Origin of the sequence: Sporosarcina sp. NCCP-2716, from assembly GCF_023707985.1 — a bacterium.
In the GTDB taxonomy this organism is placed as follows: Bacteria; Bacillota; Bacilli; order Bacillales_A; family Planococcaceae; genus Sporosarcina.
Genome location: NZ_BRCF01000002.1, coordinates 69,351 through 126,108 on the forward strand (window position 1 = coordinate 69,351; position 56,758 = coordinate 126,108).

56 protein-coding genes are annotated in these 56,758 nt (G+C 54.3%); 20 read left to right on the plus strand and 36 right to left on the minus strand.

The genetic code is table 11. The annotated features are described in order from the left end of the window. Positions 1-17: 17 nt before the first annotated feature. The 3 genes from hflX to putP all read right to left on the minus strand — a co-directional run bounded on the left by hflX (position 18) and on the right by putP (position 3,598). Positions 18-1,301 (minus strand): GTPase HflX, encoded by a 1,284-nt coding sequence (gene hflX / locus NFU03_RS04095; protein ID WP_251636355.1) that lies wholly within the window; start codon positions 1,299-1,301, stop codon positions 18-20. Positions 1,302-1,328: 27 nt separating this feature from the next. Further along, positions 1,329-2,018: a VOC family protein gene (locus tag NFU03_RS04100; RefSeq protein WP_251636356.1), complete on the minus strand. Its 690-nt coding sequence runs from the start codon at positions 2,016-2,018 to the stop codon at positions 1,329-1,331. Between the two features lie 95 nt (positions 2,019-2,113). Next, positions 2,114-3,598 (minus strand): sodium/proline symporter PutP, encoded by a 1,485-nt coding sequence (gene putP / locus NFU03_RS04105; protein ID WP_251636357.1) that lies wholly within the window; start codon positions 3,596-3,598, stop codon positions 2,114-2,116. 160 nt (positions 3,599-3,758) lie between these two features. On the opposite strand from putP, the gene NFU03_RS04110 reads away from it, so the two are divergent. After that, on the plus strand, positions 3,759-4,283 hold the full coding sequence (locus NFU03_RS04110; RefSeq protein WP_251636358.1) for a nucleoside deaminase: 525 nt from the start codon (positions 3,759-3,761) through the stop codon (positions 4,281-4,283). Continuing rightward, positions 4,264-4,629 (plus strand): DUF2188 domain-containing protein, encoded by a 366-nt coding sequence (locus NFU03_RS04115; RefSeq protein WP_251636359.1) that lies wholly within the window; start codon positions 4,264-4,266, stop codon positions 4,627-4,629. Before NFU03_RS04110 ends, NFU03_RS04115 begins: the two co-directional genes overlap by 20 nt. A gap of 39 nt (positions 4,630-4,668) precedes the next feature. Here the strand turns inward: NFU03_RS04115 and NFU03_RS04120 are convergent, their stop codons facing one another. After that, a complete protein-coding gene (locus NFU03_RS04120; RefSeq protein WP_251636360.1) occupies positions 4,669-6,303 on the minus strand; it encodes an AMP-binding protein in 1,635 nt (544 codons plus the stop codon). A gap of 129 nt (positions 6,304-6,432) precedes the next feature. Beyond that, positions 6,433-8,013, minus strand: a complete 1,581-nt coding sequence (locus NFU03_RS04125; protein WP_251636361.1) for an FMN-binding glutamate synthase family protein — start codon at positions 8,011-8,013, stop codon at positions 6,433-6,435. Between the two features lie 72 nt (positions 8,014-8,085). Between NFU03_RS04125 and nfsA the strand changes: the two genes are divergently transcribed. Both nfsA and NFU03_RS04135 read left to right on the plus strand, forming a co-directional pair. Then, a complete protein-coding gene (gene nfsA / locus NFU03_RS04130) occupies positions 8,086-8,817 on the plus strand; it encodes an oxygen-insensitive NADPH nitroreductase (RefSeq protein WP_251636363.1) in 732 nt (243 codons plus the stop codon). Between the two features lie 47 nt (positions 8,818-8,864). Further along, positions 8,865-10,037: a class I SAM-dependent methyltransferase gene (locus NFU03_RS04135; protein WP_251636365.1), complete on the plus strand. Its 1,173-nt coding sequence runs from the start codon at positions 8,865-8,867 to the stop codon at positions 10,035-10,037. A 288-nt stretch (positions 10,038-10,325) separates the two neighbouring features. On the opposite strand, the gene NFU03_RS04140 is transcribed toward NFU03_RS04135, so the two are convergent. After that, on the minus strand, positions 10,326-11,720 hold the full coding sequence (locus NFU03_RS04140) for an L-cystine transporter (protein WP_251636367.1): 1,395 nt from the start codon (positions 11,718-11,720) through the stop codon (positions 10,326-10,328). Between the two features lie 195 nt (positions 11,721-11,915). Between NFU03_RS04140 and NFU03_RS04145 the strand changes: the two genes are divergently transcribed. Together NFU03_RS04145 and NFU03_RS04150 are read left to right on the plus strand one after the other, a co-directional pair. Then, complete coding sequence (locus tag NFU03_RS04145) at positions 11,916-12,452, plus strand: GNAT family N-acetyltransferase (protein ID WP_251636369.1); 537 nt, start codon at positions 11,916-11,918, stop codon at positions 12,450-12,452. Positions 12,453-12,650: 198 nt separating this feature from the next. Next, positions 12,651-14,273 carry an MFS transporter gene (locus NFU03_RS04150; RefSeq protein WP_251636371.1) on the plus strand — a complete coding sequence of 541 codons (1,623 nt, stop codon included), beginning with the start codon at positions 12,651-12,653 and terminating at the stop codon, positions 14,271-14,273. A 53-nt stretch (positions 14,274-14,326) separates the two neighbouring features. Here the strand turns inward: NFU03_RS04150 and NFU03_RS04155 are convergent, their stop codons facing one another. The 9 genes from NFU03_RS04155 to NFU03_RS04195 all read right to left on the minus strand — a co-directional run bounded on the left by NFU03_RS04155 (position 14,327) and on the right by NFU03_RS04195 (position 23,414). Beyond that, positions 14,327-14,995 (minus strand): Dph6-related ATP pyrophosphatase, encoded by a 669-nt coding sequence (locus tag NFU03_RS04155; protein ID WP_251636373.1) that lies wholly within the window; start codon positions 14,993-14,995, stop codon positions 14,327-14,329. A gap of 232 nt (positions 14,996-15,227) precedes the next feature. Next, entirely contained in the window at positions 15,228-15,782 is a 555-nt protein-coding gene (locus NFU03_RS04160) for an integrase (protein WP_251636375.1), read from the minus strand. A gap of 201 nt (positions 15,783-15,983) precedes the next feature. After that, on the minus strand, positions 15,984-16,562 hold the full coding sequence (locus tag NFU03_RS04165) for a DinB family protein (RefSeq protein WP_309296246.1): 579 nt from the start codon (positions 16,560-16,562) through the stop codon (positions 15,984-15,986). Between the two features lie 214 nt (positions 16,563-16,776). Further along, a complete protein-coding gene (locus NFU03_RS04170; RefSeq protein ID WP_251636378.1) occupies positions 16,777-17,331 on the minus strand; it encodes a PCYCGC domain-containing protein in 555 nt (184 codons plus the stop codon). Positions 17,332-17,412: 81 nt separating this feature from the next. After that, positions 17,413-18,795, minus strand: coding sequence for a class II fumarate hydratase (fumC, locus tag NFU03_RS04175; protein WP_251636379.1), 1,383 nt, complete (start codon positions 18,793-18,795; stop codon positions 17,413-17,415). A 126-nt stretch (positions 18,796-18,921) separates the two neighbouring features. Beyond that, the gene (locus NFU03_RS04180; RefSeq protein ID WP_251636380.1) at positions 18,922-20,235 is read right to left on the minus strand and encodes an ABC transporter permease; all 1,314 of its coding nucleotides are present in this window, start codon (positions 20,233-20,235) and stop codon (positions 18,922-18,924) included. Beyond that, positions 20,225-20,923, minus strand: a complete 699-nt coding sequence (locus tag NFU03_RS04185; protein ID WP_251636381.1) for an ABC transporter ATP-binding protein — start codon at positions 20,921-20,923, stop codon at positions 20,225-20,227. The genes NFU03_RS04180 and NFU03_RS04185 overlap by 11 nt, the downstream gene beginning before the upstream one ends. A 352-nt stretch (positions 20,924-21,275) precedes the next feature. Further along, on the minus strand, positions 21,276-22,829 hold the full coding sequence (locus NFU03_RS04190; RefSeq protein WP_251636874.1) for a flotillin lipid rafts scaffold protein FloT: 1,554 nt from the start codon (positions 22,827-22,829) through the stop codon (positions 21,276-21,278). Between the two features lie 51 nt (positions 22,830-22,880). Continuing rightward, positions 22,881-23,414, minus strand: coding sequence for an NfeD family membrane protein (locus NFU03_RS04195; RefSeq protein ID WP_251636382.1), 534 nt, complete (start codon positions 23,412-23,414; stop codon positions 22,881-22,883). Between the two features lie 250 nt (positions 23,415-23,664). Between NFU03_RS04195 and NFU03_RS04200 the strand changes: the two genes are divergently transcribed. The 4 genes from NFU03_RS04200 (at position 23,665) to NFU03_RS04215 (ending at position 28,185) form a co-directional block, all read left to right on the plus strand. Then, on the plus strand, positions 23,665-24,285 hold the full coding sequence (locus NFU03_RS04200) for a DUF47 domain-containing protein (RefSeq protein WP_251636383.1): 621 nt from the start codon (positions 23,665-23,667) through the stop codon (positions 24,283-24,285). An 11-nt stretch (positions 24,286-24,296) separates the two neighbouring features. Next, positions 24,297-25,295 (plus strand): inorganic phosphate transporter, encoded by a 999-nt coding sequence (locus NFU03_RS04205; protein ID WP_251636384.1) that lies wholly within the window; start codon positions 24,297-24,299, stop codon positions 25,293-25,295. 159 nt (positions 25,296-25,454) lie between these two features. Beyond that, positions 25,455-25,655: a cold-shock protein gene (locus NFU03_RS04210; RefSeq protein WP_025783780.1), complete on the plus strand. Its 201-nt coding sequence runs from the start codon at positions 25,455-25,457 to the stop codon at positions 25,653-25,655. A 415-nt stretch (positions 25,656-26,070) separates the two neighbouring features. Continuing rightward, complete coding sequence (locus tag NFU03_RS04215; protein ID WP_251636386.1) at positions 26,071-28,185, plus strand: MMPL family transporter; 2,115 nt, start codon at positions 26,071-26,073, stop codon at positions 28,183-28,185. 62 nt (positions 28,186-28,247) lie between these two features. Here the strand turns inward: NFU03_RS04215 and NFU03_RS04220 are convergent, their stop codons facing one another. The 3 genes from NFU03_RS04220 to NFU03_RS04230 are packed head-to-tail and all read right to left on the minus strand — an operon-like array spanning position 28,248 to position 29,581. After that, a complete protein-coding gene (locus NFU03_RS04220; RefSeq protein WP_251636388.1) occupies positions 28,248-28,421 on the minus strand; it encodes a hypothetical protein in 174 nt (57 codons plus the stop codon). Next, the gene (locus NFU03_RS04225) at positions 28,418-28,894 is read right to left on the minus strand and encodes a hypothetical protein (protein WP_251636390.1); all 477 of its coding nucleotides are present in this window, start codon (positions 28,892-28,894) and stop codon (positions 28,418-28,420) included. The genes NFU03_RS04220 and NFU03_RS04225 overlap by 4 nt, the downstream gene beginning before the upstream one ends. Positions 28,895-28,933: 39 nt before the next feature. Next, positions 28,934-29,581 (minus strand): pentapeptide repeat-containing protein, encoded by a 648-nt coding sequence (locus tag NFU03_RS04230; RefSeq protein ID WP_251636391.1) that lies wholly within the window; start codon positions 29,579-29,581, stop codon positions 28,934-28,936. 262 nt (positions 29,582-29,843) lie between these two features. On the opposite strand from NFU03_RS04230, the gene NFU03_RS04235 reads away from it, so the two are divergent. After that, entirely contained in the window at positions 29,844-30,971 is a 1,128-nt protein-coding gene (locus NFU03_RS04235) for a CAP domain-containing protein (protein ID WP_251636394.1), read from the plus strand. Positions 30,972-31,094: 123 nt separating this feature from the next. On the opposite strand, the gene NFU03_RS04240 is transcribed toward NFU03_RS04235, so the two are convergent. The 12 genes from NFU03_RS04240 to NFU03_RS04295 all read right to left on the minus strand — a co-directional run bounded on the left by NFU03_RS04240 (position 31,095) and on the right by NFU03_RS04295 (position 42,302). Further along, entirely contained in the window at positions 31,095-32,108 is a 1,014-nt protein-coding gene (locus NFU03_RS04240; RefSeq protein ID WP_251636395.1) for a DUF4179 domain-containing protein, read from the minus strand. Then, entirely contained in the window at positions 32,086-32,625 is a 540-nt protein-coding gene (locus NFU03_RS04245; RefSeq protein WP_251636398.1) for a sigma-70 family RNA polymerase sigma factor, read from the minus strand. Before NFU03_RS04245 ends, NFU03_RS04240 begins: the two co-directional genes overlap by 23 nt. Before the next feature lie 135 nt (positions 32,626-32,760). Then, positions 32,761-33,144 (minus strand): hypothetical protein, encoded by a 384-nt coding sequence (locus NFU03_RS04250; protein WP_251636400.1) that lies wholly within the window; start codon positions 33,142-33,144, stop codon positions 32,761-32,763. Positions 33,145-33,296: 152 nt separating this feature from the next. Beyond that, positions 33,297-33,854, minus strand: a complete 558-nt coding sequence (locus NFU03_RS04255; protein ID WP_251636401.1) for a superoxide dismutase family protein — start codon at positions 33,852-33,854, stop codon at positions 33,297-33,299. A gap of 59 nt (positions 33,855-33,913) precedes the next feature. Beyond that, complete coding sequence (locus NFU03_RS04260) at positions 33,914-34,300, minus strand: hypothetical protein (protein ID WP_251636404.1); 387 nt, start codon at positions 34,298-34,300, stop codon at positions 33,914-33,916. Between the two features lie 348 nt (positions 34,301-34,648). Next, a complete protein-coding gene (locus NFU03_RS04265) occupies positions 34,649-35,842 on the minus strand; it encodes a class I SAM-dependent rRNA methyltransferase (RefSeq protein WP_251636406.1) in 1,194 nt (397 codons plus the stop codon). Between the two features lie 89 nt (positions 35,843-35,931). Beyond that, positions 35,932-36,816 (minus strand): DMT family transporter, encoded by an 885-nt coding sequence (locus NFU03_RS04270; protein WP_251636408.1) that lies wholly within the window; start codon positions 36,814-36,816, stop codon positions 35,932-35,934. Positions 36,817-36,914: 98 nt separating this feature from the next. Next, positions 36,915-38,396 carry a carbon starvation CstA family protein gene (locus NFU03_RS04275; protein WP_251636409.1) on the minus strand — a complete coding sequence of 494 codons (1,482 nt, stop codon included), beginning with the start codon at positions 38,394-38,396 and terminating at the stop codon, positions 36,915-36,917. Positions 38,397-38,529: 133 nt separating this feature from the next. Then, complete coding sequence (locus NFU03_RS04280; protein ID WP_251636410.1) at positions 38,530-39,249, minus strand: LytR/AlgR family response regulator transcription factor; 720 nt, start codon at positions 39,247-39,249, stop codon at positions 38,530-38,532. After that, entirely contained in the window at positions 39,246-40,994 is a 1,749-nt protein-coding gene (locus NFU03_RS04285) for a sensor histidine kinase (RefSeq protein ID WP_251636411.1), read from the minus strand. The genes NFU03_RS04280 and NFU03_RS04285 overlap by 4 nt, the downstream gene beginning before the upstream one ends. An 82-nt stretch (positions 40,995-41,076) precedes the next feature. Further along, the gene (locus NFU03_RS04290; protein WP_251636412.1) at positions 41,077-42,090 is read right to left on the minus strand and encodes an NAD(P)H-dependent flavin oxidoreductase; all 1,014 of its coding nucleotides are present in this window, start codon (positions 42,088-42,090) and stop codon (positions 41,077-41,079) included. 17 nt (positions 42,091-42,107) lie between these two features. After that, complete coding sequence (locus tag NFU03_RS04295; RefSeq protein WP_251636413.1) at positions 42,108-42,302, minus strand: YwbE family protein; 195 nt, start codon at positions 42,300-42,302, stop codon at positions 42,108-42,110. A gap of 123 nt (positions 42,303-42,425) precedes the next feature. Between NFU03_RS04295 and NFU03_RS04300 the strand changes: the two genes are divergently transcribed. Together NFU03_RS04300 and NFU03_RS04305 are read left to right on the plus strand one after the other, a co-directional pair. Beyond that, positions 42,426-42,881 carry a MarR family winged helix-turn-helix transcriptional regulator gene (locus NFU03_RS04300; protein ID WP_251636414.1) on the plus strand — a complete coding sequence of 152 codons (456 nt, stop codon included), beginning with the start codon at positions 42,426-42,428 and terminating at the stop codon, positions 42,879-42,881. Then, positions 42,878-45,532: an MMPL family transporter gene (locus tag NFU03_RS04305; RefSeq protein ID WP_251636415.1), complete on the plus strand. Its 2,655-nt coding sequence runs from the start codon at positions 42,878-42,880 to the stop codon at positions 45,530-45,532. Before NFU03_RS04300 ends, NFU03_RS04305 begins: the two co-directional genes overlap by 4 nt. A 118-nt stretch (positions 45,533-45,650) precedes the next feature. Here the strand turns inward: NFU03_RS04305 and NFU03_RS04310 are convergent, their stop codons facing one another. Genes NFU03_RS04310 through NFU03_RS04320 form a run of 3 tightly spaced genes read right to left on the minus strand, consistent with a single transcriptional unit; the run spans position 45,651 to position 48,931 of the window. Beyond that, positions 45,651-46,772, minus strand: coding sequence for an ABC transporter permease subunit (locus NFU03_RS04310; RefSeq protein ID WP_251636417.1), 1,122 nt, complete (start codon positions 46,770-46,772; stop codon positions 45,651-45,653). Beyond that, on the minus strand, positions 46,769-47,653 hold the full coding sequence (locus NFU03_RS04315) for an ABC transporter ATP-binding protein (protein ID WP_251636419.1): 885 nt from the start codon (positions 47,651-47,653) through the stop codon (positions 46,769-46,771). The genes NFU03_RS04310 and NFU03_RS04315 overlap by 4 nt, the downstream gene beginning before the upstream one ends. A gap of 30 nt (positions 47,654-47,683) precedes the next feature. Then, positions 47,684-48,931, minus strand: coding sequence for an ABC transporter permease subunit (locus NFU03_RS04320; RefSeq protein WP_251636420.1), 1,248 nt, complete (start codon positions 48,929-48,931; stop codon positions 47,684-47,686). A 267-nt stretch (positions 48,932-49,198) separates the two neighbouring features. Here NFU03_RS04320 and NFU03_RS04325 point away from each other — a divergent pair, with 267 nt between their 5' ends. After that, positions 49,199-49,771, plus strand: coding sequence for a hypothetical protein (locus NFU03_RS04325; RefSeq protein ID WP_251636422.1), 573 nt, complete (start codon positions 49,199-49,201; stop codon positions 49,769-49,771). 64 nt (positions 49,772-49,835) lie between these two features. On the opposite strand, the gene NFU03_RS04330 is transcribed toward NFU03_RS04325, so the two are convergent. Then, a complete protein-coding gene (locus NFU03_RS04330; protein ID WP_251636425.1) occupies positions 49,836-50,159 on the minus strand; it encodes a hypothetical protein in 324 nt (107 codons plus the stop codon). 166 nt (positions 50,160-50,325) lie between these two features. Here NFU03_RS04330 and NFU03_RS04335 point away from each other — a divergent pair, with 166 nt between their 5' ends. The 3 genes from NFU03_RS04335 (at position 50,326) to NFU03_RS04345 (ending at position 52,641) form a co-directional block, all read left to right on the plus strand. Then, positions 50,326-50,889, plus strand: coding sequence for a hypothetical protein (locus NFU03_RS04335; protein WP_251636427.1), 564 nt, complete (start codon positions 50,326-50,328; stop codon positions 50,887-50,889). Between the two features lie 392 nt (positions 50,890-51,281). After that, entirely contained in the window at positions 51,282-51,524 is a 243-nt protein-coding gene (locus NFU03_RS04340; protein WP_251636429.1) for a hypothetical protein, read from the plus strand. 544 nt (positions 51,525-52,068) lie between these two features. Beyond that, on the plus strand, positions 52,069-52,641 hold the full coding sequence (locus tag NFU03_RS04345; protein WP_251636431.1) for a hypothetical protein: 573 nt from the start codon (positions 52,069-52,071) through the stop codon (positions 52,639-52,641). Between the two features lie 64 nt (positions 52,642-52,705). Here the strand turns inward: NFU03_RS04345 and NFU03_RS04350 are convergent, their stop codons facing one another. Beyond that, positions 52,706-53,029, minus strand: coding sequence for a hypothetical protein (locus NFU03_RS04350; protein WP_251636433.1), 324 nt, complete (start codon positions 53,027-53,029; stop codon positions 52,706-52,708). Positions 53,030-53,193: 164 nt separating this feature from the next. Here NFU03_RS04350 and NFU03_RS04355 point away from each other — a divergent pair, with 164 nt between their 5' ends. The 3 genes from NFU03_RS04355 to NFU03_RS04365 all read left to right on the plus strand — a co-directional run bounded on the left by NFU03_RS04355 (position 53,194) and on the right by NFU03_RS04365 (position 55,839). After that, positions 53,194-53,757 carry a hypothetical protein gene (locus NFU03_RS04355; protein ID WP_251636435.1) on the plus strand — a complete coding sequence of 188 codons (564 nt, stop codon included), beginning with the start codon at positions 53,194-53,196 and terminating at the stop codon, positions 53,755-53,757. A gap of 140 nt (positions 53,758-53,897) precedes the next feature. Next, the gene (locus NFU03_RS04360; RefSeq protein WP_251636437.1) at positions 53,898-54,620 is read left to right on the plus strand and encodes a FadR/GntR family transcriptional regulator; all 723 of its coding nucleotides are present in this window, start codon (positions 53,898-53,900) and stop codon (positions 54,618-54,620) included. Beyond that, positions 54,589-55,839 (plus strand): CynX/NimT family MFS transporter, encoded by a 1,251-nt coding sequence (locus tag NFU03_RS04365; RefSeq protein WP_251636439.1) that lies wholly within the window; start codon positions 54,589-54,591, stop codon positions 55,837-55,839. Before NFU03_RS04360 ends, NFU03_RS04365 begins: the two co-directional genes overlap by 32 nt. A gap of 143 nt (positions 55,840-55,982) precedes the next feature. On the opposite strand, the gene NFU03_RS04370 is transcribed toward NFU03_RS04365, so the two are convergent. After that, positions 55,983-56,486, minus strand: coding sequence for a hypothetical protein (locus tag NFU03_RS04370; RefSeq protein ID WP_251636441.1), 504 nt, complete (start codon positions 56,484-56,486; stop codon positions 55,983-55,985). Positions 56,487-56,758: the final 272 nt, after the last annotated feature.

Genomic DNA, 56,758 nt, shown 5'->3' on the forward strand with positions numbered 1-56,758 from the left:
CTGTTTTCCTCTAGAATTCAATGGCTGATAATATAGGATTCGACCTTTTTGCGGTCACGCTCCGACAGGTCGACCGTCAGCAGCGTGCCGTCTTCTTCATAATCGGTCACTTTCACGTGGGCATGCTCGTTCAAGTACGCCACGAGATCTCCCCGGTCGAACGGCACGAGCACTTTACACGTCGTATAGTGTTCATACACTTTCTCCTCGATCAGCTCCGCCAGTTCCGCCACGCCGCCGCCCGTCTTCGCCGACAGCCAGATCTGGCCGTCCTGCACGCGCGGATAATTCATCCCTTCCGCGAGATCCGCCTTGTTGTACACATAGATCACCGGCACATCCTCCACACCGACCGCCTCGAGCGTCTCGTTCGTCACGTCGATCATATGGCGGTACTCCGCATTCGAGACGTCGACGGTGTGCAGCAGCAGATCCGCTTCCCTCGCTTCCTCCAGCGTAGACCGGAACGCCTTCACCAAGTGATGGGGCAGTTTCGAGACGAAGCCGACCGTATCGGTGAGGATGAACGACTTATGATCAGGAAGTGTCACGTTGCGCACCGACGTATCGAGCGTCGCGAACAGCATGTCCTTCTCGTAGACGGTTTTCACCTGCTCCCCTTCTGACATCGAAAGCAGCCGGTTCATGAGCGTCGACTTGCCGGCATTCGTATACCCGACGATCGACACGACCGGCGTACCGCTCTTGACCCGCTGTTTCCGCTGGAGGGTCCGGTGCTGTTTCATCGTCTCCAATTCCTTCCGCAGCTTCGCGATCTGCTCTTCGATCTTCCGGCGGTCGAGCTCCAGCTTCGTTTCACCGGCCCCTTTGTTCTGGAAACCGCCTCCCGTGCCGCCCCCCTGCCGGCTGAGCGACGCACGCAGGCCGACAAGACGCGGCAGCGTGTATTGCAGTTCCGCCAGTTCCACTTGCATACGGGCTTCGCGTGTCCGCGCGCGGCGTGCGAAAATGTCGAGGATGAGCATCGTCCGGTCGATGATCTTCACTTCGATGTCCCGTTCCAAGTTGCGCAGCTGGGACGGGGATAGCTCGTCGTTGAAGATGATCAGGTTCGCCCCTGTCTCTTCTGCCGCGAGGCGCACTTCCTCGATCTTGCCCTTGCCGATATAGCTCGTCGGGTGTTTCCTTTCGAGTTTCTGCACGACGCGGCCGATGATCTTCACCCCGACTGCATCCGCGAGGTTTTCGAGTTCCTCCATTTCATAATCGAAATGATCATCGTTCTGCTCTTCCACTCCAACGACGATCGCCGACTCTTCCAGCCACTCCAATTCATCCATTACGGCACCTTCCTTCCCAAAGTCCCTTTACAATCCAGTTTGTCCTGTTGCAACCTCTGCCATACGGCTCTTTCCGTCTGCAGCCGCTGTGAAGCGGAAATGGATGCCATTCAGCGTGAAACTGTCGTCCGTCTCCGGCTCTGCGCCGAGCAGATGGCTCCACCGTCCGAGCGCCAGAGCCGGATCGGCTGCGGCCAGCACACACTCCGTGATGCGTTCCGATTCATTCACATCCCGGATCGCCCCTTCCTGCCGCAAAGCCGCACGGCGCGTTTCTTCGTCTTCTTCCCATTGGATGAAGAACGGAGACGGCAGATCGTCCGTGATGTCTTCCGAGACAAAGAGCATCTTCCACTTTTTCACGGTGCCTGACGACGTTTTGCGGGATGCATCCATGACACCTGAAGTTGTGAGCCCCTGCGCCTGCAGGCGGGTGTCGAGTGCTTCTATATCATCCGTCGAAAAGCAGAGCGTCCCCCAGCCTCCCCCGTATTCGGCGAGGTCATGGAGAAGCTGGCGGACGAGCGGGTGTTCCGACTGCCGGGCGCGTCCCGCGTCTTCCACCGCAAGCCATTCGATATAGCCGTTCGACAAGTATTTCAGCGCGTTGTATGTCCCCCATTGCTCATGACGGCCGCCTTCAACTGCCCCCTCATGCTGGGCAGCGATTTCCGACGGTGTGTACTCCGTGAACCAGACTGCATGGTCGAGCTTCATAAGTCACTCCCCCTTTTCCCTCCATCATACCTCACCGTACGGAAGAATCCATGCAAAAAGCCGCCCTGTAGTGGAACGGGCGGCTTTCGTATTCCTTACCGGTCGCGTTTGAGCATCTCGAGCGACTCGCTGAACTCACGCTGGATTTCCTTGTCTTCCTTATACGTCGCCATACTGACGAAGTACGTCACGAGCAGGCAGACGAGGAAGCCGGGTACGATTTCATAGAGCGTATTGGACAGGGCTTCAATGTTGCCCCAGACGAATACGACGATTGCGCCTGACACCATGCCGAACAGTGCACCTTTCGCCGTCAGCTTGCGCCAGTACAGCGCCAGCAGGATGATCGGTCCGAACGCGCCGCCGAAGCCGGCCCATGCGAACGATACAAGCTTCAGGATCGAATCATTGTTCGGCCAGGCGAGGACCATCGCGATGACCGATACGACGAGAACTGCCATACGGCCGAGGAATACGTACTGCTTATCCGTGCCGTCCGTCTTGATGATCGCTTTGTACAAGTCCTCGATCAGTGCGGAAGATGTAACGATCAGCTGGGACGAGATCGTACTCATGACCGCTGCCAGCACTGCTGCCAGCATGATCCCTGCGATGAATGGATGGAAGATGATCTGCCCGAGGGCGATGAAGACCGTCTCCGAGTCCACGAGCTCCATCCCCGGGTTCTGCTGGAAGTAGGCAATCCCGACGAGCGCAGTCGCAACCGCTCCGGCAAGACTGAGGATCATCCAGCCGATACCGATACGGCGGGCATTCTTCGTCTCTTTGACCGACTTGATGGCCATGAAGCGGACGATGATGTGCGGCTGGCCGAAGTAGCCGAGCCCCCACGCAAGGGATGAAATGACACCGAGCGCCGTCGCCCCTTTCACGAGGCTGAGCATGTCAGGATTGACCGCTTTGATGGACGCAGCGGTTTCCGGAAGGCCCCCTGTGACGAAGACCGCAACGACCGGCACGAGGATGAGTGCAAGGAACATGATGAGCCCTTGGACGAAGTCGGTATAACTGACGGCGAGGAATCCGCCGAACAGCGTGTAGCCGACCGTGACGACCGCAACGATGATGAGACCGTAATGATACTGCAGACCGAACGAGCTGAGGAAGAACTTCCCTCCAGCCACCATTCCGGACGAAACGTAGAACGTGAAGAACACGAGGATGATCAGACCGCAGGCGATCCGCAGCATTCTCGATTTGTCTTTCAGACGGTTCTCGAGGAAACTCGGAATCGTGATTGAATCATTCGTGACTTGGGTATAGACACGGAGACGAGGTGCCACGAAGAACCAGTTCAGATAAGCCCCTGTCGTCAATCCGATCGCAATCCAGATTTCGACAAGCCCCTTATCGAAAATGGCCCCGGGCAGCCCGAGCAGCAGCCAGCCGGACATATCGGCAGCACCGGCACTGAGCGCGGTGACAGCCGGGCCGAGTGACCGGCCGCCGAGCATGTAGTCCGTAAGATTCGACGTGCGCCGGAACGCATACCAGCCGATGAAGACCATGGCTGCCATGTAAATGATGATTGCTATTAACTTAAACGTATCTTCAGACATTTGTAATCCCCCTTATTTTCTGTCTTCTGGCCGAAAACGCTTACATGAAACTTGACAATTCCGGTCTACTTCATTATAAGGAAGAGCACCGGTTAATGCTATCTCTATTTTCGTGGTATTTCCCGGGAAATAGAGCCGATTCGACAAGGAGGAGAACTAAATGGATCACGAACAATTTCTGAACGAAGCCATCCGTCTCGCGACGGGGAATGTCTTGGAAGGCGGCGGTCCGTACGGCGCCGTCATCGTCCGGGATGGTGAGATCATCGCAAGCGGCGTGAACACTGTGGAAGCCGATCATGACCCGTCCGCGCATGCGGAACTTGCGGCGATCCGGGAAGCAGGCAGAGTGCTGTCATCGTCCGATATGTCCGAAGTGACGCTGTACGCGAGCGGCGAACCGTGCCCGATGTGCCTCGCTGCGTCCTACCAGGCGAAGATCGGCAAAATCTTTTACGCATGCAGCAAAACGGAAGCGATGGACGTGCTGCCGGTCGAGGACAAAGTGAAGAACTTCTACAGCGACCGGGATAAGGCCGGTGAAGAGCGGGACGTGCCTTTCATCCATATGAATACGGCCCGCCGGTTGGAACCGTTCGAAGCGGCCGCAGCCAGGAAACGGGTTGCCGGCCAGCCGGCTGACGGAAACGCAGGAGGTGTCCCACATGCCGTGGACGAAGGATGATTATCCGAATACGTTCAAGAATGAAACGGCCGACGTGCGCAACAAGGCGATCGAAATCGCCAATGCCCTGCTGAGGGAAGGCTATTCCGAGGGCCGCGCCATCGCGATCAGCCTCACGCAGGCGCGCGAGACGATTGAAGGGAAGCCGGAAGACCGTCCGCACTTCGAAGTGAAGGCGGACGGTGACGACTGGGTGCTGACGAAGAAAGGCAGTTCCTCCGTGATCTGCAAGGAATCGGCGAAGAAGGATCTGCTCGACAAAGCGAAGCCATACGTCACGGAGCACGAAGGCGTCCTCACCGTCCGCCATGCAGACGGCACGGAAGAGCATACGCTGTATGAATGAATGACGAAAACGCATGCCGCGGCGGCATGCGTTTTTCCGTCATTCCACGGCAGCCTGCCGGGACATTTCGCGCAGCTTGAATTTCTGGATCTTGCCGGAAGCGGTCATCGGATAGGATTCCGTAAACTCGATATAGCGCGGGATCTTATGATGCGAGATCGAGCCTTTGCAGAACGCCCGGATGTCCTCTTCCTGCAAGGACGCCCCTTCCTTCGGGATGATCCATGCCATCAGTTCCTCCCCGTATTTCGCATCCGGCACACCGACGACCTGTACATCCGATACACCGGGATGCGTATAGAGGAACTCCTCGATCTCCCGCGGGTAGATGTTCTCCCCGCCTCTTATGACCATGTCCTTGATGCGCCCGGTGATGTCGAGATAACCGTCTTCATCCAGTTTCGCGATGTCGCCGGTATGCAGCCAGCCGTCTGCGTCGAGTACTTCCGCGGTCGCTTCGGGATTGTTGTAGTAGCCTTTCATGACGTGGTAGCCGCGCGTGCAAAGCTCGCCCGGTTCGCCGGCCGGGAGTTCTCCACCGGTTGCCGGGTCGACGATCTTCACTTCGACGTGAGGATGCGGTTTGCCGACAGTCGACACACGCTTTTCGATCGGATCGTCCGTCTTCGTCTGCGAGATGACCGGCGAAGCTTCCGTCAGCCCGTAGCAGATCGTGATTTCACTTGCCCCCATGTCCCCGATGACCTGTTTCATCACTTCGATCGGACATGTCGAGCCTGCCATGATGCCTGTACGCAGCGAGGACGTATCGTATTTGCTGAAATCCGGATGGTTCAGCTCAGCGATGAACATCGTCGGCACGCCATGGAGCGCTGTGCACTTTTCATCCTGGACAGCCCGCAGGACGCGGACCGGGTCGAACTGTTCGACGATGACCATCGCCGCACCGTGCGTGACGGCTGCCATCGTCCCGAGCACACAGCCGAAACAGTGGAAAAACGGCACCGGAATGCAGACGCGGTCCTCACTCGTCAGTTTCATCGTCCCGCCGATCAGGTTACCGTTGTTGACGACGTTCATATGTGTCAGCATGACGCCTTTCGGGAAGCCGGTCGTCCCTGACGTGTACTGGATGTTGATGACGTCATCTGGCTCAAGCGTCTCCAGCCGCTCCTCAAGCTGCACGTCCGTAACAGATTCTGCATGCTGCAGGAATTCCGACCATTTGTAGATGCCCGGTTCGGTTTTCTCGGTCATGAGGATGACGCGCTTCAAGTTCGGCAGCGATTCACACTGGACTTGGCTGCTGTTGTTCGTCGCCAAGGATGGACAAATGGAACGCAGGACGTCCAGGTAACTCGTCCCTTTGAATCCTTCATCCAGTATAAGGGTTGTCGCTTCCGACTGCTGCAGCAGATAGGTGAGTTCCGCCGCCTGATAGTTCGTATTGACGGTCACGAGCACCGCCCCCATCTTGCCGGTCGCGAACTGGCTCAGAAGCCATTGCGGTTTGTTGTCGGACCAGATCGCGACGTTCTCCCCTCTCTGAATCCCCATCCCCATGAATGCTTTCGCCAGCCGGTCGGTTTCCTTGTCGAATTCCGCATACGTCAGGCGCAGATCCCGTTCCGGATAGACCATCGCCTCCCGTTCAGGAAAACGCTGCGCCTGCTCCTTCACGACTGCCCCGACAGTTTTGACCATCAGCTCCATTTCTCCATCCCCCTGTCCGATTTTAAGTTACTTCCATATTATCATAGTTTTCTGACTGTGCGGAAAATTATTTTTCCTGTCGAAATAAAACAAGCAGGGATATCTCCGCTGCTTGTTTCAAAGATCACTTTACTTGTTGGACGTCTTTGGTGACTGGACCGGCGTGACGTTGCCGCGCTCATCTTTATAGAACACATAATCGCGCGTCAGCTTCGTCGGGGAATCGAGGCCTGCTGCAGCTGCAATCCTAAACAGCCCTTCGCGCATCGTCAGGATGTAATTTGTCACTCGGAACTTCTTCTCCTCGACGACGAGTCCCCGCTGCAAGTGCGGATCCGTCGTCGCGACGCCTGCCGGGCATTCGTTCGTATGGCAGCGCTGCGCCATGATGCAGCCGACGGAGATCATGAAGCCGCGGGCGACTTGCACGAGATCAGCTCCCATGGCGAGCGCAATCGCCGCTTTGTCGGGTGTTGTCATCTTACCGGAGGCGATGATCTTGACCCGGTCGCGAACGCCGTGATGACGGAGCGCATCGTCGAGCAGCATGAGCGCGGAACGGATAGGAAGTCCGACCGAATCTGCCAGATCCTGATACGTCGCACCCGAGCCGCCTTCCGCGCCGTCGATGGAGATGAAGTCCGGTCCCTGGCCGGTTTCCTTCATATATTGGGCAAGCTCTTCTGCATCGTCCTTACCGCCGATAACGATCTTGATGCCGACCGGTTTGCCGGAATGGTTGCGGATTTTCTCGATGAAGTCGAACAGACCCGGGAAGTCGTCGAACTGGCGGAACCGGTTCGGGCTGTTAATGGTCGCGTAGGGGACGACATTCCGGATCTTCGCAATTTCTTCCGTCACTTTCGAACCTTCCACGTGGCCGCCCCTCATTTTGGCGCCTTGTGCCAGCTTCAATTCGAAAGCACGCACTTTCGGATTTTCCGCTTTTTCCGTGAGGAGGCTCCAGTCGAACTCACCCTCTGGCGTACGGAAACCGAATAGTCCGGAGCCGATCTGCGCGATGATGTCCGCGTCACCTGCCAAGTGGTGCGGCGACAGACCGCCTTCCCCGGTGTTCATCCACGCGCCGGTCGCCATGCCGATCCCTTTTGAAAGGGCCGTGATTGCATGATCCCCGAGCGCCCCGTAGCTCATGGCAGACTGACCGAGCAGACTGCGCACCCGGAACGGCTGGGCACAATCCGGACCGATGACGACCGCGTCTTCATCCGGCAGAAGCCACGGGTTCGCCGTAACATCCTCCCGATGCTCTTTCCGCGAAAAAAGCCCTTCTTCGTTCACGACATAGCGCATCGTCTCGACCTTGGTTTCATTGTCCACACGCATTTCCTCGTTCTGCTTCGTGAACATCGCGTTTCGCAAGTAATACCCGGGCGCTTCGAAGTCCCGCTTCGATCCGAACCCGATGACGCTGCTCAAATACTTGCCCGGCATCACCATATGCAAGTACTCTTCCCGGCTGAACGGTTTGCCTTCGTTGTCACCATCGAACAGATACTGCCGGAACTCCGGGCCCACTTTCTCAATCATGTACCGGACACGTCCGAGTATCGGATAATTGCGCAGGATCGCATGCTGTTTCTGTTTACGGTCAAATAGGAACAGGTAAAGAAGGATGACCATCGGCACGATCACCAGTGCCAGGATGACGATCATCGTCGTCATCGATATACTTTCAAGCCAGCTCATAAGCGTCACTCCTTTTCTCTCTTCGGTTTCTGGTGTACCATTACTTACAATCACTCGTTGGAGGCGACAAACATGATCATCGACTTACTCACATCCCACGCATCGGTCCGCTCCTATACCGATGAACCCATTTCAAAGGAAACCGTGCGCGAACTGATCGCCGCCGGACAGCACGCAGCAAGCTCCCATTTCGTCCAGGCATATTCCGTCATTCATCTGACTGATGAAACACTGCGGAAAGCGGTCGGCGAAGCGTCCAAGAACCCCCACCAGTTCAATGGTGCCGGCGCGGCATTCGTCTTCTGCACTGACTTCACGCGGCTTGCTTCCGCCGCTGCACTGCACGGCCGCACGATCGACTATTCACATACCGAAGCGATGCTCGTCGGTGCCGTGGACGTTGCATTGTTTGCACAGAACGTGGCGATCGCCGCGGAATCGAAAGGGTACGGCATCTGCTATATCGGAGGCGTGCGCAATAATCCGGAAGAGATCAGCCGGCTGCTGCAACTGCCGGAAGGAACGGTCCCGATGTTCGGCATGACGATCGGCGTCCCGGCCGTCCGCAACGAAGTGAAGCCCCGCCTGCCGATCGATGCCGTCCTGCATGAAAATATGTATGACACGGAAAAATACGGCACGCTGCTGCCACAATATGATTCGGCGATGCACGAGTATTACGGCGCGCGGAGCACCAACCGCAAACAGGCGGGCTGGACGGAACAGATGGCGGACTTCCTGGAACACCCGCAGCGCCCGTACATGAAAGAGTTTTTGAGAAGTCAGGGGTTCAACCTTGACTGACAAAGGCCCTATTGTTCCCTACCTCACTTGTAAAGGAGTCAAACCTGATGGAATTTGAACAATTGACAGCCGATCTGGCAAAACGGCTGACGGACGGCTCGTTCGTGCGCGCCACGTTCAGCCAGCCGCGCTCGAAGGAAGAGGGGCTGCTGCGCATCAAAGCCAAGCCTATCGAGCTGAAAGGCGAGCTGCACATCCAATTCGAAGAACAATTCGAGCGCGTGCTGAAGCACCATAATATTTCCGCGGATGGATTGGAACTTTTCCTGACGAATGTCCTTATGCGGTTCCGCCAAGTGCAGGCCGAATTCACGAATGAAGTGATCCAGGTGCAGCTGACGAAGAAGTTCAAGATTTCCTGGAAATCGAGTGCCGTCGCGTCGTCGAAAGTGCCGGATCTCTCGCATAACCGGAAAAAGAACCACCTGCTTGAAGAAGGGACGCCCTATCCGTTCCTCATCCGTCTCGGCGTGCAGACGGCGGACGGGCTCATCAAGAAACAGAAACACGACAAATTCAGGCAGATCAACCGGTTCATCGAGTTCATTGATGATGCGCTTGAACATCTGCCGAAAGACAGACCGGTCCGCATCCTCGATTTCGGCTCGGGCAAGTCGTATTTGACGTTCGCCCTCTATCATTACCTGCGTATCGAAAAAGGATTGGATATCCGGGTGACGGGCCTCGATCTGAAGAAAGAAGTGATCGAGGACTGCCGGGAGATCGCGAAGGACCTCGGCTATGACCAGCTCGAGTTCCTCGTCGGCGACATCAATGAGTACGAAGGCGAATCCGCAGTCGACATGGTCGTCACCCTGCACGCGTGCGATACAGCAACCGACATGGCGCTCGCCCGTGCCGTCCGCTGGGGGGCGAGTGTCATCCTGAGCGTTCCGTGCTGCCAGCATGAGCTGTTTAACCAGCTGCGCGCTCCGGAGCTCGACGTCATGCTGCAGCACGGACTCGTGAAGGAGCGGTTCGCCGCGCTTGCGACCGATTCGCTCCGCGCGGAACTGCTGACGCTCGCCGGGTACGAAACGCAGCTGCTCGAGTTCATCGACATGGCGCATACACCGAAGAACATCCTGATCCGCGCCTACCGCACGGACAAACCGGTATCGCCGGCGGTGGCGGAGCGGTACAAGGCATTCCGCCGCCTGCTCCACGCCCGTCCGTTCCTCGAACGGGAACTGAAGCTGGAGAGTCTGCGGGAAGACTGACGGAAACGCTCATAAAATCTGTGGAAACGCTCATAAACTGCGAAAATCGCTCATAAATCTCAAAAACCGCTCATAAACATGCGAAAAACGCTCATAAATCACGGAAAACGCTCATAAATCACGAAAAGCGCTCATAAACTGCGAAAAGCGCTCATAAATCTCAAAAACCGCTCATAAACTGCGAAAAGCGCTCATAACCGCGTGAATCGAGCCGCCATGTCCAAGCGTTCACTCCCCTGCCCCACACGAAAAAGCCGCACTCGGATCGAGTGCAGCTTTTTCGTATACTTACAAGTCGGAGACAGCTGACTCGTGTGCAGTTGTGTCACCATATTGGACGGTGTCGAGCTCGCCTGTGACGCGGGCGGCTGTGACGCCGGCTGTCATGGAGCCGCTGACGTTCAGCGCAGTCCGGCCCATGTCGATGAGCGGTTCAACGGAGATCAGGATACCGGCAAGCGCGATCGGCAAGTTGAGGGCCGACAGCACGAGGATGGCTGCGAATGTCGCGCCGCCGCCGACTCCAGCTACGCCGAATGAGCTGATCGCCACGACAGCGACCAATGTGAGGATGAATTGCGCGTCGATCGGCTGCCCGACTGTCGGCGCGATCATCACGGCAAGCATCGCCGGGTAGATGCCGGCGCAGCCGTTCTGCCCGATCGACAGGCCGAATGACCCTGCGAAGTTCGCAATCCCTTCAGGTACGCCGAGCCGCGTCGTCTGCGTATTGAGATTCAACGGCAGGGTGCCTGCGCTCGAGCGGGATGTGAAGGCGAACAGCAGTGTATCGCCGGCTTTCTTCACGTAATTGATCGGATTCAGTCCTGTCACGGCAAGGATCGCCAAGTGGATTGCGAACATGACGATCAGTGCGGCGTAGGAAGCACCGACGAATTTCCCGAGATTGACGATCGCCCCATAATCGGACACCGCGACCGTGCGGGCCATGATTGCGAGAATTCCGTATGGCGTCAGGCGGAGGACGATCTTCACAACAGCCATGACGAGGGAGTAGATTGCATCGATCCCTTTTTGGACGACAGCGGCCTGCTCAGGCTCTTTTCGGCGGACTGCCAGGAAGGCGAATCCAAGGAACGCTGCAAAGATGACAACACCTATCGTAGAAGTTGGCCGTGCCCCTGTGAAATCGAGGAACGGATTCGCCGGCAGCAGATCCAGCAGCTGATCGGGCAGTGCTTTGTCCGCTACGGTTGTCGCTGTCTCTTCAATAGAGATGCCGCGCGCCGCTTCCGCTTCCCCCTGGACGATCTGGTCGGCATCGAGCCCGAACAGCAGCGCGGAGCCGATTCCGATCAGTGCGGCAATCGCTGTCGTGCCGATCAGCATTCCCAGAATGACTGCCGCCTGTTTCCCGAAGTTCTTGCCCGCCGCCACTTTCGTGAATGCCGTCAGGATGGAGATGAACACAAGCGGGACGACGATCATCTGCAGCAGTTTGATGTAACCTGTTCCGATGATGTTGAACCACGGGATCGACGACTGCAGGGCCGCCCCGTCCGCCCCGTAACTGACGTGGAGTATAATACCGTACACGATTCCGAGACCTAGACCAGTGAAGACCCGTTTAGAAAATGAAATATGTTTGCGGTTCATCCAGAAAAGAATTCCTGCCAGTACAAGCAGGCCCGCGACGTTCAGTAAGACCAATCCGACTTCCATTTGAAATCCCCCTTATTCCTCTTATCGTATGTTTTTTGAACATACCCTATCTTATGTACTTAATTCCGATATGTCAACTAGGTTTTAGAATTTGTAAGAGGTTTTTTGTTTCTCTCTAAATAGCCCTCTCGTTAAACTAGAGAACAGTAATCGTTTTTTTGCTAAACTAGGAACAGTGAAGAATGGGGGATATCAATGTTTACGTTAAAAGTTTCAGAAACTGTGTCTTTGAAGTTATTGGATTTGGAAGATGCGGAGGCGCTGTTCTCCGTGGTAAACGAATCGCGCGTCCATTTACGAGAGTGGCTGCCGTGGGTGGACGGGGCACTTTCGCCAGAAGGCTACCGGCCGGTCATCGGTACGTGGCTAAAGCAATTTGCGGATCACAACGGATTCCAGGCCGGAATTTTGGTGAATGGCGAACTGGCTGGGATGATCGGCTTCCATCCGATTAATTGGATGAACCGCAGCACAAGCGTCGGTTATTGGCTCGGTGATCGCTTCCAGGGCGGCGGTGTTATGACTGCTTCCGTATCTGCTCTCCTCGATTATGCATTTACATCTTACAAGCTGCACCGCGTGGAGATCCGCTGTGGGGTCGACAACTTGAAAAGCCGCGCAATACCTGAACGGCTCGGGTTCCAGTTAGAAGGCATCCAGCGTGATGCGGAATTTTTGTACGATCACTTCCATGATTTGGCGGTCTATAGTAAATTGTCGACAGATCAGTGATCGCTGCGTGCTTCAACCCGGGTGAACCGGGTAGACTTTCAGTAGAATGCTTGCCGGGCTGCTTTACGTGAACTCACGTGAAAGTGTAATCTTCTGTTTATACAGAGTTCATGTGCAGCCGGTAAACTAGTGGAATACAGAAGGATCCTTGTCCTGTCCAGGCAGCTGCAGGATCTACAAGTCGGAGGTGGACGGAATATGGCAGCAGAAAAAACATCGAAAGTGAATCTCGGCTTTGTCGTCCTGCTGATCGGCGTCTTCATGGCGGCGCTCGATAACGGGATCATCAGTGCAGCGCTTACGACCATCAACTCCTCATTCGACGTCAGTGCGACACAAGGTTCATGGGGAATCACACTTTACACACTCGGCCTGGCCGTGATGACACCGATCGTTGGTAAACTGGCCGATCGGTACGGACGGAAGAAATTGTTCCTGATTGAAGTCGTCATTTTCACAATCGGTTCTCTCGGGGTCGCATTGAGTCCGAACTTTACATTATTTTTAGCTGCACGTCTTCTGCAATCGTTCGGCGGCGGCGGAATTTTCATTATCGCCAGTTCTCATGTGCTCAGTACGTTCACGAAAGAAAAACAAGGAAGCATGCTCGGCCTTCTCGGGGGCATGAACGGGATCGCCTCTGTTGTCGGCCCGAACATCGGGAGTTTCCTGATCGATCTGACAGGCAATTGGCATTGGCTCTTCCTCATTAACGTGCCGATCGGCATTGCGCTTGTTGTGTTCGGCTTCTTCTCTCTGCACGAAACAAAAGTGCACGTCATGTCGAAAATCGACTTCCTCGGGATATCACTCTTATCGCTATCCATCCTCAGTATCATGTTTGCGGTGAATAATATAGGTGAGGGCGGTTCCATCCTCGATAATGTAGCGAAATGGAGTGTGCTCGGACTGCTACTTCTGGGGGTCATCGTTTTCGCAGCGCTCATTTTTGTCGAGAAACGGAACGAACAGGGAGATTCGGTTGACCCGATCCTGCCGTTCAGTCTGCTTCGCAAACCGACGTACGCGATGACGATGGTAATGGGTCTGCTTTCCGGTACGTTCATCGGAGCGATCATCTTCATCCCATCATTCGCACAACAAATTCTTGGCATCTCCGCGGCCAAGTCCGGATATTGGATGACGCCGCTCGCGTTAGCTTCAGGGATCGGGGCAGGCGGTGGCGGGTACTTTGTTGATAAAAAAGGACCTGTTAAAACATTGATATTTGCTGGTTTGATCGGCATTGTTGGTTTCGGCGGCCTCGGTCTCTTCGCTGACACGAAGCTGCTGTTCATCCTTTTCTCGGTGATTGCAGGGATGGGCTTCGGATTTGTGCTCGGCGCCCCGCTGACGGTTCTCACGTCGAATGCGGCAGGCACCCAGAAAGGTTCCGCCATCGGGACATTGTCCGTGGCGCGCCAAGTGGGGCTCACCATCTCCCCGACAATCTTTGCGGTATTCATCCAGAACGGCTTCAGCAAGATCGGTGAGCTGATTCCGCAGAAGTTGAAAGAACACGGCATCAACCCTGCGGACATCCCGGCTGGTTCGCTCGACCAGATCCAAGGCGGCAGTTACGGAGATCTGCAGGCGAAGATCGATCAGATCCCTTCGCCGGAAGTGCGGGCGTCGCTTCACGAAGCGTTCCAGCAGGCCGCGCATAATGCGTATGAACCAATCTATATCACGACCGCCGTGATGGCGCTGCTGCTGATCGTCATTTCCGTTGCATTCAGCAGACAGTTCAAGAACGATGCGATCGAAAGTGAACGTCTCGATGCCGAAGAACACCGTCAGCAGAAACAACCGAATTCATAAACGAAGCGCCTCCGCTCAAGCATAGTTGAGCGGGGGCACTTTTTGCGTGTCGGTCACGGGGTCTTCGACGACACGTCAGTCGGTAGGAAAAGATAGTCCCCGTTCTGGACGGGTTCGCCGAATCGGAGCGGCACCGGCACCCGGAAGATCGGCCCGTCGGAAACCACCGTATGGAACTCCCCCGATTCCCCGCAGCTGTCGATTCCGAGCTGTTCGAGTTCATCCATCAGTCCGATGGTGAACCGGCGGCCGAGGAACTCCCCGGGCATGAGGGATGTATTGACGACGATGATCGTTGCTTCGAATCCTGCGTGGATGAACTCCTCCAGCAGCTGCCTGCGGGGGATGAGCCAAAGCGGGTGCAGCGCTGTGACCCCGGCCCGCCCGCTCATCTGCTGTACCCACGTGCGGTGGTCCTCGAGGTCGATATCACCGAACACGCCATACGGGATGCCGGCCGCCGCTGCGTCTTCCATCGCATCTATGAATTGCGTTTCGTACGTTTCCCACGAAGCCCGCCGTTTCGTGAATGGGGCGCCCATGCTTTCCGCCTGCGCCCGCAGGACGGCTTCAGGGAGTGCGTGGGAGCGGGACCGGTCCGCCTGTTCTTCAAACATCGTCCAGACGCGGGCGAGCTCGTCCCCCTGCTGAATGGCCTTATAGACCGCCATCGCTGAATCTTTGCCGCCGCTCCATGAAGCTGTGAATTTACGGGTTGTCATCTCGCATTCCTCCTGTGTGGTCGGTTGCTAGTAGTATAGCAGAGAGTGTGGCGGTGTGGTGGCGGGGTTATGAGCGGTTATGCGAGGGTTATGAGCGCTTTTTGTGATTTATGAGCGTTTTCCGGAATTTATGAGCGTTTCTCAAGATTTATGAGCGTTTCTCAAGATTTATGAGCGTTTTCCCACTCCAGGCATACAAAAAACACCTGATCGGCGTGATCAGGTGTTTGGATCAGTCAGCGACAGCCGATTCGGCGGCGGCCAACCCATCGTAGACGATACGGTCTTCAAGGAAGACCTGCTCGTATGTTTTCAGTCCGTGGCGTTCCATTTTCGACAGGCAGTTCTTATCGACGAGGCGGCACATGTTGTTCATGCGCGCTGCATTGGTCCAGGCAGTCTGTTCGAACACGTAATCCCGGTCGTTTTCGTCGACCAGTTTCTTCATCCATTCCATACTGGCGGACAACTCGTCCCACGTATGTTCCCGTTTCAGTTCAATGATTTCCCGTGTCTTCGGCAGCGAGGCCAGCAGTGCTTTTCGGTCCAAGGCATGTCCCAGTTCGTGAAGCGTCAGCGCCCGGACGTAATCCGCCAGTTCGATCGGCTCCTCCATCTCAAGCCTTGCTTCGTGCAGCCTTTCTGCATCGACTAAAATACAATGATCGATGAAATCGTACATCATATTGACGCCAGTTGCTGACTCGATGATTTGAAGTTCCATTGACACAGCCGCCATTGTTTCGCGGATGATTCCGAGGACATCCGTCTGTGATCGGTCGTTCATTCTCTTCCCTTGCTCTCTTTATATATATAGTCCTTCCTTTTAGATAGAAGGTACTATATCAGTATAATGCATAACGGGAATTTTTCAATACCCTGAGTAAAATGTCAAAATATCTTCAAGGTTTCTGAACAATAGTACCTATCCAAATAAAGAAGAACGACCCGGCACCTGGATGGATGCCGGGTCGTTCTGTCTGTCGGGTCAAATCGCTTTCTTCAATTGCAGCGACTCGATCGTATCCCGAAGCTGTTTCAAGTGGCGCTTTTCGTGGAGACCGACGAACGGGAACCACTGGCAGAGCGGAATCTGTCCGAAAATCGGGTGCTTGCATGATTTGCAGACGAGTGCCGTCTTGTTGCTGCTGTCGTAGACGTCGAGCAGGAACAGCCGGGAATTGTGCAGTTCTTGTTTCATCTCACAAAGTGTCTTGAATGTATCGGAAGGAACGGTGCGTTCCGGAGCTTCGACTTTGATGATACGGTTGGTGGAAATGGAAATCGGCTTTTTCATCGCTTTCGGGCTTTCAGGGTTTTTCAGTTCCTTCGCCACGTTCGACGCGATGAGCGATTCCATGAGTGAGAGATGCTCGAGAATTTGTTTCGGTGACCAGCCGCCGTCGGCAGGTTTGCGATTGAATTCTTCGTTGGTCAGTCCGGAGACTGCCTGTAATATTTTTTTGCGTATTTTGTTATTGCCTTCGAAAACCATTGTACCCCTCCTACGCAGTGTTGACGTCTGCATTCTCTCGGAAAATCTACTAGCAAGCATACGCCCATCCATCCGAAAAAGGAACCCTAAAATCAACTGTCAGAATAGTAAATATCGACCTCGGATCCGGCTGTCTGAGAATGATCATAGACCACCTTCAGAGAGAATACAAACAGAACGGGTTAAGCCCGTTCTGAAAGGGTTTTCAAAGGTTTTTCAGGACACGCGGGACGGCCGGCATCCAACAGAAAAACAGGCTCTCCGGAGAGAACCTGTTTCAGATGTTTCACGCAGGCATCGGCGTGTCGGTCGGACGCGCGTAGCCTGTCTTATAATCGCTGTCGATCTTTTCGCGGATCTCTTTCAGCGACTTCCCGTCTTTCGCCATTGTCACGGATTTCACAGCGATCTCCACGCAGACGTCGCAGCGTGTGCCGTGGTCGTCCCAGACGATGGAGCCGTCTTTGCGGATTTCATCGACAAAACAGTTCAGGTTGCTGCCGTGATCGGCGCTGTCCGCGCAGCCGCAGTAGCATGGCATCCACTGGAGGATGTCCGAGGCGCTGCCGGCGACTTCGTAGACGAGTTTCAGATCATCTGACTTGTCGTTCAGGAAAGCTGGCAGCTCGGCGGCTGATGCGGTCACTTGCTGCAAGTCGCCATTCGGCAATTGCTGCTGTTCCCCGACCGCGAGATGCGATCCTTTGCTTTCGTGCGTCTTCGCTTCACCGGCAGCCGCATTATCTTGTTTGCCATCCGGCGATTCGGACGTCTTCCCGCCGCTGCATGCTGTCAGGACAAGCATGAGGGTGAGCAATAACGGCATGATCATTCGTTTCATCATGTCATCTCCTTTACGTTCACGTTGTCCTCTCAGCATACAGCAGTTCCGCATGTCGTGCGGTTACAACATTGTGGCAGCTCAGCGGCCCGTCATCTTGGATGGGTCGACCCACTCGTCGAACTGCTCTTCCGTCAGCAATCCTGTTTTCAGGGCCGCTTCCTTCAGCGTCGTCCCTTCTTTGTGGGCTGCCTTCGCGATCTTCGCCGCATTCTCATAGCCGATGTGCGGGTTCAGCGCCGTGACGAGCATGAGGGAATTTTTCACTTTGCGGTCGATCTCTTCGCGGTTCGGCTCGATTCCGACGGCACAGTTGTCGTTGAAGCTGATCATGCCTTCTGCGAGCAGCTTGGCCGTCTGCAGGAAGTTGAAGATGATGACCGGCTTGAACACATTCAGTTCGAAGTTGCCCTGGCTTGCCGCGAATCCGATCGTCGCGTCGTTCCCCATCACTTGCGCAACGACCATCGTCAGCGCTTCGCTTTGTGTCGGGTTGACTTTGCCCGGCATGATGGAGCTGCCCGGTTCGTTTTCCGGGATGGTGATTTCGCCGATTCCGGAACGCGGACCGCTTGCGAGCCAGCGTACGTCGTTCGCAATCTTCATGAGATCGGCTGCAAGTGCCTTCATGGCGCCGTGCGTGTAGACGACTTCGTCATAGCTCGTGAGCGCGTGGAATTTGTTTTCAGCCGACGTGAATTGGATGCCGACCGATTTCGAGATCTCTTCCGCGACCTTCTCGCCGAACCCTTTCGGCGCGTTCAGTCCTGTGCCGACAGCCGTACCGCCGATCGCCAGTTCTTTCATGGACTGGACGCTTTCCGTGAGCATTTTTTCCGTTTTGACGAGCATCTGGTGCCAGCCGCTCATTTCCTGGCCGAGCGTCAGCGGTGTAGCGTCCTGCAGATGCGTCCGGCCGATCTTGATGATGTCCATGAAGGCTTCGGACTTGTCGCCCAATGTCTTTTTCAGCTTGTCCAGCGCCGGCAGCAGTTCGCGCTCGACTGCGATGACGCCTGCTACGTGCAGTGCTGTCGGGAACGTATCGTTCGAGCTCTGCGATTTGTTGACGTCGTCGTTCGGGTGGAGACGTTCTTCGCTGCCCCACTCTTCGAGCAGCTGGTTGCCGCGGTTTGCGAGCACTTCGTTCATGTTCATGTTCGACTGGGTACCGCTGCCGGTCTGCCAGACGACGAGCGGGAAATGGTCGTCCCATTTGCCGGTCAGCACTTCATCGGCTGCCTGGACGATCGCTTTCATCTTCACTTCGGACAGGTTGCCGAACGAATGGCTTGCGATGGCCGCGGACTTTTTCAGATGGGCGAATGCTTGGATGACACCTGTCGGGATGCGTTCTCCGCCGATTTTGAAGTTCTGCTTGCTGCGCTGTGTCTGTGCGCCCCACAGCTTATCCGCAGGTACTTGGATTTCACCAAATGTATCGTGTTCAATGCGGTAGTTCATCCTGAAAAACCCCTTTTCACAATTAGTTTCAATCTCTTTCTATCATGCCGCAACTTGACTGCAAAATCAAAGATATTTGAATGAGGCAGACGCGAAAGAAGCCCGTGTGTGTACACGGGCTCCTGCTTACAGTTCTTGCCGGAGGGCATCGATGACATCGATCTGCGTCGCTTTCCGGGCAGGGCGCCAGCCGGAGATCATGGCGACGGCGAGGCTGATCGCGGAGGCAATCAGCACGAGCTGCCACGGGATGATGGAAAACGTGACGTCCAGATCGCTGAAACCATCTTCCCCGAGGGCCGCCCCGACGATCATCGGCAGGACAAAATTGGCGAGCATGCTGATCGCATAAGACAGCACGACTGCAATGACTGTCCCGAGAAGGCCGATCCAGGCGCTCTCCAGCAGGAACAGCCGCTGGATGAGTTTCGGCTTCGCCCCGAGCGCTTTCATGACACCGATTTCACGCGTCCGCTCGGTGACCGCCATCGTCATCGTGTTGAAGATGCCGATGGATGAGATGAGGATTGCGATCGTACCGACGAAGATCAGGCCGGCTTTCAAGGCGAGGAAGAAGACGTCGATCTGATCCAGTTCCTCGGAGATGGAGTAGACGTCATAGCCGTCTTTTTTCAGTACCTGCGTGACCGATTTGACGTTCTCGAGTTTATCCGCATAGACATTGAGGTTCGCGGAGAACAGCGGTTCTTCGTTGTCCTCAGGCATCCCTTTGGCGTAGATGGACTCGAGTTCCGGGATCACAGCGGCGTCCGCGTAGATCCGGCTATCCTGGATGAAGTCCTTCGCAGGGGCTTTCGCGATGCCGACGATGGTCAGCTGAATTGGCTGCCCGAACGATTTCTCTTCATTGAAATTCCCCAGTTCATAGGTGAACGTCTTACCGATCACGGCTTCGCGATAGGCTGGCTGCGGTTCGCTTTCTGATGTTTCTTCATCTGATTCAGCTGTTGCCTGTTCCGTCTGTTCCGCCGATTCGTCGTAGAGGCTGGCGGCGAAGTCATGACCAACGACGACTTCTTGGGCGTTCTTCGGCAGGCGTCCTTCCGCGAGGGCGAACCCGGCTTTCGCTTCTTCCTTGAAGTCCGAGACGGTCAATTGACTGTAGGTCGTGAATCCGTCGAGTTCTGACTTCTGCCAGGTGCCGACGTTCTGGCGGAAAACAACTGCGTTGACGTGGTCGATCTTTTTCATCTCTTCCGCTTTTTCCGCGTTCAGATCTGCTGCATACACTTCGACTTGGGTGACAAGCCGGTTGTCGAGGATCTCCTTGCGCAGCGTGTCCTGGATGCCGAAGCCGACAGACGCGAGGATGATGAGGAAGGCGGTCCCCATCGTGGCTGCGAGCACGGTCATGAACACGCGCAGCTTGTTCTTTCTGATGTGCTGCCGGACGAAGTCGAACTGGTCCTTAACCTGCATGGTGGACACCTCCTGCTGCAAGCACACCATCGTGCATGTGGTAGATGGTGTCTGCAATGGCGGCCACTTCGTCGTCATGTGTGATGATGACGAACGTGATACCGCGTGTTCTGTTCAATGAACGGATCAGAGCGAGGATCTCCTGCTCCGTCTCCGAGTCGAGACTGCCTGTCGGTTCATCCGCAAAGATGACCGGCGGATTGGTGATCAGCGCGCGGGCGATGCTGACACGCTGCTGCTGGCCGCCCGACAGTTCGTTCGGGTAATGATCGCGCACTTCCTGCAGGCCGACCTGCTGCAGGAGCTCGTTCACCTCCGCCTTCCGGACGGTCCGGCTGATGCCTTTCAGTTTCAGGGGCAGTTCGATGTTTTCGAATGTCGTCAGGCCGGGCATGAGCTGGAAGTTCTGGAAGATGAAGCCGAACCGGTCGAGACGGAATGCGGCACTATCGGTTTCATTGAAATCCGAAGTGACTGTACCGTCCACCGTGATCGTCCCGCTGTCCGGCTTCAGGAATCCGGCCAGTATATGGAGCAGCGTCGATTTCCCTGAGCCGCTGCGGCCGACGATGGAGACGATGGCACCTTTTTCTACATGGAATGAAAGATCTTTGAGCACCGGCACCGGCCGCTCTTTGCCTTTTTTCCCGATTTTGAATGAATGCTGGATATGCTGTGCTGTAATCACGCGGTTGTCCTCCTTGGTTTTGCTGATAGATTCAGTATGGCAGGTAAATCTTTAGAAGAAGTGCTTGGAAAAGTGAAGAAATTCTTAAGATGGATGGGCGGGGCGGGGGTGTTGCGGATGGTTTATGAGCGGTTTTTGGGATTTATGAGCGGTTTATGCGTTTTATGAGCGGTTTTCGAGATTTATGAGCGTTTTGCGTAATTTATGAGCGATTTTCGCGATTTATGAGCGTTTTCCAGGTTTTATGAGCGTTTCTCAAGATTTATGAGCACTCCCCCAGTTTTATAAGCGCTCCACCGCCCGCCTAACCAAAAATGCCGTTCCCCCTCAGGGGAACGGCACCGGTCATGCATTATTCATCATCTTTCCGTTCATCTTCTGCCGGTTCTTCCGTCGTCGCAGCGAGCGGCGAGCGGGACTTCTTCAGCTCGTCTGTCAAGTTGTCGATGCTTGGGCGGATGGCGCCTTTGCCGGCGAAGCTTTCGATCATTTCCTTGATGTTGATGCCGGTTGTGGCGCCGAGCGACTCCTGCATCGTGGACATCAGGTCGGTGGCGTAGCCGGTGACTTTGTTGGCACCGCCGCCTTCGCCGCTTCCTGTGTCGACGACTGTGATCTTGTCGATGTTGCTGAGCGGGCTCGCGACTTGCTTCGCGTATTCCGGCAGCATGCCGACGATCATGTCGAGCATTGCAGCCTGGCCATAGTGTTCGAAGGCTTCGGCCACTTTGCGTTTTGCTTCCGCTTCTGCGAGACCTTTCAGGCGGATGATGTCCGCTTCTGTCTCACCTTGCGCACGCTGGGCGTCGGCACGGGCAGTACCGTCGAGACGGACCTTTTCCGCGTCGGCCGAAGCACGTGCTTCAATGCGGTACTTCTCGGCATCGGCTTCTGCGAGCTGGCGTGATTTTTCAGCCGCTGCGTTCTGCTCGATCGCATAACGATCCGCGTCGGCTTTCTTTTTCACTTCGGAATCGTATTGACGTTCGCGGCGCTGGATCTCTTTCTCTTCGAGTTCAATCTGCTTTTGACGCTCGATGATTCGGATCTGCATTTCCTGCTCCATGACTTCCTGTTTGGAACGGGCAGTCTGTAACTCGTACGCCTGGTCAGCACGGGCTTTTGCAGCGTCCTGTTCCAGTCTATAGCTTGCGACTTTCAGCTGGTTCTCTTTCTCGGCTTCGGCAATTTCCGTCGCCCGCTCGATCTCCGCTTTCTGTGCTTCTTTGGACGCTTCCGCATTTTTGATCCGCGTCTCTTTTTCGGAGATGGCCGTTGCAATGTCGGCGTCCCGTTTCACTTGTGCGATCCGCGGCTTCCCGAGTGAATCGAGGTAGCCGTTTTTGTCACGCACGTCTTTGATGGTGAAGGAGACGATGACGAGACCCATCTTCGCGAGATCCTGGGATGCGACGCGCTGGACTTCCTGTGAGAATTTATCCCGGTTCTTATAGATCTCCTCCACTGTCATGGAACCGAGGATCGAGCGCAGGTGGCCTTCCAGCACTTCCTTCGCTTCGTTCTCCCGGTCTTCTTTCGACTTGCCGAGGAACTGTTCGGCAGCCGTCGCGATTTCCGAGATGGACCCGCCGATCTTGATGATTGCGGTGCCGTCCGCCATGACGGGAACGCCTTGCTCGGTGTACACTTCCGGCGTCGTTACTTCTAGTTTGCTCGACAGGAGGCTCAGCGGTGCGGCCTGCTGGAACACGGGCAGCACGAACGTACCGCCCCCGCGGATGATTTTCACACGGTTTCCTGAATCATCGGTATGGACATTCTTGGATCCGATATAACTTCCCGTGACGATCAATGCTTCGTCCGGACCGACTGTGCGGTACTTCGTGACGTACACAAGAATGACGGCTAACACTACAAATACCGCAATGGCGATCGCAATCCACATCGCTGGCAATTCTACTGGCATGTCATTTCCCCCTTTTTTCTGCTAAAAAAGTTATTTGAAACGGAAAGGCTCGTATTCTTTGACGATAAACGTCCCGGCGTCCACTTCGATGATCAGCACTTCTTTGCCGTAGTCGATCGGCACGTTTTCATAGCCGGCGGCCCGCTTCGACAGCACACCGTTCACTGTCTCGATCACAATTTCACCGAAACCGTCAGCAGGAATCGGTACGATCACCTTGCCGACTTTGCCGGTGAGTGATTCGTCGCTGTAGGCGATTGACACTTCAGCCGACTTCAGTGGCAGCAGGATGAAAAAGTAGAGCAGGAAATCTAAAATTGCCGCAGCACAAAGTGAAATTCCGAGTATGACACCGCTACCAAGCCCGGTCGCGAGTTCCAGCACATAGCCCCACGTCGCTGTGAGGGTAATGAACGGCAGCAGTACAGCCGGATCGAGCAGTGGGAACAGTTCACCCGAACCGTCTGTCAGATCACTGAAGAACAAATACAATAACGTTACGATTCCCGAGATGATCAGTATCGGCAAATACAGGTCTTCGATCGCCATCCCGAACACTTCCATTTCAAACACCCCCTTTGTCTATTCTATACGAGCTGCCCGTCAAAAGGATTCATTTGCAAGAAAATTTTTTCAACGAATTGAGTGATACTCCTGTTTTCTCCCAATTGTGAAAAATGTATGGATACGGCTCTGTCCTGCGCAAAAAAATTGTCGAACGGCGTAAATTATATTCGTCTTACCGGAAGGGATTTGCTATGATAGATGAGTTATCAACTTATAACAGATACCGATATCCAGATGGAGGTCAATCATGTTCAGTCCACGTAAAACAGATCCTTTCTTTGCTGCCCTGGTCGCCATTGCCGAACACGTGCAGGAAGCGATGCACTATGCGAATGACTATAAAGTGAATTCCGTTGCCGACCTGAAAGAGGTCAGCATCAAACTGAAGTGGTACGAAACGGAAGGCGACGACCTGATCCACGATCTCATCACGAAGCTCAACACGTCGTTCATGACGCCGATCGAGCGGGAGGACATCCTTCAGGTCGCCATCAAGATGGACGATATTTTGGATGGCGTCGAGCATTTCTCGGCGAACCTGGAAATGTTCTCACTGACGGAAATCGATGATTATATGCAGAAGTTCATGGAAAACATCACGAAAAGTTCCGACGAGATCGTGAAGGCCATGAAACTGCTTGAGCGCAAGAAACTCGTTGAAATGCGGGATCACGCGGTCAACATCAAAGAATACGAACGCATTTGCGATGAAGTGCTCCGCACGTCCATCAAGCAGCTGTTCGTGACGGAGACCGATCCGATCCGTATCATCAAGCTGAAAGATATTTACGAACTTCTAGAAGAAATCGCAGACTACTGCCAGGATGTCGCCAATCTGATTGAGACGATCATCATGCGGAACGCCTAAGGAGGCACACGATGGATACAGTTCTGCTTTTGACCATACTCATTGTCATCTTTGCGCTCGCTTTTGACTTCATCAACGGCTTCCATGATACAGCGAATGCGATCGCCACGTCCGTCTCGACACGTGCGCTGAAACCGCGTGTCGCGATCCTGCTGGCGGCAACGATGAACTTCGCCGGCGCCCTCACGTTCACCGGCGTGGCGAAGACGATTTCCAAGGACATCGTCGATCCGTTCACACTGGAAAACGGATCACTCGTCATCTTGGCGGCGCTGCTGTCCGCAATCATCTGGAACTTGGTGACGTGGTATTTCGGCATCCCGTCCAGTTCGTCGCATGCGCTCATCGGCTCGATCGCCGGTGCTGCCATCTCGGCGGCCGGAATCGGCATCTTGAATTACAGCGGCTTCATCAAAATCATGGAAGCCCTCCTGATTTCACCGGTCATTGCGATCGTGGGCGGGTTCGTCGTCATGTCTCTGCTGCGCCGCGTCTTGAAAAACCGGAATTTGTTCAAGGCCAACAAACGGATCCGTTATCTGCAGATCGTCACGGCGGCGATCCAGTCGTTCACCCACGGGACGAACGACGCGCAAAAAGCGATGGGGATCATCACGATGGCGCTCATCGCTGCCGACCTGCAGACCGGTGACGACATCCAGATGTGGGTCCGGATTGCTGCAGCGACCTCGATGGGTATCGGGACATCGATCGGCGGTTATAAAATCATCAAGACCGTCGGCGGCAAGATCATGAAGATCCGGCCGATCCACGGCGCGGCGGCCGACCTGAACTCCGCGGCCATCATCTTCGGGGCGACGCTTCTCCACTTGCCGGTTTCGACGACACATGTTATCTCTTCTTCCATCATGGGAGTCGGTTCCGCACAGCGCGTAAAAGGCGTGAAATGGGGCACCGCAAAGAAGATCGTCATCACTTGGGTGATCACTATGCCGATCTCCGCTGCCATGGCGGCGATATTGTACCAATTGCTTAACTTGTTCTTTTAATTCGAATCGTATGGGTTGCATTGCCATAGGACCTCTGTTAAGATAAAGAAGAATTATTTTTGTTCGGTGCGATGGTCAAGTTCCGCTTGACCCAGTCAAGACTTGAGCAAGGATAGTAACACAATGTATGCGAAAAACGCATACGAGGAGGAAACAAACATGGAACATGGTAAAGTAAAATGGTTCAACGCAGAAAAAGGTTATGGCTTCATCGAACGTGAAGATGGCGACGATGTATTCGTACATTTCTCAGCTATCCAAGGCGAAGGCTTCAAGACTCTTGAAGAAGGCCAAGATGTAACTTTCGAAATCGAGCAAGGCCAACGCGGTCTTCAAGCTACAAACGTTGAAAAGAACTAATTGAATCCAACCTTTCAAAACCGTCCCCACCTGGGGACGGTTTTTTTATGTTCATTTTTTTCGAGTGGTGCGTAACCCTTCGTTGAACGCGCGCATTTCCAGGGGTGCGCGTATTTCACCTGCGAACGCGCGTATTTTCTTGAGTGCGCGTAAATCACCCGCGAGCGCGCGTATTCTGACCCTGGGCGCGCGCAACTCATCGCTGAACACGCGTATTTTCCCGAACGCGCGTAAATCACCCGCGAGCGCGCGTATTCTGCCCCTGAGCGCGCACATTTCCCGTTGAGCGCGCGCAACGCAACGTTGAACGCTCGCATTCCCCGGGGCGCGCGTATCCCCCCGGCAAATCAGTTCCATTCCGGACGCCCACCCGATATGATGAAAGGAAGAAACTGCATAGAAAGAAGGACACGCCATGAAACGATTTTCAGGCTTCATCGCCGCCCGCTTCAAATGGGTCATCGCCGCCTGGGTGGTGCTGATCGCGGGACTTGCCGTCTTCGCGGTTGGGCTGCCCGGCCAGCTGGAGGGGGACGGCTTCCGGATGGATGGCGAGCAGGAGGACGTCTCCCGGACGCTCACCCGTGAATTCGACCAGCCGGACGAGACGATGTTTCTCGTCTTCGAACACAAATCGGACAGTGATATCGAACAGGCTCTCACCGCCGTCCAAAAACTTAACGTGACGGAAGGCATCGTGTCGCCGCTCGATGAACCCGCGCAATACAAAGACGATATTTCGTATGCGCTGCTGCAGTTCGACGACAGCCATAGCGACAAATCGGAACTCGTCGGCCGGATCCGTGACGCAGTCGGTACGGAACAGGGCATCACGCTGACCGGCCAGTCCCCGATCACGAAGGATATCAATACGGCCAGCCAGAAAGACTTGATGACGGCGGAAGCGATCGGACTGCCGATTGCGCTGATCGTTCTGCTGTTCGCTTTCGGTACCGTCACTGCGTCGTTCGTGCCAATCGTTATCGGTATCGCGACGATCATTCCGTCATTCGGTATATTGGCTCTGTTCGGCAGACAGGTCGACCTGTCCATTTTCGTACTCAACATCATTCCGATGCTCGGCCTCGCACTCAGCATCGACTTCGCGCTGCTGTTCATCAGCCGCTACCGCGAGGAGCGCAAACAGCAGCCGATCCCCGGGGCGGTCCGTACGACGATCGAGACGGCAGGCCGGTCGATCATCTTCTCGGCGTTCTGTGTGTTCATCGGTCTCGGGGCGATGCTGCTCATCCGGGTCAACATCTTCCAGAACATCGCGCTCGGCGGCATGGTCGTCGTGGCGATGGCCGTACTCGCTTCGATCACGCTCCTGCCTGCCGTCCTGCTCGTCCTGAAGGAGCGCATCGACAAAGGGAAAGTGCTGCGCGTCAAAAACGATACGGACGGCTGGCGCAAGTTCGCGGAAGCGGTCATTAAACGGCCCGTCCTGATAACCATCCTGGCGCTCGCCATTCTCGGGACCGCGCTCATCCCCGTCCGCAACATGACGCTGACCATCCCGCAGCTCGATTCGCTGCCGCTGTCGTACGACACCCGTTCAGCGTATGAGCATATGGAGGACGCGTTCGGCATGCGGGACGAATCTACTGCATTCGTCATCGCCGAGCGTACCGGCGGCTGGCAGGACAGCGCCGGACTGGAAGCGATCCAGGACGTCCGGCAGTCCCTATCGGAAGATCCGCTCACGAAGTCCGTGACGACGGTATTCTCCGAAAGCGGCCTGGACAGCCCTGCCGTTTTCAGCCAGGCGCTTCAAGTGCCGGAACAGCAGGCGAAGCTGCAGCCGCTGCTCGACGCGTTCACGTCAGGCGACCTGCTGATGCTCCCGGTCACCCTGGCCGCGGACGGTTCCTCCGATGAAGCGCAGGAATGGGCGCGCACCTGGTCTGAGAAAAAGACGCCGTGGAATCTCCAGATCGGCGGAGAGGCGAAGTTCAACCAGGAAATCTTCGATGAAATCGCGGACAATATCGTCTACGCGCTGCTGATCATCATCGTCTCCACTTTCATCATCCTGATGATCGCTTTCCGCTCGCTGCTCATTCCGTTCAAAGCGATCGTCATGAACATCGTCGGACTGTCGGCTTCGTTCGGACTGCTCGTCTACATCTTCCAGTACGGTCATTTCGGGCTTCATCCAGGAACGATCGCCCTGATCATCCCGGTCATCGTTTTCAGTCTCGTGTTCGGCCTGAGCATGGACTACGAGGTGTTCCTCATCTCCCGGATGCAGGAGTCGTACCTGGAGACCGGCGACAACGACCGCTCGACCGTCGAGGGACTCGCCGCCACAAGCAAAGTCATCACGTCCGCTGCCTTGATCATGATCGTGCTGACGGGCGCCTTCGCGTTCACCGATGTCATGCCCGTCAAACAGATCGGCGTCGGGATCGCCATCGCTGTCGCTATCGACGCGACGATCATCCGGCTGCTGCTCGTGCCGAGTCTCATGAAGCTGTTCGGCGATTGGAACTGGTGGCTGCCGTTCCGCAAGCACAACACAAAATAGCGCATGCAAAAGGCTGCCCGGCGGAATCAGCAACTGATTCCGCCGGGCAGCCTTCTTTGCGTTTATCGGAGAGGGATCTCCAGGCCGGCCGCTGCTTGTTCTGCAACCGTCACGCCCATCGATGTCCCGCTTTTCTCCTCGTCATGCTTGAACGTTGCCATCACTAAGAAATAGACAGCCGCGACTACGAGGACTGTTACGACAATCAGACCGATTGCGATCGTCTTGCCTTTCATCGGATAACGCCTCCGTCCTCCACTTTCTTGAAGCCTTCTTCTTTCAAGTACGCCACGGCTTCCTGATAGTCGCCGAAGCTGTCTTCGAGGTTATGACCGTGATAGAGGTTCCACGCGTCCTGCTCCTCTTTCAGCTCGAGTTTCGAGTTATGGCCGTCCAGCCACACTTCCACCACCGGCTCGGCCTCTTCTTCAGTTGCAGAAAGTCCCTCGATGGCGTCTTCGATCGTCTGGCGCAGCTCCGTTTCGGAAGCCTCGCGCACATTCACGAGACCGCGCTCGTCCGGTTCGTATCCCGGAACGCCCGCGACGTAGACAAACGCATTGCCGTTCGGGTGCAGATGCTGCACGACGACCGTCTTTTCGAACTTGCTGTCGGGATAATGGTAGTTGACCCGCTTCATCGACACCTCTTTGCGCGTCAACTCGGGATACGATTCGATAATTGCCTGTTTTTCTTCAAATGTAAGCATCTTCCTGTCCACACTCCTCGTCTGATTCGTTCCAGTATATCACGATTCGGGGCTGATCAATAACCCGAACATCCGTGCGAAACCGACCGCCTGCTCCCTTGAGACAGTGCACCCTCCGATTTTGGACGGCGTCACTTCCAGCTGCTCGAACGTACAGTCCGACAAATCCAGCCCGCTCAGCTCGGTCTCCCGGAAGTTCACATTCTCCAGTTGACTCCTGCTGAAGCGCACCGGTTTCAGTGCACATTCGAAAAAGTCACCTTCGGACAGCTGCGCATCGGTGAACTCCGTGCGTTCCAGCCGCCCGAGGCTGAATGTACTGTAGCGCATATCGCACTGACTGAACAGGACATCCATCACGGAGGACTGGGTGAAGTCCGCGCCCACCAGCTTACAATTCCGGAATTCACAGCGCCGCAGATCAATATGCGCAGCCTGTATATTCGAAAAGTCGCACCGTTCAAACACAGTATCCAGGAACGATGCGCCTGCCAGATCCATCCCGGCGAATGAACAATCCGTCACCGCCATGTCATCCAGCGTCACCGCCTGCCCGCTCCATGCGACCAGCGATCCGCCCGTCAATTCGGCATTCCGTACAGCGCGCTCCTCATTCAGCACCGGTGCCGCCGTCAAGGATTCCCGGCGTACCGATAACTTCGGATTCTTCCGCTTCCATTCCGCCACAGTCATCCCCCTATCTCGTCTTCCATTCGGTTATGATCACAATGACGATGACAACCGAAAAGGCCACCACGTAAAACCATTCCGGAATCACACTCAGCCCGCTGAACATACCCGTCACTCCCTTTGTCCGGATCCGCCCGCAGCTTCAGCGGCCGGAACTTCTTCTGCTTTCCAGTATACCTGCTTTTCATCCGCATGGAAAACGTTCCCGCTGTATCCGGACACCCTCTGCAAGGTATACTGGAAGAAGGAGGCGAATGATGTGAAACGATTATTCCTCTTGATCCTGCTGATAGCTGCCGTCTACCTTGCAAAACCGTTCTGGGAAGAGCCAGTTTCGAAGTACATCGATCTTTCCTTCCTCGACCCGGTAGACGAAAAGCTGGAAGGCATCGTCACAAAGGACACGATTGAATCGACTTACCATACATTGCGGGACGCAACCGAGGAACTGATCGGCATCGTCTCGTCAAAAACAGAGGGCATGCGCGATGCGAAGCAGCCGGTCGCCAAACCGGCGCTCGCCGCACCGACAGCTACACCGCTGTCCGTCAACAACCTGGAGATCGGGGCTTCGGCGGATGCCGTCACGGCTGCGCTCGGCCAGCCGAAACGTGAGTCGCTCAACGAATACGGCACCGAATGGAAGACGTACCATACCGATTACCAGAACTTCGTCATGGTGGCGTTCGACAAATCGAACCGAGTCGCCGCACTCTATACGAATGATGATCTCATCTCCTCTAAATCCGGCGTCCGTTATGGCTCCTCGAAGGCCGACGTCCGGAAAGCGCTCGGCCAGCCGCTGACCAAAATGCGCAAAGGGCTGAACGTGTACATTCTGCAGGAAGATGAAGGCATGGACCTGTTCAAGCTGGATGATGTCTATGCGTACGTATTCTACGACGTCCACCAGGATACCAAGGTGACCGCCGTCGAACTCGTCTCCATGGAACTCGAGAACCGCAAGAAAGGCCTGTACGCAGAACGGAGCGAAGCGCTGCGCAACGGTTTCGAGCAGCAGCTGTTCGACCTGACTAACGCGGCTCGCGTCCGGCATGGCCGCTCAATCCTGACATGGGACAGCGCAGTGTCGGGGACTGCCCGCAAGCATAGCGCCGACATGGCGGAGAACAATTACTTCAGCCATGACAACTTGAAGGGACAGTCTCCGTTCGACCGCATCAAAGAAGACGGCATCCGCTTCAAACGGGCCGGCGAAAACCTCGCCTACGGCCAATCCAGCAGCATCTTCGCCCATGAAGGGCTCATGAATTCCGAAGGCCACCGTGAGAATATCCTGCTGAAGGACTACAAGAGCCTCGGCATCGGCGTCAGCTTCAGCGAGGAATTACAGCCGTATTTCTCGGAAGAGTTCCTGCTGCGCTGATGAAAAAAACAGACCGCCAGCCCATCAACGGGCTTGGCGGTCTGTTTGTGCTTTTTGCTTTTTGCTTTTTGCTTTTTGTATCATCTTCGGCCTGCAGCCTTACAAGTCAGAGTTTCAACACTATCACTTTAAACTGACGGTGATTGGATCGAACTCAATCCTCTTGGAATCCGATTGCCCACTACTTACATGGGCGAATGGATAGAATGTAATCGATGTCGCTTGAGAGTCCAGTCCATGCACTGTTGCATTCCAAGTCAAATCTTCTGAGGTATCCCCACCCTTCGTTCCCTCCCCGCCATTATAAGGGACTTCATAGGCATTCCCCAAGTTATCGACTGCCGTCAGTTCAGCCTCGACCGCCAACCAGTCCTCCAACACTGAAGGGCGGACGTCCTGGAGATAATTCACCGTCAGATTGACTTCCGTTTTTACTGCATCCAGCAATTCGACTGTCACGCCATCTGTCGAGACCTGTTGGTGGATCGGGATATAAGTACCGGGTAATGCATGAAGAGAGAAGGCGAAGTTCCAATCCCCTTCAATTGTTTCCTGCTCTGCCATGATCGCCCCCGGTTCCCACGTGACATTTACTGTTTCACCATTCGTTTCATTGCTTTGCAAGGTCATCATTCCGACATGTCCGACACCTTCCACAAACTCCCCTTCTGCTCCTGCTGCGCTGATTTGCCCATTGATGAGCGGGGTCTCTTCAGAAGTGGGGAAAGAACCGAGGTCGCGGTCACTTTTAATTATGTAGGAAAGCGTCACTGTACTCCCATCGTAAAATGCCTTTTCTATAATAATATCGATGCCTTTACTGCTTGTAAGCAGACCGATGTCTGTGCTGATATCCTCATACGCCTGATAATATTCTTCCTGCAGGATAAAGTGATCGAAGGCTTCACCGATCACCGGAATTTGGGTCATGAATTTAGCAAATGCCGGTGATACGTAAGCAGATGAAATCATGCACAAGGAGATGATAGCAGCAGCAGATATATATGAGACCGTCTTCTTGAAAGAAATTTTCTTAGTAGGCCTTTTTTTAAATGCATTTGTTAAAATAGCATTCAGCTCATCTTCGGGAACATGGATTTTCTCGATAGCTTCCTTAATACGGTTTGGCTCGCTCATCTGTATACACTCCTTTTAATAATGATTTTAGTTTTATAAGACCGCGTCTCCCATTCGATTTCACGGTACCGATCGGTTCGCAAAGAACATCGGCAATTTGTTCAAACGTCAAGTCCGCATAAAATTTCAACACTAGCACTGATTTATATTTCTCCTCCAACTGGAACAGCGCCTGCTGTATATCCATTCTTTCCTCTGTCAGCAAATCGGCCTTGCGAGACACATCTTCCTTCAGCTGGTCTATCAGTACAATCTTTTGTTGTTTTCGCAAAATGTCCAAGGAAGCATTTATGCAGATCTTCATTAACCACGTCGAGAAATATGAGGGGTTCTTCAGCTGATGAATAGATTCTATCGCTAAGAGAACGGTCTGCTGAAACACATCCAATGCGTCAGACTGATTCTTAACATAACTGAAACCCGTGCGATATAATTTCTGCTTATCTTGCTGAATGAGATACAGAAGTGCTTCTCGATCACCTTTTATGGCTTTCTTCACTTTCTTTTCTTTGTGCATGCCTGTTTCACCACCCTATCTATTAGAGAGTGTACGATCCAAAAAAGATGCAACTATTTCTGGTATATCCGATAATTGTTGGCGAGCACACAAACAGACCGCCATCCCATCAACGGGCTTGGCGGTCTGTTTTAGTTATATGAGGAACACATTGTCGAGCGGTACTTGCTTGCCGTTCACTTCGATGATGATTGTTCCGCCTTCTTCGTTCTGTTTGAATTGAAAGACGTGGATTTTCATATCGCTGCCGTCCGCCTTCGTATTCAGCCGGATCGTCGACGTATCGTTGTCACTGTCCACAGACGAGGAGACCTCGCCGGATGCCCGGAAGACCAAGTAGGCGGTGCCGTCACCCTGGTTGACCATATACAAGGTGTCCTGTTTGCCGAGCAGTTCCTGTTTTTGGATGATGTCCTGGACATCCGCCGGCACTTTCTTCACTTCGCTGAAATCCGAGACCGCTGACTGACACGCAGCCAGCAGCAATACAGATAGCAACAGCACAACAACCTTCTTCATAAAAGCCTTCCTCTTTTCCCTGGCGACTAACTATTCAGCCTTTTTACCAATTGTATCATAATCGGCATGGAAAACTGGCACTTTCCCGAAACAAAAAAGCATTGCGCAGGGCAATGCTCGTTTTGATTCAAACGATGTAACATGGATTGCGGTCACTTCGATTTCAATTCGCCGCAGACGATCCGGTCGCCGGAGTTGCCGGCCGGGTCGGTTTTGTAATCATCCGCTTCTGCGTGGATGACGATCGAACTGCCGTCTCCGTCCAATAAAGAATTCGGTTTCCCCGGCTGCAGCGTGACATCATGCATCGTCACTTTCACGGCAACCTTGCCATCCTCGCCGACTTCCAGATTCGGCAGGTCGCCGAGATGGAAGCCTTTCGGATTATCGAAGCCGTGCTGTTTGCCTTTCGGATTGAAATGGCTGCCAGCGGATTTGAAATCCGGCGGCGTACAGACCGCTTTTTCATGGAGATGAATGCCGTGGGTACCAGGCGGCAGCCCTTCCGCCCGCAAACTGATGGTCAAGGCGCCGTCAGCATCGGTGAAATGGGCTTCACCGATTTCGGTGCCGTCTGTGTCGATGAGAATGGCTTCAGCTGTCTTCCCTGCATCCGCGCTGACCGGGACTTTCGTTTTCATCGAACCGCAGCCGGCCAGAACAATGGTAAAACCGAGTGTGATGAGTAGTGGCCATATAAAACGAGTCATAATAGTGGGTGAGCCTCCTTATGGAAAGGATGGCCCGGATCCGCTAAATTATGTGCCTTTTACAAACTTATTTCATCGCTCATTTCAAAGACATCGAATACGTCTTGCTGGATGATGAGTGATATGATCTTGTCGTTCTTCTTGAAGTAGTGGACATTTCCGACACGGGCATCGGCCAGCTCGGTCCATCCCCATTTTTCAATCTCTTCCAGATACTCGGCTGGCGGCGTTCCTTCTTCGTCACCGATTCCGTTCATTTTGTATTTCGCGGATTTGGCGATTTCCGTTGTGCAGTCTTCCGGCTTCAGTTCATAGGCATTTTTAGGAATAGGGAAACCTTCGTTGATGACCGCCATGCGGTAGCCGTCCTCGTTGGCGAACGTGTAGGAGCAGCCGGACAGCAGCAGTACTCCGAACACCAGCAGCATACCTGCCCATCGTTTCATAAGCTTGACCTCCCGAAGTCGTTCTGATACTTCAAGCTTACTTCATAATTCCGCCGCTGTCTCTAACGTTTCTGTGACAGAACAGGACATTTCTGCCTCATACTCTCCACAGGAAATGCTTCGCCTGGCGAAGCACACCAGTCAGTCTTTGCTTGTTTTGTTGCTGCGCGGCCATGTTTGTTGGCAGACAACGAAAAACCGGCCGCGGATGAGGCTTGCGGCCGGCTGGGTTATGTGCGTTTTTCGCGATTTATGAGCGGTTTCTCAACTTTATGAGCGGTTACCATAACTTTATGAGCGTTTCCCACAACATTATGAGCACGTTCCCGCTCTCACCCGCAACACCCGTCACTTCAACTTCTGGATAATACACACTTTCAGGTAGTTGAATTCTGGATAATCCCGGTTTGTGCGGAAGTCCTTCGGCAGCGAGGAGTCTTCCAGGATTTTATAGCGGTGGCCTGCGGCTTTGAAGGCGTCGTCGATGAACGTCTTGAACTTTTTCATGCTGAAGCTCGCGTTGTTCGTCGAGGCGACGATGATGCCGTTCTTTTCCGTGATCGCGATCGCGTCCTGCAGCAGCGCCGGGTAGTCCTTCGCCGAGCTGAATGTCATCTTCTTGGAACGGGCGAAACTCGGCGGATCGAGTACGACGACGTCGAACTTCAGCTCATGCCGCTTCGCATACCGGAAGTAGTCGAAGACGTCCATCACTTTGATGTCCTGCGCTTCGTAGTCGATGCCGTTGACGCTGAACTGCTCGATCGTTTTCGCCAGACTGCGTTTCGCGAGGTCGACACTCGTCGTCTTCACAGCACCGCCGAGCGCGGCTGCGACTGAGAAGGCGCCGGTGTACGAAAACGTGTTCAATACGTGCTTGCCTTCCGAATAATGGTCGCGCAGTGCTTCCCGCACGTCGCGCTGATCGAGGAAGACGCCTGTCATTGCGCCGTCGTTCAGATCGACCGCGAAGTTCATGCCGTTCTCTTTGACGATGATCGGGAAATCGCCAGGTGTGCCGGAGACGTAATCATCCTGGTCGATGTACTGCCCTTTCGTGTCGAAGCGTTTCTTCTCATAGACCGCTTTCGCGTCCGTGATCTTGTCCAGCACGCCATAGACGTGATGCTTCATGGAGTAGATGCCTTCGCTGTACCAGCTCACCATGTAGTAGCCATCGAAATAGTCGATTGTCAGGCCGCCGATGCCGTCGCCTTCGCCGTTGAACAGGCGGTAGGCGGTCGTCTGCGTGTTCATGCGGAAGCTTTCACGTCGTTCGAACGCGGCGGTCATCCGGGATTCGAAGAACGTAAAGTCGATCGCTTCGTCCTCTTTTCGTGTCAGGACCCAGCCGATCCCTTTGTTCTGGTTGCCGTAATACCCTTTTGCGATGAATCTGCGGTTCCGGTCGATGAGTCGGAGCAGGCTCCCTTCGTCCTTTAGGGCATCCAGATTCATTACGGCATCTTTCAAGATGAGCGGATATCCTTTTTTCAGGCTGCTTGCGCTTTTATCGTTTACGAGTATATCTATCGTTTTCATTGTGTCATCCTTTGTTTGCGTCCGGATTGACCGGCCGCGCATTTTCTCCATTATCGCACGTTTCGGGCCGGATTGCGATGAGTTTCCTTCTAGCCGGCAGACTGTCCGCTCCGCCGCCGCGCCAGAAAACCGGGCTTCGTCTCCGCCAGCAGGATGGCTGCGAGGATCAATGCCGCACCGGCAAGCATCTGGAACGTGACTGTTTCATGCAGCATGAGGATGGAAAAGATCATGCCCCAGAGCGATTCCATCGACAGCAGGATGGCCGCTTTCGTTTCCGTAACGTGCTTTTGCGCGACGGTCTGCAGCAGGAACGCTATCGTCGTCGAGAACACTCCTAAATAGAGCAGCGACGCAGCAGATTCCGGTGTGACAGGCAGCGCCGCTTCCCCGCGTATGCCGACGGTGATCCAGGCGATGGCGGCCGCTGCTGTCATCTGGACGAGTGTCAGTGTGATGGCGTCTTCCGTCTTCACGAACTGGCCCGTATAGAAAATATGGAACGCGAACAGCACCGCACATAGCAGCGACAGCACATCCCCCGGATTGACGGACAGCGAACCGTTCAGCGACAGCAGCGCAATCCCGATCATGGCAAGAAATGCCCCGGCCACTTCGTATGCGCCCACTTTTCTGTGATACAGAACAAACGCGATGAACGGAACGACGAGCACATTGACCGCTGTCAGAAATGCATTGTTCGATGGTGTGGTGAATTGCAGGCCGACTGTCTGAAGCGCGAACGCCCCGTATAGGAAAACGCCGAGCAGACTCCCTTTCAGGACAGCGGCGAGTGACAATCCGGCCAACTTCCGATGGAACACGACAATCAGCAGCAACGCCCCGATTGCAAATCGTCCCGCCAATATCTGATACGGCGTGAAGTAATCCAGCGCAATCGCAGAGACCGGAAACCCCGTCCCCCAAATGATGGCCGTCACGAGCAGGCCGATTTCCCCAATGTATTTCCGCATCCCATTTCCCCCTGTCTCCCTTCAGTATACAAGGGAACAAGAGGCGGACGGAAGAACAAATTGAAAACCCCCGGGGTCAGCCCCCGGAGGTCCATCAGTTATTCAGGTGCGGCCGCCGTGGCAGCCCCGGCCAGGGCATCGTCCCAGTCCGGCGCTTCGACTTCAAGCGGTACTTGGTTCCTCCGCGCTTTCACAGCTGCGAAGAAGAACAATGCGACGAGGAAGATCGAGATGACACTTGCGCCGATCAGCGATACTTCCATCGGCAGGCGGAAACCGATCTGAGCGTTCAGGATGTACGTCGTCGTCGCCATCAGCATGAATGTGCCCGGTACGAGGGCGATCCAATAATTCTTCCCGGCGATGAACAGATACATCGCAGCGACGAACAGTGCAATGACTGCTGTCGACTGGTTCGCCCAGGAGAAGTACCGCCACAGGATGTCGAAATCGACGAATGTCAAGGCGATTGATACCGCGAACAGCGGCAGGGCGATCCAGAGACGGCTGGACATTTTAAGCTGCGGAAGCTTGAAATAGTCCGCTATGATCATCCGGGCGCTCCGGAACGCCGTATCGCCTGATGTGATCGGCAGGATGATGACGCCGAGGATGGCGAGCGTGCCGCCGATTGCACCAAGCATGAGTGTCGATGCTTCACTGACGATCATCGCAGGACCGCCTGCAGCGAGCAGTTCGTTCAGGCCGACCGGGCCGTTGAACAGTGCCATTCCGGCAGCTGCCCAGATCATTGCGATGATGCCTTCTGCGATCATCATGCCGTAGAAGATCTTACGTCCCTGTTTTTCACGCTGTGTCGTACGCGAGATGATCGGCGTCTGTGTCGCGTGGAATCCGGACAGCGCCCCGCACGAAATGGTCAGGAACAGCAGCGGGAAGATCGGAATGTTATCCGGGTGCAGGTTCGACAAGGACAGTTCCGGGATCGGCGCGCCTTTGATGAGCATTCCGCCGCCGACACCAACTGCGCTGATGATGAGCAGCAGGCCGAAGATCGGGTAGAAGCGGCCGATGATCTTATCGATCGGCAGCAGCGTCGCCAGGATGTAATAGATGAAAATAGCGGCAACGATGAGGCCCATCGCCATCCAGCCGTTCATCAGGTTATACAGGAGACCGGCCGGTGCCGAGACGAACACCGTTCCGACAAGCAGCAGCAGCAAAATTGCGAAAGCGTTTACAAGATGCTTCATGAATTTACCGAGGAACTTCCCTGCAAGTTCCGGCAAGTGGGCACCGCGGTTGCGGATTGAGATCATCCCTGTCAGATAGTCATGTACCGCACCTGCAAAAATGGCACCGAGTACGATCCACAGGAATGCGACCGGCCCGTAAAGCGCCCCCATGATCGGTCCGAAAATCGGTCCGACGCCAGCGATGTTCAATAGTTGGATCAATGAATTCTTTTTCGTGTTCATCGGCACGTAGTCGACGCCGTCCTGGTTGGCGAACGCCGGTGTCTGGCGTTCCTCCTTCACACCGAATACCCGCTCGACGAATTTGCCGTACGTGAAGTACCCGACAATCAGAAGTGCCACCCCAAATAGAAACGTATACATATATCCCCCGTCCTTTCTCTGTTAGAAGTCTATACTGATTATAAAACAAACATTCTAACAACTTGAGATCCAGGAGATAACATGTCGGTTTCGCCGTCTGACATGCCGTTTTTCCAATCTGACGTGCAGCCTGTCACTGTTCCAGTTTATCCCGCAGCGCCTTGGCGTAATTCCGGCTGACGGACAGCTGCTCCTTCCGGCCTTCCAGCTCCAGCTGATATGCCCCGTTGAACCACGGCGACAGACGCCTGACATGCAGCAGATTCACAAGATAGCTTTTGTGGATACGGAAGAAGGAAAACGGGACGAGCCGCGTCTCCAGTTCCTTCAATGGCAGTCTGACCTCATACTCCCGGCATTGCGTCACGATGCGCGTCCGGTTGTCTTCCCGGCAGACGTACAGGATATCCGGGATCGGCAAATAATCGATCTCCCCGTCCTGCTCGATAGCAAGTTTCCCGAGCGGCGGCGTCCGGACGGTTTCCTGCGTCCGTTTCGCCCGAATCCGGTCGAGTGTCTGCTGGAGCTGCTCTTCGTCATACGGCTTCAGCAGATAATCGACCGCATCCACCCGGAACGCATCTGCCGCGAATTGCGGGTAGGCGGTCGCAAAGACGAGGTGGGGCGGCTTTTTCAGCCCATTTGCGATGAGGGCAGCTTCCAGACCGTTCATCTTAGGCATTTCGACGTCCAGAAAGAGGACATCCGGCTCCAATTCGATCGTTTTCATGACTGCCGCGTCACCGGAATCCGCTTCCCCCACCACGTCCACGTCAGGGTGATGTCCGAGCAGGTAGATCAGCTCCTCGCGCGCGTAGCGTTCGTCGTCGGCGACAATGACCCGTATGCTCACGTATGCACCTCCTCTTTCTTAACGCCCGGAATGGAGAACCGGACAATCGTGCCCTTTCCATCCGGAGCCAGGAACCGGAGCCCTGCCTCTTCCCCAAATGTCATGACGAGCCGGCGGTGGACATTGTAGAGGCCCATTCCAGTCCCCGTCTCGGACGCCACCGGCTCTTGGCCGAGCAGCGGCACCCGTTCTTCTGTGATGCCCTTGCCGTTGTCCCGCACGGTGATGACCGTCTCCTCGGCCTCCAGCCGGATCGAGACGGTCACAACACTGCCGCTCGCCATATCGGCGATGCCGTGTTTGATGGCATTCTCGACGATCGGCTGCAGGGTGAGCGGCGGGATGAGCCGGGACAGCAGCGACGGATCGACGTCCAGACCGACCGTCAGCTTGTCGACGAACCGGGCCTGCTCGATCTGCAAATATGCCTGGACGTGGGCGAGTTCCTGCTCGAGTGTCACCCGAGCCGCCGTTGTCCCTTCAACATTCTGCCGCAGGAACTTCGACAACGACGTGAGCAGCTGGCGGGCCTGATCGGGATCGGTGCGTATCAATGAAATGATGACGTTCAGCGAATTGAAGAAGAAGTGCGGGCTGATCTGCGCCTGCAACGCTTTGATCTCCGCGTCTTTCGCCAATTCGTGCGCCTGGCCCGCCGCAGCAATCTCCAGCTGATCGCTCAGCAGTGAACTGAGCCCGTCGATCAGTTCGATCGTGACATCGGTGATCGCCTTTTCGGACGGATAATACAGTTTGAGCGTTCCGACGACTTCCTCCCGGCACTTCAGCGGCGCGATGACGGCCGCGCCGAGCGGGCAGCCGTCCCGGATGCAGTGGATCGCCCCGTCATCCGCCACGACGCGTCCTCCATGCTTCAGCACTTCTTTCGTAATGTGTGTCTGGATCGGACTGTGCGCCCGGTGGTGATCACTTGCGACGCCGACATGGGCGAGGATTTCGTGCTGGTCCGTCATGGCGACGGCACTCGGCGACAATTCGCGATACAGGATGCGGCACACTTCCTCGGATGTTTGGGGCGTCATCCCCTTCCTTAGATGGGCGAGCGTCTGATTGGCGATCCGCAATGTTTTCTGCGCCTGCAAAGCGGTCGCCCTGTCCTGATCGGCCAGCACGTTATAGACGATGAGCAGGAAGATGGCCGTCCCGACACCGTTTGCGACAATCATCGGCAGGCCGATCGTCTGCACGAGCGCCCAGCTTTCGGAAAACGGCTTCGCCAGCACGAGGATGAGCCCCATCTGCATCGCTTCCGCGAAGGCACCGATCAAAAACGCCATGACAGGATGGACCGTTTTCCCTTTCTTATAGAAGTAACTCGCCAGGACACCCGACAGGATCGTCGACAGGCCGCATGAAAATGCAGTGAACCCGCCGAGCGTCATACGGTGGAGGCCGGCGATCAGTCCTGCCCCGAGGCCGAGCCGCCAGCCCCCGAGCAGTCCCGCGACCACAATGCCGATGACCCGTGAATTGGCGATCGCCTCATCCCCCGCCAGATTCATCGAAACGCTGTTGAAATGCAGCGTACCCGTACTGAAGGCGACTCCGAAATAGGTACCGATGATACCGAATGCACCGAAGAAAAGAATCGCATTCACCGTCTGGCGGCGGGTAAGCGTATCCTGGTGAATGAGCTGTTTGAAAAACCGGAACCGTGTCAGGATGAACGCCACCGCCACGATCGTCCCGACGCGCTCCAGCATGATGATCAGCAGATCGAGCATCCCGGCACCATCCTTTTCACTAATTATAAAATAAATTCCGTCTATTTTAAAGAAGAGAATGCATTTGCATCCTCCCCAAACTTTATTCCGCTAAAAATCGAGCGACGATCTCCTTGACCGTACCGCTGCCGGACCGGGCCACTTCCGTACCTGCCCACAGCGACAGGAATTCCGCATTCCCTTGAACGGCCGCTTCCTTCCGCAGCCGTTTCGTCAAGTCATTCTGTATCGGGTATGGCGCAATCGGCGAACCGGCCATCTGATCGATGAATGCATTGCGGATCCCGCGCGCCGGCCGTCCTGAAAAGACGGACGTGATGACGGTCGGGTCCCCAGCTGCCTCAAGGACGGCCCCCTTATAGGCAGGCGCCGCCCCGCTCTCGTCCGCCGCGAGCAGCACCGTGCCGATCTGGACAGCTGCCGCTCCGGCTGCGAGCAGCTCACGCATCCGGCTGGCCGTCGCGATGCCTCCTGCTGCGATTAGCGGTATCTCAAGTTTTTCCGTCGCTTCGGCAAGCAGTCCGTCCAGGGTGACGAGCGGACCGTCCGGCTCGAACGATCCCCGGTGTCCCCCCGCTTCCGCCCCTTGGAGAACGACCATATCCATCCCGAGCTCTTCAACGGCAACGGCTTCTTCAACTGTCGTTGCAGTGCCGGCGACGATGATGCCGGAGTCCTGCAGTGCTTGCACCGATTCGCGTGCCGGCAGTCCGAATGTGAACGAACAGACCGCAGGCTTCTCTTCCAGAACGACCTGCAGCTGCCGCTCATAATCCGGTTCGGACAGCGGCGCCTTCCAGAACGGCAGGCCCAGTTTCCCGCCGATCGGCTGCAGCGCAAGGTACGCATTGCGGATGTCCTCCTGGACGAATGGCGGGTCGTCCGGAACGAACAGATTCACCGAAAACGGCAGATCGGTCAGCTTTCGTACATCCGAAATCGCTTCCCGTGTCGCGTCCGCTGTCAGATACCCGGCACCGATTGAGCCGAGCAGCCCTGCTTCCGCACTCGCCGCGGTGAATTCGGGAGTCGTGACGCCTGCCATCGGTGCCTGGATGATCGGATACTTGATGTTCAATGAATGAAGTGGATTCATCGGTCTCCTCCTCGTATTCAGTCTAAAATGTCACACACCCGGCCGACTTGTCCGTCCTCGAGCCGCACTTTGATGCCGTGCGGGTGGTGCGCCGAGTTCGTCAGCAGGTCTTTGACGATCCCTTCCGTCTTCACACCGCTGCGCTGATCCTTTTTCAAGATGACATTCACCCGCAGTCCGGGGCGCACATCGCTTCGGTTTTTCCCGTCCATGTCCATCACTCCTTTTCTTCTAGTTTAGCATAGTTCCCATAGCAGCTTTTGCGCAAAAATCTTTCTAGTTGACGGCCGATAGTTTATCCCCTAAACTAGTATTTAGTTTATGGGGGTGAACTTATGAAAAAGGAAATGATGCAGGAAGCGATTGAACTGTTCGAGGAAGTAATCATTTACGGAACAGAGCACTTCCTGAAAACGGTTCAGGCACCGCTGCTCGACAAGTATTCCCCCGAGCAGATTCAGACGCTCAAACTGCTGGCGGCATACGGCTCGCTGTCCAACAGCAAGCTGGCGGAACTGCAGGGTGTGCACAAAAGCGCTATCACTGCGCGCATTAAGAAACTGGAAGATAAAGGGTTCGTCCAGACAGCACGTTCGACGCACGATCAGCGTGCTAAAGTCGTCCAGCTGACGGAAGCAGGGCGGCAGGCGCTTGCCGATTCGAACGCGGCCATCAACGACTCGATCGCCACGCTGTTCGACGGTGAAATCTCGGAAGAGGAACTGAGTCAATTCGTACAGACATTCCGTAAATTGAAAGATATTTTAAAGATGAAGGAGCTTGACAAATGAAGACCATTTTAAAATTCCGCTGGCCGATTTTCATCGTCCTCGTCGGACTCGCGGTCGGACTGCTGTTCGTCGCACCGGACCTCGCCAAACAGGCGGAAGAAGCAGGTTCCTTCCAGTTATCGAAAGAGGCCGACTCGCAAAAAGCGGCGGACATCCTGGAAAAAGCCGGCGCTTCGGAAGATACCCTGTCGCTCGTCTATGACTTCGACAAAGCGGTCACCGATCAGGAAAAGAAAGACGTCCAGGCGACCGCCAAAAAAATTGAAGACTTAGGGAAACCTGTGACAGACGTCATGGATCCGTTCGAGAGTGAAGAGATCGAAGATCAGCTCGTTTCGGAGAATAAGAAAACCGTCCTCGTACCGATCACTGTCGACGGATCGAATGACGACATCATCGCACTCAGCAAGACGATCCGGACAGAAATCCTGCCGAAAGACAAAACGGTCTACTTGACAGGCGAAGCGATCATCAACAACGACGTCAACGACAGTGCCCAAGAAGGATTGAAGAAGACCGAAGTCATCACAGTGGTCCTCATCTTCGCCCTCCTGCTCATCGTGTTCCGCTCGATCGTGACACCAATCGTGCCGCTCATCGCAGTCGGGATCACCTATCTGCTCAGCCAGTCGATCGTCGCGTTCTTCGTCGACTGGTTCGGCTTCCCTGTATCGAACTACACGCAGATCTTCCTCGTCGCGATCCTGTTCGGTCTCGGCACGGATTACTGCATCCTGCTGCTAAGCCGCTACAAGGAAGAGCTCATCGAGGGACATGAAATCACTGAAGCGATCGTCAACACATACAAAACTGCCGGCCGCACACTGATCATCAGTTCACTCGCCGTATTCATCGGCTTTGCAGCAATCGGTTTTGCGGACTTCCCGATCTTCAAGTCCGCCGTCGCGGTAGCAGTCGGGATCGCAGTCCTGATTCTTGTGCTGTTCACCGTCGTGCCGCTGTTCATGATGCTGCTGAAAGACAAATTGTTCTGGCCGTCCAAACAAGCGACATCGCACAACGACAGCAAACTGTGGATCGGCTTCAGCAAACTATCCGTTGCGCGTCCCTTGCTGTCTATGGCGATCGTCGCCGTCATTACGGTGCCTTTGCTGCTGACGTATGATAACGACCTTTCCTTCAATACAGTGGATGAAATCGATCAGTCGAAAGAATCCGTAAAAGGGCTGAACCTGATCTCCGAAGGATTCGGCTCTGGCGATTCCCTCCCTGTCCAGGTCATCCTGAAATCCGACAAGTCGATCGTCGATGAAAAAGATGTCCCGTATTTGGAAACGATCAGCCGCAACTTGGAAAAAGTCGACGGCGTTAAATCCGTCCGGACGATCACCCGTCCGACAGGTGAGCAGATCGAAGACTTGGATGTCGACCATCAGCTCGGTCTGATCGCCGATGGCTTGCAAGAAGCCAACGACGGCATCAAGCAAGTGCAGGACGGCCTCGGCCAGGTCGAAGGCGGCCTGAATGACGTCACCAGCCAACTGCCGTCCGGTTCCGCTGCATCTTCTGGCGGCGCAGGGTTACGCCAAGCCGCGCAAGGCATCGGGCAGATCAACGCCCAGCTCGGCCAGATCGCCGGCGGCTTAACGCAAGGAATGCCCGCAGCGCAGGCAGCAGGCGGATTGAATGCCCTGTCCGCAGAGCTCGGTAAGATCTCCACAAGCCTGAATGGTGCAGCCGGTCAGCTCGACGGTTCCGGTGCTCAGATCGGCCAGCTCAGCGGCGGACTCGGACAGCTCGCGAAAGGGGTCACCGATTCGAAGAAAGGACTGACCGACATCAGCAAAGGGCTCACCGAAGTGACCGATATGCTGAAAGACATGAGCGAGACGCCGAGCATCCGCGATACCGGTATCTACATCCCGTCCGGTACGCTCGGGGATGAAGAATTCAAACCGGTCATCGATCGCTACACGTTCGGGGACGAAACGGGTATCCTGATGGAAGTCATCCTGAAAGACGATCCGTATTCCCGCGAAGCGATCAGCGTTGTCCACGACATCAAGGACAGCGTGAAGACATCCATCGTCGGCACACCGTTCGAAAAGACGGACGTCGCCTTCGCCGGGATTTCCAGCATGAACTCCGACCTCGATGACGTGTCGTCAAAAGACTTCACGCGCACCGTGACCATCATGCTCGTCGGCCTGTTCGTCGTCCTGACGATCCTGTTCCGCTCAGCGATCATGCCGCTCTACATGATCGGGTCACTGCTGCTGACGTATTACACATCGATCTCCGTGACGGAACTCATCTTCGTCAACGGACTCGGCTACGACGGCATCAGCTGGGCCGTGCCGTTCTTCGGCTTCATCATGCTGATCGCGCTCGGCGTCGACTACTCGATTTTCCTGCTCGACCGCTTCCGCGAAGAGAGCATCAAAGGCAGCAAGATCGGCGACGCGCTGCGCATCTCCATGGCGAAGATGGGCACGGTCATCATCACCGCCGCCGTCATCCTCGCCGGCACGTTCGGCGCGATGATGCCGTCCGGCGTCCTGAGTCTCGTGCAGATCGCGACCATCGTCATCACCGGCCTCCTGCTGTACGGCCTCATCATCCTGCCGCTCCTGATCCCGGCGATCACCGTATCGTTCGGCCGCGGCGTCTGGTGGCCGTTCCGCCGGTGACCTGCAACCGATAACCAAATGAAACCGCGCGGAACAGATACTTACTGTTCCGCGCGGTTTTTCATTGAGTTTATGGTAATATCACTAGTCGCTTAACATCCCTAGACTTCATACGGATTTAACTTGCAAGCCGGCTCTTCCTCACTTCCCGCACAGCTACCATCAGTAAGACAATCGCAATCACCAATGTAACGGGCAATGCTTCGTACCACGTCCGGCCGTTCTGCAGCTGGAGAAGGTCGCCCGGGAACAGGTTTAGGAAGGGATTGATCCACCCAGGGATGAACCCTCCGAACAGTTTCGTGACGCCGTAGCCTGCGCCGAGTGTTCCGAGGACAGCGGCCAGCACGGGCAGCGTCTTCTTCACATACAGGCTGTACAGCAGGATCAGCGCGATGACGAACAGTGCCAGGATGGATGTGATCACAAGTCCTTCCGTCAGCTGGAGTCCAAGATCGGCAAACTCCGAGGCGCCGTCTTTTTCGATAAGCACCGGATAGTGGAACGACCCGTCATCTCCGAAAAAGAAACTCACCGCTGCGGCAGCAATCATTGCCGTGAACAGCGCCAGGATATACGCGATGCAGGCCGCACCCAATTTACTGAGCAGCCAGTGTGCCTTCCGGATCGGCTGGGTGAACAGCAGGTTGACGGACAGGCTTTCATACTCGGACGCGAGGATGTCCCCCGCAAGCAGCAGGATGAGCAGCAAGCCGCCGCCATACATCCAGAGCGATGCGATCTGCTGCAGGAAATTCGGCAGCGCGATGCTGTACGCGCTATGTTCCGGCCGGATGCCGCGCTCCAGGAATTCGCTGTTCAGGGCGATGGTCCGTTCGATCTCCTTGACGGAAAGCGGGCTTTCCCCGCCCAGTTCCTTGTAGGCCAGAGTTGTTTCGAGAATGCCATTCTGCACGTCGAGATTGTGCTGCCACTTGTCATGGGAGAAATTCGCCGCGAGGTCATACAGCGGGTCCCGGATCTCCAGATTGACGGCCTGCAGCTCTTTCTGCTTCTCATTCTCCGGGTCTTTCTCCAGCATCAAGATATGTGTGCGGCCATTCGCCTGACTCGTCCGGACCTGCGCATCGATCGCCTGGCGTTCCGCTTTTTCGACTTGCGCCTGGAACGCCAGGTTGCGGACGAACAGCAATATGACAAATGCCGCGAGAACGGCGAGAACGGCCAGCGTCTTCTTGCTTAACAGCAGTTTTTTCAGTTCGAACCAGAAGAGTGTCATCGCAGACTCTCCTCTGCAAACAGTTCCTGGTAGCGCCGTTCCGCTCCGATTTTCCGGTTATCGATGCGGAGGATGGTCAGCCCGGCCGCCTTCAGCTGATCGAGCACGTCCTGCAGCGGCGTCTCCGTCTCCAGGAATTCGATCTGCCGGTCTTCATTCACCGTACAGGACAGATCCGTCGCCGCCAGCACGGCTGTGATCCGATCGGGTTTGTCGACCGTGATCGTATATTCGCTCCTTGAGAAGTCCTGCAAGGATTCCTTCAGCAAGGCCCCGTCTTTCATGAAGTAGATCGTGTTCGTCAGACGGTCGATTTCGTCCAGATTATGACTGGAGATGAAGATCGTCGTCCCTTCCGCGTGGAGTTCCAGCAGGATATTGCGCATCGTGATTGCACTGGAAGGGTCCAGACCGTTGAGCGGTTCGTCCAGCAGCAGAAGTTTCGGCTCGTTCAAGATGGCCATTGCGAGCAGCAGATGCTGCTTCATGCCGAGCGAATAATTACGCACCCGTTTCTTCATATACGCGGTCATCCCTACCCGATCGGTCACTTGGCGGATCCGATCGGCCGGCAGCTGCTGGATGCTGCACACGAACTTCAGATGATCGTAGCCGGTCAGGTCCCCGTAGAGGATCCGGTTGTCCTGCAAATAGGAGACTTCCTTGAACAGGGAGATGTCCGTATTCTTCTTCCCGAGCAGCTCGATCTTCCCTTCCTGGAACGGCAGCAGGTTCGTCATGCAGTTCAGGAGCGTCGTCTTCCCGGAGCCGTTCGGACCGACGAGTGCGATGATCTGCGGCTCATCGACCGTCATATCGATCCCCTTCAGTACGTGCTGCTTTTTATAGTGTTTGTGCAGGTTTTCGACTTGGATGATCATCGGGTTTCCTCCTTCTGATAAGCGAGATTATCATGCCCGTTTCCGCTGCCATCCGGATACGAGATACGCTGCGGCGAGCAGGACGGCGGATGCACTGCCGAGTACCAGCAGGCCGGTCGGGAACGCAAACCGGAAATCCTGCCAGATCGCCGCTGTCTGCATCGTGACAATATACGGCGGTGCCAAATAGGCGAACGGCAAATACGGCGCGAACGCAAGCCCGGCCACCTGATTGCTGAGCTGGATGCCGAGCAGGATGACAGCCGCCGTCAGGACGAGCGCAGCGATGGCCCGTTTCGTGACATACGAGAAGAAGAACAGCAGCGCTGCCGCAAACAGCAGACCGAAGAAGAACAGGACCGCTGTTTTCGCGAGATACAGACCGATCGGCATGAAATCATACGCATAGTTTTCCCCATATACGAGAACGGGGTAGTCCCAGTCCCCCAGCTTGTCGAAGCCAGTTCCAAGTCCGAGGGAAACCAGGGCGGCACCCACCAGCACCACTGCACTCGTAAGAAGCACGGTCACGAACTTCGAGAGTAAAATGAGCGGCCGCCGGATCGGCTGTGTGTGCAGCAGATGGATCGGTCCGTTCGCGCCGATCCCTTCCTTCGTCACAATGTCACTGAACAGCAGCAGGAAGAACAGCAATCCTCCGAGGCCGAACAGCAGATCTGTCACCTGCTTCAGGAAATAGATGCCGGCAGATGAATCCAGCGTGCTGTGCTCCGTCACAAAGTCTTTCAGGAATTCGTCGTCGTTCGATCCGTCGATCGGAAAGTTGAGATCGTAAAGCGTTCGCCAAGCATAGATATCGACGGGCAGGATCGGGGTCACGCCGTGTTCCTGCATATACTGGAACAGCGCCCGCCGTGTCTCCGTGGTGAACAGAGTCGGGAAGGATGACGTGTAATACTGCCGGCTGACAATGAGGGTATCGAGATCCGGCTGTATCTTATCGATCTCCATCTGGAGGACCGTATTCCAGTCACCCGTTTCATAGGCTTTCAGCTGGGCCTCCAGTTTCTCGTTGTACTCCAGCCAGAACTGAGCCGCTTCCGAAGACTCCCCATCCTCTTCTTGCGGTTGCTCCTCCATCTGCAGTTCGTGCTCCCGGATCTGATCACGAAGCTCGAGTGACACATCGGACACTCGCACGGTATTCATGTAAGCGTATACAAAATAACAGGCGATACTGAGGAAAAAGATGAGGAGGAGGATCTTGAAAAGACCGGACGTCCATAACTTCTTCCATTCAAATTGTAGTAGTCTCACGGCACAGCCCCCTTTTGAACAGCCGGCATGTCCCGGCTGCTTTTACAATTCAACATATGTATGACAGGTCAATCCACTTTCGTCAGGTAATCGTATAGCCTATGCAAGGGCAACTTCTGTGATGCCTTGCTGGTCTCAACAGCACTTGCTTCCATGGTACTCTACTATACTTCGAAAATAAACAATAATTTGTATTTTTTGCAAACATTCTCCTGTACAATGAGTGCAACAGACACATCAGCTTATTAAACAAGGAGGAAGACTAGCATGGGGAACAGGACAATCCGCTTCATTTTTCTAATTGCACTGCTGACACTCAGCGCCTGCAGCCCGCAGCCGCGAACCGATGTGAAGCCGGTTCAGGAAGCGGCAGAGCAAACGATTAGCAGTCCTCCGGAAAAGATGGAATTGGGAAGGCCGGGGGAATTTTATGCTTTCAGTAACAATCAGGATGAGTATCCATCTGACATGGCGCTCGGTCATTATTGCTGGAGTGAAGATGGAAGCCAATGTACGGCAGAATCGGACGATCCGAGGGATTTAATGTTTGAAAAACGGTATGGAAGAATGAAGCCTGGGGAACGGATCCTGTTTACCATGGCCATCAATCCCGCCTGGACTTGGCTTTCTGAAAACGATCTGAACACCATACAGGGCACCAAAATTGATATCATCCAAATTTCCGAGGGAGTCGAAACACGATATGAAAACGTCGGACGCAGCATGGATGCGCCGGAAGAACCGGGACTGTATTTTTACCTTGCGACCGTGACATGGGATCTGGAAGTGAAGGGCCAAGCGAACTATGCCTTTGCGTTTTCGGTATCACCGGACTACTGAGCAATCATAGCAAACAACGAGCACCGGATCAGGATTTTTCAGATCTGGCGCTCGATCCTTTCAGTCATTTCGGTGATACAGTTTGCGGAACCGCACAATAGCCGGAACAGGTGACAGTTCCTGAATAGATGACGAGATACCCGCCATCGACGGCCTGTTTGGAGACAGGATACAATTTTCCCTTCCAGCCTCCAGTGTCATAGGGTATATAGGCGGGGTTGACCTGTCCCGTCTTATAACTGTTTGTTATGCTCACCACTTTACTAGCCGCTGCGATAATCACGGGGTCCGCAGGGCTCACTTCTGCAAACGACTGGCTTGGCAAACCAAACGACAGTGTCAATACTAGACCGGCTGCTGCGACCGTACTTACAACTTTCCTCTTCATGATTCATCCTCCATTCTGATTATCCAGAAAATTGGAATATCACTGGTTAGAGGTATATTCTACAATCAGATCCAATACCCTCCTATTTTATCAAAATAATATAAATTAACTAACTAATCCATGTTATTGTAAAGTGAATATCTTGTTGAAGGGAGGAAAGAAAGTCATGCATAAATCATTACCAATCGTCTTTTTACTAATCTCCTTACTCTTTTTACATGCCTGTAGTCCGCAGCCGCGAACTGATGCTTCTCCAGATCAGGTGACCGAACAGCCACTGACAGAAATCCCTGAAGAGAAGGAGGAAATGAGGAGACCAGCGGATATGGTCCCATTTACTAATGAGGATACAGCTACGACGGTACTGGGATACTACTGTTGGAGTGAAAGCGGCGAATACTGCTCGGTGGAATGGGAGGATCCTCGTGATTTGCTGTCAGGTGCTATTACCGGCAGAATACGACCTGGAGCCTTGATCCGGTTCACTATGGGGATTAACCCCGCCTGGACTTACCTTTCAGACAATAACGTAGACTCCTTGCAGGATACCCGGATTGATGTCACGCAAATCTTCAAAGGAGTTGAAACTCACTATGAAGATGTAGGGCTTAGTTTGACAGCACCGGAGGAGCCTGGTTTGTATTTCTATCTGGCGACAGTAACGTGGGAGAAGGAAATGAAAGGTCAAGCGAATTATGCGTTTGCGTTTTCGGTTTCGCCGGACTACTAGAAAAACACGAGAAACAGCGAGCACATGAGTGATATGTCGTTTGTGAGGGGAGGAGAGGTAGTAATAAACAAATTTGGAATAGCAGCTTTCTTGCTGATCACCGTACTTTTTTTACATGCCTGCAGCCCGCAGCCGCGAACCGGTATGAAGCCGGTTCAGGAAGCGGCGGATCAACCGATAAGCAGCCCTCCAGAAAAGATGGAATTAGGGAGACCCGGGGATTTTCATGCTTTCAGCAACAATCAAGCCGAGCATCCATCTGCCACGGTGCTAGGTCACTATTGTTGGAGCGAAAACGGAAAACCGTGCACAGCAGAGTCGGATGACCCGAGGGATCTGATGTTTGAGGAACGCTCTGGGAGAATGCGGCCTGGTGAACGAATCTTGTTTTCATGAGTATATATCCATCGTGGACATGGCTCTCTGAAAACGGCCTCGATACCATACTAGGTGCCCCCATTGACATTACTCAATTTTTCGAAGGTGTCGAAACTCGCTATGAAAACGTCGGACGCAGCATGGATGCGCCGGAAAAACCCGGACTGTATTTTTACCTCGCGACCGTGACATGGGATCTGGAAGTGAAAGGCCAGGCGAACTATGCCTTTGCGTTTTCAGTATCGCCGGACTACTGAGCAAACATCGAGCACCGTATCAGGATTTTTCAGATCAGGTGCTCGATCACTTCAGTCATTTCGGTGAGACAGTTTGCGGAACCGCACAATTTCCGGAACAGGTGACAGTTCCCGAATAGATGACGAGATACCCGCCATCGACAACCTGCTTGGAGACAGGATACAAGGTACCTTTCCAGCCGCCTGTGTTATAGAGTATATATGCGGGATTGACTCTTCCCGTCTCATAACTCTTTGTTATGCTCACCACTTTACTAGCAGCTGCGACAATCACTGGTTCCGCAGGACTCAATTCTGCAAACGACTGGCTTGGCAAACCAAACGACAGTGTCAATACTAGACCGGCTGCTGCGACCGTACTTACAACTTTCTTCTTCTTGATTCATCCTCCATTCCTATTAGCCAGCGAATTGGAATATCACTGGTTAATGGTATATTCTCCAAGCAATCGAAATACCCTCTTATTATTCAAAATAATTTAAATTAACTATCCATTACATGTTATAGTAAAAGTGATATTCTGTTGAAGGGAGGAAAGAAAGTCATGCGTAAATCATTACCCACCGTCTTTCTACTAATCTCCTTACTCTTTTTACATGCCTGCAGTCCGCAGCCGCGAACTGACGCTCCTCCAGATCAGGTGACCGAACAGCAACTGACGGAAATCCCTGAAGAGAAGGAAGAGAAGGAAGAGATGAGAAGACCAGCCGATTTGGATGTGTGGACCACTGATAATGCGGCGGGCCAAGTGTTAAGTAATTGGTGTTGGGGAGAAAACGGGGACAGCTGTTCGGTGGAACCCGAGGACCCGCGTGAGTTGCTGTCGGGTATGAAGTCCGGCCGAATAAAACCTGGCGGCCTGATCCAATTCTCCATGGGGATTAATCCATCTTGGACTTACCTTTCGGACAACAACGTAGCCTCCTTGCGGGATGCCCGAATTGATGTCACGCAAATCTTCAAAGGAGTTGAAACTCACTATGAAGATGTAGGGCTTAGTTTGACAGCACCGGAAGAGCCGGGTTTGTATTTCTACTTGGCAACTGTAACGTGGGAAAAGGAAATGAAAGGTCAGGCGAATTATGCGTTTGCGTTTTCAGTATCGCCGGACAACTGAGCAGTCATAGCAAACATCGAGCACCAGAACCGGAACTTCCAGATCCGGTGCTCGATCACTTCAATCATTTTGGTGAGACAGTTTGCGGAACCGCACAATTTCCGGAACAGGTGACAGTTCCTGAATAGATGACGAGATACCCGCCATCGACCGCCTGCTTGGATGTAGGATACAACGTGCCCTTCCAGCCGCCCGTGTTGTACGGCACAGAAGACTTTATATTCTCTCCCGTTCTGTAACTTATAGTAATTGTCACCACTTTACTAGCCGCTGCGACCATCACTGGTTCCGCTGGACTCACTTCTGCAAACGACTGGCTTGGCAAACCAAACGACAGTGTTAATGCTAGACCGGCTGCTGCAACCGTACTTACAACTTTCCTCTTCATAATTCATCCTCCATTCTTGTTATCCAGTAAATTGGAATATCACTATTTAGAGGTATATTCTACAATCAGTTCAAGTATCCTCTTATTTTTCAAAATAATATAAATTTTATATTTTCTATATGTTATAGTAAGCTCTGATCCTGTTGAAGGGAGGAAAGACAGTCATGCGTAAATCATTGCCAATCGTCTTTTTACTACTCTCCTTACTCTTTTTACATGCCTGCAGTCCGCAGCCGCGAACTGATGCTCCTCCAGAACAGGTGACCGAACAGCCACTGACAGAAATCCCTGAAGAGAAGGAAGTGATGAGAAGACCAGCTGATTTGGGTGTATGGACCACTGATAATGCGGCGTCCCAAGTTTTAAGTAATTGGTGTTGGGGGGAGAACGGGGACAGCTGTTCGGTGGAACCCGAGGACCCGCGTGAGTTGCTGTCAGGTATGACTTCCGGTCGCATAAAACCTGGCGGCCTGATCCAATTTTCCATGGGGATTAATCCGGCGTGGACTTACCTTTCAGACAACAACGTAGACTCCTTGCTGGATGCCCGGATTGATGTCACGCAAATCTTCAAAGGGGTTGAAACTCGCTTTGAAGATGTAGGGCTTAGTTTGACAGCACCAGAAGAGCCAGGTTTGTATTTCTACTTGGCAACTGTAACGTGGGAAAAGGAAATGAAAGGCCAGGCGAATTATGCGTTTGCGTTTTCGGTATCGCCGGACAACTAAACAGACGCAAACACAGAGCATAAAAACCGTCCGGAACAAGCTTCTGCTGTTCCGGGCGGTTTTTCGCGGTTTACAAGCCATTCCGGCAATGGTACCCTATTCAACGGACCAATCATCCTACAACTTTCAGGAGGGACGCCATGATCCGTAAAACACATCGCAAATCGCTGGTGGAGCAGGTGGCTGAACAGATGGAGCAGCTCATTGAACAGCAGCAATGGACCGTCGGCACGAAACTTCCGCCTGAAATGGAACTGATGGCAGAATTCGGAGTCAGCCGCAATACACTGCGGGAGGCCATCCGGGCGTTAGTGCACGCCGGGTTATTGGAAACGAAACAAGGCAGCGGCACTCTTGTCCGTTCAGCCAGCACGCTCGGCAGCGCATTGGAGCGCCGTGCCAAAAAATCCACGATGCTTGAAACACTGGAAGTCCGGGAAGCGCTGGAAAAGCAGGCTGCCCAGCTGGCCGCTGAACGAAGAACAGAGACGGATTTAGCGAATTTGGAAGCGTGTATCCAGAGCTGCAGGCATGCCTCTGCACACGGAGATGTGGAGCAGTTCATCGCGTCCGACCTGCAGTTCCACAAAAACGTCGTACTCGCTTCCGGCAACCCACTGCTCGTAGATCTGTATGAGCATATGACCGGCATTTTGTATGCTTTCATCCAGGACGTCCTGGCGATGGAGCCTTGCCTGCAGACAGGGCAGGAGGTCCATCTCGAATTGCTGGAAGCCATCCGGAAACAGGAACCGGAATCGGCAGCCTGGTATGCAGCGCGTGATATGAACATTCTGAAAGAAATGATTTTGGATGCACGGGAGGAATCGTATGAAGAAACAAACCGCAACATTGGCAGATAATCGTACAGCAAAAACAGGGTGGCTCCTGCTGATCGGGGTCATATTGGTAGGGTCGACGCTACGGGTGCCCATCACGTCAGTCGGCGCACTGATTCCGTTCATCCGCGATGACCTCGGTATCAGTAATGCGGCGGCCGGACTGATCACGACATTGCCGCTGCTGGCCTTTGCGTTCCTCTCCCCTTTCGCCCCCAAAATCGCCAACCGGATCGGAATGGAATGGACGATCGCCCTGTCGACCTTCCTGCTGATTGCCGGGATCCTCGTCCGCTCCGTGACAGGAATCGGTTTCCTGTTCACCGGGACGGTGCTGATCGGCTTGGCGATCGCCGTCGGCAATGTGCTCATCCCCGGTATCATCAAGATGAATTACCCGCTGAAGATCGGTATCATGACTGGCATTTACGCCATCTTCATGAATATCTTCGGAGCGCTCGGGTCGGGAATCAGCGCCCCGCTCGCTAAATCAGGTGATCTGGGCTGGCAGGGAGCGCTCGGGATATGGGGCGGGCTGGCAGCCATCGCACTGCTCGTGTGGCTGCCGCAGCTGCGCAAGCCGCGGGATGCCTCCCCTAAAGTGAAGGTGGACACGAAACAGAAAGCCAGTCTATGGCGTTCTCCGCTCGCTTGGAGTGTGACCTTATTCATGGGCTGCCAATCTCTCGCCTTTTACACACTGATTACCTGGATGCCGGACATTCTGCGGTCGATCGGCTACACGGCGGACGCAGCGGGCTGGATGGTCTTCCTTATGCAGGCCGCATTGATCCCGACCACGTTCGTCGTACCGGTCGTTGCGGAGAAATTGACTAATCAGGTCGGAGCAGCGGGCGCAACGGCTGTCCTGTTCATCGTCGGGTTCAGCGGACTGCTGCTTGGCATCCCGGCATTCGTCCCTCTCTGGGCAATCCTGCTCGGAATTGCGGGCGGCAGCGCATTCAGCCTTTCCATGATGTTCTTCACGATCCGGACGGATGACGCACAAGAAGCGGCAGAACTGTCCGGGATGGCCCAATCGTTCGGGTACTTGTTAGCTGCAGGCGGCCCTGTCTTTGTCGGGATCCTGCATGATTTGAGCCACGGCTGGACCTTACCGATTCTTTTCCTGATCGTCATTTCCACCGTGATCTTGTTTGCGGGAATCGTATCCGGCAGGCAAGGGACCCTCTCCGAACGATCCGGCCAGCAGAATAAAACAGGTGCGCTCACTAAAAAGTAAAAAAGTTCCGGAAAGACCTTCTATTCAAGCGGGACACTGACTTCCTTTTCAGGTCACTGAAAACAGGAGTCAGTGCCCCGCTGTTTCAGGACGGTGTTTTACATAGTTATTCACTATCAGCAGCTGTGTCAGAGCATTATGGTTTACTGTTCCAGTAGTTCCTGAATAGGCGGGATGAGCTCATCATGTCTGGATATGATGACCACTTCATCGCTATTTGCTTGCATAAAATAATCGTCATTATAAAATCCGACGTACATCGCCTTCTTCCCTCTCAACAGAGACAGCAGATACCGATAGACTTCGTCTGACTTCACATCTTCAATAGTTATATACCGTAAGATATCCTTGAAGTAGTCCTTCTCAAACTCTTGTTCTTTCCAATTGCGGATATCAATTGTGTGATGCAGTGAGATCTTTACGTCATACCTTGATGTTGTATGGCCATGTGGGATATAAGATTTCAAAAAACTAACATCAATCTTACTGTCTCGCTTGAATAGCCCAGCAACCAAATGCTTTGCCAGCAACGGTTTCTGCTGAAGCAATTCAAGTGGGATGCATAGTTTCCTCCCTTCTGCAATCTGGAAAAACGGCATTTGTTCTGAGTGAAAAGCAATGCCGAAATTCTTTTTTATTCGCTCCATTAGATGTGTCTCCTATTCTCTACAGTATGGCGTCACAGGGTCTGGATTTTGGCGATTGCAGCAGCGCTCGGCCGTGGCGACTGTTGGTTTCACAGCGGGTGACAGAATGAGTAACTCAAAAACAAAACAGCTGAGTGATAACCAGCTCATCCAATTTTACAAAAGAGTCTTGAAGAGAACCCCTCTCCAAGACTATTTCTTTTACATTAGCAAACTTTTTTAAGCCCATTCACCATTACTTTTTGAAATTCAGCTATCTCTTCCTCTACAAA

Bases quoted from the DNA above. Each gene is read 5' to 3' on its own strand.
- hflX (WP_251636355.1), bottom strand. From the start codon at position 1,301: ATGGATGAATTGGAGTGGCTGGAAGAGTCGGCGATCGTCGTTGGAGTG.
- NFU03_RS04100 (WP_251636356.1), bottom strand. From the start codon at position 2,018: ATGAAGCTCGACCATGCAGTCTGGTTCACGGAGTACACACCGTCGGAA.
- putP (WP_251636357.1), bottom strand. From the start codon at position 3,598: ATGTCTGAAGATACGTTTAAGTTAATAGCAATCATCATTTACATGGCA.
- NFU03_RS04110 (WP_251636358.1), top strand. From the start codon at position 3,759: ATGGATCACGAACAATTTCTGAACGAAGCCATCCGTCTCGCGACGGGG.
- NFU03_RS04115 (WP_251636359.1), top strand. From the start codon at position 4,264: ATGCCGTGGACGAAGGATGATTATCCGAATACGTTCAAGAATGAAACG.
- NFU03_RS04120 (WP_251636360.1), bottom strand. From the start codon at position 6,303: ATGGAGCTGATGGTCAAAACTGTCGGGGCAGTCGTGAAGGAGCAGGCG.
- NFU03_RS04125 (WP_251636361.1), bottom strand. From the start codon at position 8,013: ATGAGCTGGCTTGAAAGTATATCGATGACGACGATGATCGTCATCCTG.
- nfsA (WP_251636363.1), top strand. From the start codon at position 8,086: ATGATCATCGACTTACTCACATCCCACGCATCGGTCCGCTCCTATACC.
- NFU03_RS04135 (WP_251636365.1), top strand. From the start codon at position 8,865: ATGGAATTTGAACAATTGACAGCCGATCTGGCAAAACGGCTGACGGAC.
- NFU03_RS04140 (WP_251636367.1), bottom strand. From the start codon at position 11,720: ATGGAAGTCGGATTGGTCTTACTGAACGTCGCGGGCCTGCTTGTACTG.
- NFU03_RS04145 (WP_251636369.1), top strand. From the start codon at position 11,916: ATGTTTACGTTAAAAGTTTCAGAAACTGTGTCTTTGAAGTTATTGGAT.
- NFU03_RS04150 (WP_251636371.1), top strand. From the start codon at position 12,651: ATGGCAGCAGAAAAAACATCGAAAGTGAATCTCGGCTTTGTCGTCCTG.
- NFU03_RS04155 (WP_251636373.1), bottom strand. From the start codon at position 14,995: ATGACAACCCGTAAATTCACAGCTTCATGGAGCGGCGGCAAAGATTCA.
- NFU03_RS04160 (WP_251636375.1), bottom strand. From the start codon at position 15,782: ATGAACGACCGATCACAGACGGATGTCCTCGGAATCATCCGCGAAACA.
- NFU03_RS04165 (WP_309296246.1), bottom strand. From the start codon at position 16,562: ATGGATGGGCGTATGCTTGCTAGTAGATTTTCCGAGAGAATGCAGACG.
- NFU03_RS04170 (WP_251636378.1), bottom strand. From the start codon at position 17,331: ATGAAACGAATGATCATGCCGTTATTGCTCACCCTCATGCTTGTCCTG.
- fumC (WP_251636379.1), bottom strand. From the start codon at position 18,795: ATGAACTACCGCATTGAACACGATACATTTGGTGAAATCCAAGTACCT.
- NFU03_RS04180 (WP_251636380.1), bottom strand. From the start codon at position 20,235: ATGCAGGTTAAGGACCAGTTCGACTTCGTCCGGCAGCACATCAGAAAG.
- NFU03_RS04190 (WP_251636874.1), bottom strand. From the start codon at position 22,829: ATGTGGATTGCGATCGCCATTGCGGTATTTGTAGTGTTAGCCGTCATT.
- NFU03_RS04195 (WP_251636382.1), bottom strand. From the start codon at position 23,414: ATGGAAGTGTTCGGGATGGCGATCGAAGACCTGTATTTGCCGATACTG.
- NFU03_RS04200 (WP_251636383.1), top strand. From the start codon at position 23,665: ATGTTCAGTCCACGTAAAACAGATCCTTTCTTTGCTGCCCTGGTCGCC.
- NFU03_RS04205 (WP_251636384.1), top strand. From the start codon at position 24,297: ATGGATACAGTTCTGCTTTTGACCATACTCATTGTCATCTTTGCGCTC.
- NFU03_RS04210 (WP_025783780.1), top strand. From the start codon at position 25,455: ATGGAACATGGTAAAGTAAAATGGTTCAACGCAGAAAAAGGTTATGGC.
- NFU03_RS04215 (WP_251636386.1), top strand. From the start codon at position 26,071: ATGAAACGATTTTCAGGCTTCATCGCCGCCCGCTTCAAATGGGTCATC.
- NFU03_RS04220 (WP_251636388.1), bottom strand. From the start codon at position 28,421: ATGAAAGGCAAGACGATCGCAATCGGTCTGATTGTCGTAACAGTCCTC.
- NFU03_RS04225 (WP_251636390.1), bottom strand. From the start codon at position 28,894: ATGCTTACATTTGAAGAAAAACAGGCAATTATCGAATCGTATCCCGAG.
- NFU03_RS04240 (WP_251636395.1), bottom strand. From the start codon at position 32,108: ATGAGCGAGCCAAACCGTATTAAGGAAGCTATCGAGAAAATCCATGTT.
- NFU03_RS04245 (WP_251636398.1), bottom strand. From the start codon at position 32,625: ATGCACAAAGAAAAGAAAGTGAAGAAAGCCATAAAAGGTGATCGAGAA.
- NFU03_RS04250 (WP_251636400.1), bottom strand. From the start codon at position 33,144: ATGAAGAAGGTTGTTGTGCTGTTGCTATCTGTATTGCTGCTGGCTGCG.
- NFU03_RS04255 (WP_251636401.1), bottom strand. From the start codon at position 33,854: ATGACTCGTTTTATATGGCCACTACTCATCACACTCGGTTTTACCATT.
- NFU03_RS04260 (WP_251636404.1), bottom strand. From the start codon at position 34,300: ATGAAACGATGGGCAGGTATGCTGCTGGTGTTCGGAGTACTGCTGCTG.
- NFU03_RS04265 (WP_251636406.1), bottom strand. From the start codon at position 35,842: ATGAAAACGATAGATATACTCGTAAACGATAAAAGCGCAAGCAGCCTG.
- NFU03_RS04270 (WP_251636408.1), bottom strand. From the start codon at position 36,816: ATGCGGAAATACATTGGGGAAATCGGCCTGCTCGTGACGGCCATCATT.
- NFU03_RS04275 (WP_251636409.1), bottom strand. From the start codon at position 38,396: ATGTATACGTTTCTATTTGGGGTGGCACTTCTGATTGTCGGGTACTTC.
- NFU03_RS04285 (WP_251636411.1), bottom strand. From the start codon at position 40,994: ATGCTCGATCTGCTGATCATCATGCTGGAGCGCGTCGGGACGATCGTG.
- NFU03_RS04290 (WP_251636412.1), bottom strand. From the start codon at position 42,090: ATGAATCCACTTCATTCATTGAACATCAAGTATCCGATCATCCAGGCA.
- NFU03_RS04295 (WP_251636413.1), bottom strand. From the start codon at position 42,302: ATGGACGGGAAAAACCGAAGCGATGTGCGCCCCGGACTGCGGGTGAAT.
- NFU03_RS04300 (WP_251636414.1), top strand. From the start codon at position 42,426: ATGAAAAAGGAAATGATGCAGGAAGCGATTGAACTGTTCGAGGAAGTA.
- NFU03_RS04305 (WP_251636415.1), top strand. From the start codon at position 42,878: ATGAAGACCATTTTAAAATTCCGCTGGCCGATTTTCATCGTCCTCGTC.
- NFU03_RS04310 (WP_251636417.1), bottom strand. From the start codon at position 46,772: ATGACACTCTTCTGGTTCGAACTGAAAAAACTGCTGTTAAGCAAGAAG.
- NFU03_RS04315 (WP_251636419.1), bottom strand. From the start codon at position 47,653: ATGATCATCCAAGTCGAAAACCTGCACAAACACTATAAAAAGCAGCAC.
- NFU03_RS04325 (WP_251636422.1), top strand. From the start codon at position 49,199: ATGGGGAACAGGACAATCCGCTTCATTTTTCTAATTGCACTGCTGACA.
- NFU03_RS04330 (WP_251636425.1), bottom strand. From the start codon at position 50,159: ATGAAGAGGAAAGTTGTAAGTACGGTCGCAGCAGCCGGTCTAGTATTG.
- NFU03_RS04335 (WP_251636427.1), top strand. From the start codon at position 50,326: ATGCATAAATCATTACCAATCGTCTTTTTACTAATCTCCTTACTCTTT.
- NFU03_RS04340 (WP_251636429.1), top strand. From the start codon at position 51,282: ATGAGTATATATCCATCGTGGACATGGCTCTCTGAAAACGGCCTCGAT.
- NFU03_RS04345 (WP_251636431.1), top strand. From the start codon at position 52,069: ATGCGTAAATCATTACCCACCGTCTTTCTACTAATCTCCTTACTCTTT.
- NFU03_RS04350 (WP_251636433.1), bottom strand. From the start codon at position 53,029: ATGAAGAGGAAAGTTGTAAGTACGGTTGCAGCAGCCGGTCTAGCATTA.
- NFU03_RS04355 (WP_251636435.1), top strand. From the start codon at position 53,194: ATGCGTAAATCATTGCCAATCGTCTTTTTACTACTCTCCTTACTCTTT.
- NFU03_RS04360 (WP_251636437.1), top strand. From the start codon at position 53,898: ATGATCCGTAAAACACATCGCAAATCGCTGGTGGAGCAGGTGGCTGAA.
- NFU03_RS04365 (WP_251636439.1), top strand. From the start codon at position 54,589: ATGAAGAAACAAACCGCAACATTGGCAGATAATCGTACAGCAAAAACA.
- NFU03_RS04370 (WP_251636441.1), bottom strand. From the start codon at position 56,486: ATGGAGCGAATAAAAAAGAATTTCGGCATTGCTTTTCACTCAGAACAA.